Here is a 57,671-nt window from a genome sequence, read left to right on the forward strand (position 1 = left end):
CCGGTAAGCAGGGGCGTACGGGCCTGTCCGCACATCGATCCCTTCGTAAAACGTGTCGTACTTGTTCAATTTGCAGCTTACGTCCAATTCCACGATGGACAGGCTACTTGCTGTTTCGATAATCGTATAAGCCGTCATGAATTCAGGAACATCCGGTGCTGGCTGGTAACGGCGCTGTACGATGGCGTGTTTGCCAAGATCTTCTTGAACCAGGGTGGCTACCTGCCGCTCGGTAAGCCGAAGAAAAAGACAGTGGCGGTCCGGATCGTACCGGTCTATGGAGACTTCCAGATTTTCACCCGATTGCAGCCTGGCCAGCACATATGTCAAATAAGGTAGCGCATCACCGTAGCTGGCATCCTCACGCAGCATGATGCCCTCATAATCGCCATACCAGAAGGTGGGCTCGGCATCGGCAGACCGGCGGACTTCGACGGATAACGGTTGCTGCTGCCACCAAGCCAGCCTGAGATAAGTATCCATTTTGCGGGCGAAACGGCTATACAATTCGCGCAGGAAACGGTCGGCATCGCCTGGCTCCCTGCTGAGGGTGATGGCCTTCTCGATAAGGGCTACGTACCGGATGAATTGCTTGGGATCGAGCTCCTGTTTGTAATACGTAAAAAAAACGCGGAGCAGCACCTTTTCTGCTTGCTGGCGGCAGAGCTGAAGGGTGCCGAGTTCCAGCAACTTGAATGTATTAGCGCCCTGCCCGGGAACATTGAGAACCGAGAAGCGCTTATCGGTGTCTACGAAACGCACCAGGTTATCCGTGCCCAATAACCCGAAAAGCAGCCGCCAATCCTCATATTGATAAGCCGGACGGCAATACAGGGCGATATCTCGGCCACGGGCAGCGTCATCGCGATGCTGACCGACCAACACATCGCCGACTTGGGGCGGGCTGTACGGGCGCGGAAACATTCTTTCGTGAATGTATATGGACTTATTATCGGGCAGGACAACTACGCCCCCGCCCTTTTCTGCGTTAAACCACCGCACGACGCCGATGAACGGCTGCAGGCGTGGCTCCTTGGGCTCGCCGCGGTTTTCAGGACGTGGAAACTCCATCTTAGTGAGGTGGAACCCGCCGCAATGTTCGCAATAGTACGCCCTGCGTTGCTTTGGCTGTCCATGCCGCCGCTTGGTGCGCCGTTCTTCCGACAGGCGTTGCTGCATGCGGTGTGCCCATCTCATCTGGAACATCGCCATCTCGGCATCGCGCCGCGACACAAAAATCACCTTGCCGGTGGCAAAGCACTTTCGTTTCGGTAGATGCGGTAGTTCCATAACAAATCGGTTTTCACAAGCTGGTCAACTCGTTAAAAACGCAAAATACGGAATTACGGAATATTGTACAAACGAATAGATTAAAGCCATGGATAACAAGAGTAACCAATCAGGCGATCAAAAATAAAAGACGGGTACGGAAGGCTCAGTACGAAGCGCTGAAAGTAGTTAATACAGAATTGATCAGTCTGAAAAAGTCCCTTTCACTAATAATAGAATTAGTTTTTTCTGACATCAGGAAAATGGTCGGTTCGACTTTATAGAGATATAGTTCGGATTTGTGCTTATCGACATGCCATAGGAGGTAGCGCTTGCTGCGTTTGGGGTATCGCGGCAACTTAAAGAAGCCGAGCGCGAGGATAATAGCCTAATTAGCTTTGTCGGATGAATGTTTGCTGTGGTGATATGTTGAATCAACCTTCAGGAGATATAGCCCGGTTTGCCGCTTATCGATGTTACAGATGGTAATATGGCATAACATTCAGTTAACATTCAATCAAATCGTTTAATTATATTTGAATTTTCTAATCTTATAAACCGATCCTTAGTAGTAGTGGCAACGAGGCATGGACGAGCGTGATTTAGTAAACGGCTTAAAAAGCGGAGACAACAGTGCGTACGAATACGTATACCAAAGTTATTATGCCTTACTTTGTACCTATGCATTCAAATTTGTGCATGATAGGCTAGTTTCCGAATCCATTGTCAATGATGTCATCTACGCTATTTGGAAAAACAGGGAGAACCTTGTTATCGAAAAGACATTGAATCACTACTTAATCCGTGCAGTAAAAAACAGGTGTATTAATCATTTCACCCAGCAGAAACAACAACAGTTTCTTAGAAATCAAATATTGCTCGAACACTCATTCGTCAGTAATGAAAGCAGCTTCGATAAGGTGGTGTTCCAAGAACTGGAAAGCCGGTTAGAATCAGCTATTAAGAAACTGCCACCACTCACCGAAACCATTTTCCGGATGAGCCGGTTTGAACAGTTGAAGTACCAAGAAATCGCAGATAACCTCGCTGTTTCGATTGATGTGGTGAAGTACCACATCAAGAGCGCCCTTTCTTCCTTGCGTGTTTCTTTAAAGGATTACTTGCTTCTTTATGTTATTTTCATTTCTTTTTAACTTCCGTTTACCCGCTTTTCAATTTCAATTGTCTACTTAATATAATCGGAAAATGATAGAAAATGAGCCTTTTTGGAAGACGTTGGTTATTGGCTTTTTGGCTAACGAATTAACAGCGGATGACGAACGGAAACTGATGGATTGGCTTGAAGCTTCTGCAGACCACCGGCAATATTTTCAGGAAGTGGAGAAAATCTGGTTTGTAGGTGATTTACACGCAAGCCAGCACCGATATAACGCTAACGTGGCATGGAATCAATTCAGCGACCGAATCGGGAGGGAGGCGGCAACTGCGGATGACCGCCCTCCAAAGCGGATGTTCTTTAAAAGATTATTGCCCTATGCCGCCGTTTTGGCGCTGGGATTCCTTATGGGCTTTCTGGTGCTGGAGTGGATTGAAGCGGACACCGGCCGGAACGAGGTACTGGTGATGAGTACGCCGAGAGGCTCCATGTCCAAGGCGATATTGGCCGACGGCACCACCGTGTTCCTGAATGCCGACTCCAGAATGACGGTCTCGCCAGGTTTCGGGAGGAGCGAGCGAAGGGTGCAACTGAGCGGAGAAGCATACTTTGAGGTGGCAAAAGATGAGAAACGCCGGTTTGTGATCGAAGCAGACGGAGTAGAAGTGGCCGTGCTGGGCACCAAGTTTAACCTCCGAAACTATGGGGGCGACGACAAATTGACACTTCATTTACTGGAAGGTGCGGTACAAATGGGGGGCGAAGGGCTAGACGGAGTGGTGCTAAAACCCAATGATGAAGCTGTGTTGCTGAAAGCGACGAGTGAAATCTCCATTGCCCATCGAAATGCTGCACAGGCCATCAGATGGACGGAAGGCAAGCTGATTTTTGATTCCTTGCCTTTCCATGAAATCAAAATTGCGTTAGAACGGCATTACGATGTGGAGATACAGGTGCATGACGACAAACTGAATAACCGGATATTCTTCGGCGAATTTGAAAATGGCGAAACGATCGAGCAAGTACTTAATGTGATCACAGCAGACGGCTCGTACCGCTATACGATTAAAAAGAATAAAATTGATATTTATAAGTTATGATACAAGACTAACACAACCAAGAAATGCGCTAACTAAATGAAAGCGCGCAAACCGTAGATTTATTTAATTAAACGAGATTAACCAATGATTAAAAATAAACTTTTTCCGAAGTTTAAGGGGATTCCTTTAGCCTATTCTTCGCGGATTTGGATGCTTCTCATGATAGGCCTGACCACCTTATCCGTATTTGCTTCCTCCATTTCACTGAACAAGCGGATATCTATCCGGGTAGAAAACAAAAGCATTAAATACGTGCTTAAGGAGATAAAGCGGCAAACCAGCTATTCTTTTTGGTACGATGTAAACCTGGTGAATGATTCCAAAAAAGTCTCCCTAGCTGTTGCGAACGGCACGCTGGAACAGGTCTTGAATGAACTTTGTACACCATTTGGGCTCGATTTCACGGTTAATGAGCATCATATTGTCCTATCACCCAAACGCGGCAGCGCTTCAGAAGCGGCGCAGCAGACTTCCAGAAGCTCCGGCACGGCGCAGCAGACCCAATACCAGGGGTTTGTGCGTGACCAACTGGGCGAACCTATTGTTGGTGTGACCATTAAAGTTTCGGGTGCGCCCAATATCGCTACCACCAATGAAAACGGACGGTTCCAAATCCAGAGTGCTGTTGGCGCAGTTTTGGAGTTCAGCTATTTGGGTTACCGCTCCAAAACCATCACATTGGGTGATGTCACCACGCTGAACATCGAGTTGGAGGCCGTAGACAAAGCGTTGGAAGAGGTGGTGATCGTAGGGTATGGTGCGCAAAAAAAGGTGAACCTAACCGGTGCCATTGCTGCAATCAACGCACAGGAAATCAGTGAGATTCCCTCATCCAGCCTTTCGAATGCGCTAAGCGGTCGGATGTCGGGTGTGTTGATTACGCAGACCGTAGGCAAACCCGGTGCAACGTCCAATATTAAGGTGCGTGCCGACGGCACCTGGAACTCGGCAGCGCCCCTGTACGTCATCGACGGGATTGTACGCGATAAATTTGCGTTTGACGGGCTAGACGCCTCGGAAGTGGAAAATATTTCTGTGCTCAAAGACGGTGCCTCGGCGGCGATCTACGGTGCGCGCGCAGCCAATGGCGTTATCCTCGTGACCACAAAACGGGGTAAGGTGGGCAAACCCGTAATCAGCTATACCGGCTCATTCGGTGTGTCTGACGCTACGCTGATTCCTAGCCGCCAAAGTGGATACGACCAAGCCATCCTGATCAATAACAGCTTGGCTATTGATGGCATCCCGACAACAGACAACCGCTACTTTACCAATGATGAGCTTGACTATTTCAGCAAAAACCAATGGGATTGGCTTGGCGACTCCTGGGAAAATCCGATCAGAAACCGGCACTCGCTGAATGTAAATGGTGGATCTGAACATATCCGTTTTTTCGTGGGCGGCACTTACTACAACGAGACAGGATCATTCAGAAGCTTGAATTTTGACCGGTACAACCTACGGGGCAACTTGGAGGCTAACATCACAAAAAACCTGGTGGCCTCGCTCAACTTGAACATCGAAAACCGCGATGACCTCAAGCCGTATTGGCGATGGGACAGCGACAACGATAACATGGCCGACCTTTATAAAGCGCTATTGGTTCGGTCGCAAATGCTGCCCCCTTACATCAATGGCCGGCCGAACGGGGGTTTTGTGGAGTGGCATCCGCTGGAAATCCTGTCAGACCATACGGGCTACAACCGCAAACGCTACGGAAATTACGACGCTACACTGGCGTTGGAATACAAAGTGCCGCAGATCGAGGGGTTGAGCCTCAAGGTGATGTATAACCGGTACAACAGGCACAGCTTTATCAAACAGTTCAACCGCCCATACCCTTTATTCAATCCGGTCATGACCGGTGGGCACGGGCATATCGCCACCGATGCGATTGAAAGCGTGAAGGTGCGCAATGATGGGGATTTCCTCATTCAACGCTATGATCGCACAGACAACTACCAGTTTAATGCCATGATCAATTATGGCAACCGCTTTGGCAAGCATGATGTCAACGCGACCTTTGTATACGAACAAGCTGAAGGCGTGCTGGATTGGTTCAATAGCCAGCGCAATTTCTTCATTTCATCGGCCGTAGACCAATTCCTGGCCGGCAGCCCCGATGCCCTCCATTCCACTGTAAACGGCACCGGCGAAGAGTTTGGCCGTCTTTCTTATGTGGGTCGGCTTAACTACGGGTATAACGACCGTTACCTATTGGAAGCATCTTTCCGGTATGATGGGTCGGCCAATTTTGCTCCCGATCAACGCTGGGGCTTCTTCCCATCTGTATCGGGCGCTTGGCGCATTAGCGAGGAGTCGTTCTTCAAAAATAACGTCCGCTTTCTTGACGAAGCTAAATTACGGGCTTCCGTGGGCTTGCTCGGCAACGATGCCGTGGGCGGATGGCAGTGGCTGCAGCAGTATAATTTCATGAGCGGCTCCACAGCTGTGACTGGTGCCCAGTTCGGTGGCCTGAGCAGTGGCATCATCGCCGGTGTGGTGCCCAACCCGAACATCACCTGGGAGAAATCGCTGAATTACAACATTGGGCTCGACACCCGATTCCTGCAAAATAAGCTTGCGTTGACCATGGATGCCTTCTATAAGCATACCTACGACATCTTGGGGGCCCGACTGGAAAGTTTGCCTACCACTTTCGGGGCGCCGATGCCTGCTGAAAACTATGCCGAAATCGATGCCCGCGGCTTCGAAATTGAATTGGGATACAATGACCAGTTAAACCAAAATTTCTCCTACCAGATACGGGGCAATTTCGGCTATGCGACCAACAAACTGATCGTTAAGGATGAAGCTGAAAACATCAGGTCCTTCCGTTCTGAAATCGGGCTCAATACCGGCCGGACCTTGGGTTACCTCGCCACCGATATCATCCGTACACAAGCCCAGCTGGATGCGCTTCCCGAAGGGTATACCATCTTTGGGCAGAAGCCCGAATTGGGCATGCTGAACTACCGCGACTTGCGGGGGGCCAATGCGGATACGCCAGATGGCAAAATCGACGAGAACGATATGGATTGGATTGTAAACCGTACCATCCCTCCGGTAAACTACGGGTTAATGCTCGGCGCGAAATGGAAAAACTTCGCCATTGAAGTATTCGTGCAAGGCGTGGCCGGCAATGATGTGCTGATTAACCAACGTGGTATCGAAGCCAGGCCGCATGTGACCAATTTTGACTTCTGGACCGACCATTGGACACCCGACAACCCGGATGCTAGCTTTCCCCGGCCGGGCAGAAACGCCGCCGACGCCGCATCTACCTTCTGGGTGCGTGATGGATCGTTCGCCAGGCTGAAAAACTTGCGGATTGCTTACGACCTTCCCGCAGATTGGCTGCGAAAAATCAGTGTCTCACAGTTGCGCGTATTCGTGAATGGCGATAACCTGTTCTTACTGCAAAACAACGTGAAGTATTTCGACCCCGAAAATTCAAGCATCATCGCTTATCCGTTAATGAAAAGCTATGCAGTGGGCATTAACCTTAATTTCTAATACGATCATGAAAAGAAACGTAATCTATATAGGTATGTTGCTGATGGGAACCATCGCGGCATCCGGATGTAGCAAAGTGCTTGATAAGCGTAACCTATCGGCCATATCGGACGACTTGGTTTGGAACGACGAAAACTACGCGGCAGCGTTCCTGAATAAATTGTACTTGGACAACCTGCCGTCGTGGGATATCAACGTATCGTCCCATTCAGACGAAGCCTCTCCGGAGGCGGGAAACCAAGCGATCCTTTACGGACAGTTGATTAGTACCTCCATCGATGAGTGGCATTATGCGCAAATCCGTTCGATTAACCTGGCCATCGCCAATTTGGAAAAGAGCAGCTTACCACTCGAGACCAAAAATAGCTTCAAAGCGCAAGCGATGGTGCTTCGGGCGTGGCGCTATTTCGAGATGGTACGCCTATATGGCGGTGTACCCTTGGTGTTGCGTCCGCAAGAGCTATCTGAAGACCTTTACCTCAAGCGGGCTAGCACATCGGAATGCATCAGTGCTATTGTTGCTGATTTAGACTTTGCCGAAGCAAATTTACCCTGGCACTGGAGCGGCTTGGATGAGGGGCGCTTTACCAAAGCGGTAGCCCAAGCACTGAAAGGCCGTGTATTGCTCTATTTCGCCAGCCCGCAGTTCAACCCCAATGAAGACCAAGGCCGTTGGGCTGAATCATACCAGGCCAATAAACAGGCGAAAGAGGAATTGGCAGCCGAAGGGTACGGCCTTTACGAAAGCTACGCTGACCTGTGGTTTGACGAGATGAACCGCGAGGTGATTTTTGTGAAACGCTTCCAGGAACCTTCCGTGGTACACAGTTGGGATGCCAGCACCCGGCCGCTGTCTGAAGCACAAAATTTCTCAGGCGCCAACCATCCCACCTGGGACATGGTATTGGCCTATCCCATGGCCACCGGTGTATCCATTGACGACCCTAATTCGGGCTATGACCCCATTTACTACTGGAAGAATCGGGATCCACGGTTTGCCGCCACGATTGCCCATAATGGCGCACTGTGGGAGCTCAGTGGTAAAAGTGGCAGAAAGCAGTGGACCTATGAAGGTGCCGAAGCCAACGCCCCTACGTTATCCGGCTTCTACTGCCGCAAAGCCGTCAACGAAAGCTATGAACCGTTCTTCACCGAACGGAGCAGCACCGATTGGATTGAACTGCGCTATGCTGAGGTGTTGCTGAATTTTGCCGAATCGGCTGCCGAAACAGGTCGTTTGGATGAGGCGTATGACGTGCTGAAGCAGATCAGGCACCGAGCCGGTATCGCTCCTGGAAATGGGCAGGCATACGGCTTGAAACCCGGTATGAGCAAAGCCGAGCTGATTGCCGCTATCATGCTGGAGCGTAAGCTGGAGTTTGCCTTTGAAGGAAAACGTTATTGGGACCTTAGGCGGAGAAAACTGTTTGATCAAGAGCTCAATGGCAAGCGCCGCAAAGGATTGCTTCCTAAGCTTAAGGTTTCGAGTGCCCAATTCGACCAAGTTAAAGACCAGTTTGACATCGATACTCAATATCACCTTTATTTTGAAGACGAGGTGATCAATGTTGACCGTGTATTTGACATCAATTTCAGGGATAACTACTATTTTTATGCTATCCCGAACAGGCACTTGGAATCGAATTCCAACCTGGAGCAGACTATCGGTTGGGATGGCGGCACGTTCGATCCGCTGAAGTAAATGAGAAAACGATTGCTTAAAATCGGCAAAAAAAAGACAAATATAATCCTATGGGTGTTACATTAATCAGAATAAAGAAAGCAGCGCTCGCCGCGCTGCTCATCCTGACCATCCACGTCGTGATGGCAACAGAACTGAAAACCGCTCAAACGCAGGTAACCATCAACGACAATGGATTTTACAGTTCCATCAAGGTTGCCGGACAGGAGATCCTCGGCGCAGGCGCTTACCCTATGCTATCGGCTGCCAAAGGCGATCAGATCATCCTGCCCCGCGCCCTGGAGGTGCAAGGCAAACGTTTTGTGCTCACCATGGAAGACGGGCAGAAAATCGAATTGCGGGTGGAGCAAAACCCCCAGGCCATTACCTATGAAATCACCCAAATTAGCGACGACTACCGCTTGGTGGTTTTCGGGCCGCTCAAAGTATCCCTGCATGAAGTGGTTGGCGAAATTGTGGGCGTAGCGCAGCATGGCGATATCGCTTTTGGCATGCAGTCGCTCCACATTAAGACCAATGGGGGCATCCCCGAGGAATACGCCGCCGCCTACAGCGAGAAATTCGCATACACTGGGCCCGATACGGAGCTTTCCGTAGCCAGCATACCATTCCATAACCTGGCCGCTGTAGACGCCCAAGACGGCACGGTATTCCAGCTGTCTAGCCGTGACCGACAAATACTGGAGTACCGCAACGTACAGCAGGTGGAGCGCTCGCTCACGCTGCCCATTACCGGGCCGGATGCCCGTATCGTTGGATCAAAGATCGCCTTGTTCGGTGACCTGCGGACATCGATATTAAACCGGATTGGTCGGGTTGAGGTGGAGCAGGGGTTGCCCCATCCCATCATAGCGGGCGAGTGGGACAAGGAATCGCGCGCGGCCATGGGGTCCTACCTCATCTCCAATTTCTCCGAAGACGATTTTGATTTCGTATTAGACAAGGCTTCCATCGCTGGTTTCAAGAATGTGTATCACACCGATCCGTTTGAGACTTGGGGCCATTTTCAATGGAAACCCGGTTTTGTAAAGGGTGGCGACGAAGGCGTCAAAGCGCTGGTAGATCGCGCCAAGGCAAGGGGCATCCATGTAGGTGTGCATACCTTGACCAATTTTTTGACGACCAATGACCCTTACGTGACGCCAGTGCCCAGCAAGAAACTGCTCAAACAGGGCGAACTCACCTTGACTCATCCCCTTGATGCGACACAAACGGAGATCGAAATCATGCACTCCGATTTATTCGATGTACCCCTCACGCTCAATGCGATGCAAATCGGTGATGAGCTCATTACCTTTGGCAAGGTAACCCACTCGGGCGATCGGATCAAACTCACCGAATGCACGCGTGGTGCCTTTGGCACTAAAAAAGCAGCCCATGCGCAGGCAAGTACGCTCTATAAGCTGTGGGATTATCCCTATAAGACCTTGTTTCCGGACTTGGAACTACAGGATGAGTTTGCGCACCGACTGGCTGAGATATTCAACAAAACGGGCCTCAAGCAAATCTCTTTTGATGGCTTGGAAGGAAGCATGTATACCGGCCATGATTATTATGCCACGGCTCGCTTTATTACCGAGTATTACCGAACACTAAACGATAAGGTAGACCTCATCAATGACGCCAGCCGGCTGGACCACTACCTATGGCACATCCATACCCGCATGAACTGGGGTGAGCCATGGGGTGAGGAAATGCGCAAGGGACAAGTAGAAAACCGGATCAAGAACCAAGATTTTTTCAGGCGAAACCTTTTCCCCCGTATGCTGGGTTGGTTTCTAGTCAGGTTGGCGGAGCGTAAATTCGAAGCCACCACATTGGAGGATTTGGAATGGGCTCTTTCCGAGTCGGCCGGTTTCGATTCAGGATATGCCATGAGCATCAACATGCGTACCCTCAAAAACCACGGGCAGATAGACCAGCTGCTGGAGGCCATGAAGAACTGGGATGAACTGCGCTTCGCACAAGCTTTCTCACCCGAACAGATGGAACGGCTCAAAGATCCTGAAACCGAGTGGCACCTCCAGAAATTGGATGCCACTAATTTCCTGCTCTATCCGCTCCATATCTCCACGAGGTACCGTTGCGACCTGGCCGAAATGCAACCCGGGCAACCCGGTGGGGCCGACTGGTCGTGGTATTCGCCTTACGAAAGCACTTATGCATTACGCCTGAAAGTGGAAGGCGAAGGTGCCATCGCCAACCCGTCATTCACTACCACCCGAGGTGTGGTCAAGATTGAAGCCACCATTGAGGCAAACCAGTACCTGCTACTGGATCATGACGGCAATGCCACGGTAACCGACCAGAATTACCGCGTATTGCATCGGCCTAACGTTCATGGCAAAGCCGCATTGGCCGAAGGATCGTCGAGCATTGCCTTTGCCTGTGATGCCGTGGACGACAGCACACCGGAGGTCGTGGTTAGGTACATTACTCGGGGAACAGCCGAAAAGATTGTGAACCGTTAGCTTCTCATGTTAACGTTCATTTGTGTTGTGGGGATTGCCTTAAGAAATTAGGCAATCCTTTTTTTATAAGTGGATAATGCAATTAAGACGAAAGGGTGTAAGCATTTTGGTTAAGAGAAGAAAGTACACCGCGCCGACAGGTTTAACCACGGGGTGATTTTTTAAAAATGTAAGAGAAAAATCTCAGGGATATGCCCCAAAGACCCTTATTGTTATTTTATTCCTCGACGGGCCTCTGCGCAACCACCCCGGTGTTGTACTAGTGGTAATGGCTCCCGTATAGCGATAATCTGCTTTAACTTGACCATCAACAGCGTCACTGTAAATAGAACCTACTTTCCCCACATAATCAAATGTCGAATTTCCACCTGACATCGGAAAATTAACACTTCCAGCATCTAACTCAAATTCCCCAGCTGTTGCGCCATGCTGAAAACAAAAGCAATTTTGTTGCTTTTGTTTATTTGATACATTACATTTGCAACTTGATTGCTTTTTATTGAGACAAGTTGCCAACAGATAAATTAGATAATTCGTTAAATAGTTTGCTTACTACGAACGACAACCTGCATTGCGTATACACTAACTATTCAAAACTTGGCATCAAGCACGCCGGCATCTCCGATCTGCGGGTCGGTACTGACGGTCCCGGACGGAAGTATAAATTACGTATAAAAACAGACAAACAATGAAGAGAAACATGACAAACAAAATGAAATACCTGGCTCTGGGTTTCATGGCCTGCGCGGCAATGGTGTCCTGTAACAAAGATGATGATCCGGTGCCATCTAAGCCCACCATCGAAAACCTGGAGATCGGGTCGGGTAACAATGGCATCGGTATGATTGGTCGAGACTTCCACCTCAATATGGACATCATAGCCGGCGAGCTGATCGAGACGGTAGCGGTCCAATTACGCCAGCGAAGCGATGAAGAGTATGCTCACGAGTGGTCACATGAAATCACCTGGGAAGAATATCGGGGGGTGAAAAATGCCAATGTACACAAGCACTTTGATATTCCTGGAGATGCTGCAGAAGGTCTCTATGACTTTGTGATTATTGTCAACGATAAAAATGGTACGACCCTAGAAGAAGCGAAAGAAATCAAATTAATTGACCCGTCGAAACTTCCGGTAGATCCAACGATGAGTGTTTTTAACCTAAGGCGAAAGGTGGGTGATGGTGATTTTGAAAGGATCTATAGCATGCTAGAGGGATTCGTAGATCCGACTAACAATACGTTCCATAAGGGGGATCACCTGGAGGGATTGGCTTCAGTCAGTAACTTGCGGGACAATGGCAGTTTGTATTTGTTGCTTATCAAGAAAAGCATGGGCCATAAGCCAGAAACGGTGGATGATATTGACTTTTCAAAAGCCATTGTATGTGATGCATTGGTGCATGAAAACATCAAAGAACGCAGGAGCGTTTCCAATTTTCTCCTGCTCACGGAATGGGGCGAACGCGAACGGCCCGAATTTATGATAGGAGCTACCGAGGACAATAACATACCTGCTCCCAGCCCCATTGATGGAGACAAAGCTTGGGAAAACGGAGCGTATTATTTCGGCGTGGTTTACACCAATTCCACACACAATCTCAGCACTCACTATTACGTCGAGCTTACTATAAATGGATTTTAACAACCGTGAAAACAGATGCTCACATCCTGGTACTGCACTTGGATACGGAGCTGACCGCGCCGGCCGGCCACTATCATGTACGTCTGAAAGTGGTGGATCAGGCAGGCAAGGAGAACGAATTCGAGGAACATTTCGATAAATAACCCGATTTGAAATGAAGACCGTTGCAATCATGGGATTGCGACGGCTTTTTCCGCTAAAAAAAACATCAGCGTTTTTGATATTTTAGCATATCGCCCGTGGTATTTGCCGGGGGCGTGGACGTGCGTGGCACGGCCGTGCGAGGTCAAGCACTGGCGCAATTCGATTAGGAGCTCGATTGAGCGTTGGTCACAAAACTAACCGTAGTTACGACTTTCCAATTTCCTCGTAGCACTACGGAAAACACCGACTGCAGTGTGGTACGGAGAAATGCGTACTAACCTCGCGCTACCTTTGTAGCGATGAAAACACTGCTATTACTTTGTGCCGCTTTGCTGACAAGCGGAAAAACAACTCCTGAAGTGACTTTGCCGGCCGCTGACACCTATTTTTACGGTACGCTCAACGGGAAAAAATTTACCGGCAGGCCCGGCGAATTTTACTACTGGTTTGCAGGCGAAGATTTGTTTCTGTCTTGCAATTTTTCGGAAAGCGAAATGTTCTACGCATGGATAAACGGCATGGGGCCTACCGCCCGGACGGGTACTTTTGCATGGTACGACGGCTCTTCCTATGCAGGGCAGAAAGGTAAAGCCATCCTGCAGCAAATTATTCATGGCAATTCTTATTCTCGCCCAGATACGTGGCGGAAAGTATGTGAACCCGGCGGGCACACTAGATATCAGGCATCGGAAGGTGGCATCACGATCTCCAAGATTGAGACGGCCAACGGTGTGACCATCCTCGAAGGCACGATGACAGCGACTTTGTGGGATAACCGGACTCGGTGCAATGCCGCGAAGACTGCCGAAGTATCGATTGCCTTCCGCATCGCTGAATCCAAATTATAGGGTCGCGGGCTTCGAGTGGGGGAGGAACCCGTTCATGTCTCGCTAAATCATCTTCAGACAGCTTCGTTTGCGTGATACGCTTCGCTGGCCATGCCCTTATCTTTGTTTGAAGGTAGGTGTGTACCTATTTGACAGATTAGGAGCTAATCATCACGTCGCCGTTTACTTTCGAGTTTCTTGGGTTAAGTGTTACTTTTGTTCGGATTCGTTAAGGTATATAATAAACGCTTACTTTAGAGGCGATAACGAAACGTATTAATATGCAACACAAGAACTAAGAATATGAACTTACTTTTTTTAAATTTGGGAACCACGGAACTGGTCATCGTATTGCCGCTTTTGGCATTCATGTTTTACAGCCTTTTCCATGCGGCTACAAATACAAATATCCCCGGTTTGCACCGCTTGATTTGGGGGCTGGTAATCTTGGCTATTCCTGTGCTTGGCAGCGTGGCGTATTTGGTAATGGGCAGGAAGGCGGCGAAAAACTCGGTACGCGGATAACAATGTGTCTGCATAATTAGAAAGTAAATACGGGCGAGATTTTTAGGTGTGCGGAGCATGATTTAAACCCGTCATATGTGGAAATCAGTCCGGTTTTTCATCCTATGATAGATACAAGTATAAACCTTAATATCATGGCTGAATTGAACACCGGACGGAGGCTGCAACCCAGGGTTGACCTCACGGCAATGGTAGGCTTAGGAGCAAGCGCTCGATGTGGCGATGCCAGACATCACTGATTCAACTGACTTCGCTCCGCTGGCAGACAACCGCACAGTAACGCTTTTGCTGGGAGAAGATGGCCGGGTGGATTGGTATTGGGGTATGCTGACGGAACCGCTGGCTGGCCCGCACTCGACGGTAATGGGCAAAGATGGTATCCAGGAGGTGCTACTGCAGAAAAAAGACGAGGTGCCGAAACTGACCGACGACGGTAAGGGCCTTATCGTGGTGATACGGCCAAGTGCACGCCCGGCTTACGCCAGCTTGGTGGACGCATTGGACGAGATGCGGATCTGTGGTATCAACCAGTACATGATCGGCGAAATCAGCCCGGAAGAAGAGGCCATGCTTTGAAGTGCTGCTCGGCCGGGATAACCCGGGGGGCGTCACAGGCCACGAACCAATACACAGTTCATGATCTATAAATCCCCAAAAAACGACTACAACAATCTTAGATTTGGCTACACCTATTTGGCGAAGTTGTCTGAACTTTGTTTCAGCAAAAACAAGGTTATGAAAGCACACGCAGTAACCGTAAGCGCGATAGCGTCTTTAGATTCACAAGTAAAAGTCTAGCATCATGAACACAAAAAACAAAGTAGCAGTAATAACGGGCGGAAGCCGCGGGCTTGGAAAGAACATGGCCATCGCTATTGCCAAAAAAGGAATAGACGTGGTGATAACGTACAACAGCAGCAAAGAAAAGGCTGACGAGGTGGTTAGCGAAATCGGGTCGTTGGGACAAAGCGCTTTTGCCTTTCAGCTTGACACGAGAAATGTAAGCGCCTTTGATGCATTTATCAACGAGGTGACCGGCCAACTGCAAGAAAAAACAGGTAGTCCGAATTTCGATTTTCTTATCAACAACGCCGGAACGGCGCTGTATGCGCCTATTGCTGAGGTTAGCGAGAGCCAGGTGGATGAGATATTCGATATACACTATAAGGGGGTGTTTTTCTTGACGCAGAAAGCGCTGCCCTTTATCAATAACGGCGGGGGGATTATCAACGTTTCGTCAGGATTGACCCGGATGACGTTACCGGGTTCGTCAGTTTATGCTTCTGCCAAAACTGCCGTGGAAACCTTTACGCGCTATCTGGCGAAAGAATTGGGCGAACGGAAAATCCGAGCCAACGTGGTTGCTCCAGGAGCAATTGAGACGGACTTTGGCGGTGGAAGAACGCGTGATAATAAAGAAATTAACGCGATGATTGCGGGATATACAGCCCTCGGCAGGGTGGGTCTGCCCGATGACATCGGCGGTGTAGTGGCCTTTCTGTGTACCGAAGAGGCGTATTGGATAAATGCACAGCGCATTGAAGTTTCGGGCGGGCAATCGCTGTGATTTTTTTACCTTAGTGAGATGAAGCCGTTAACGATTAAAACCATCAGCGATTTTCATCAGCTGCACCGGCTGGCGCCACCCGAGCATCCGCTCATCAGCGTAGTGGACTACGCGGAGGTGGCATTGGCGAAAAGAAACAACCCGATGCCTACGGTTGCTGAGTACTATTCTATTTCGGTAAAACGGGGGTTAAGCGGAAAAATGCGTTATGGCCAGCAAGCATATGATTTCGATGAGGGGGTGATGTATTTTTTGGCGCCTAAGCAGGTATTACAGGCTTCTCCGGTTCCTGATGAAAACACCCGCCCTTCTGGTTGGATTCTGCTGGTTCATACTGATTTTTTGTGGGGAACATCACTTGCGAAAAGCATGAAGCAATACGATTTTTTCGATTATTCGGTAAGCGAGGCTTTATTTCTTTCGGAAAGGGAAGAAGCAACCGTCAACGGGATAATTGCTAACATTAAGCAGGAATATCAGGCCAATATTGATAAATTCAGCCAGCGTATTATTATTTCGCAGATTGAAACCTTATTGAATTATTCGGAACGTTTTTACGAACGGCAATTCATTACGCGGAAAATAGCCAGTCACCAAATTTTAAATCGGTTGGAGGATTTGCTGGATGATTATTTTAACAGCCGTGATCTCATGCAGAAAGGGGCGCCAACGGTTCAATCGGTGGCGGATGAACTGCATGTGTCGCCGAATTATCTTAGTAGTCTGTTAAAAGTGCTAACGGGGCAAAGTACCCAACAGCACATTCACGAAAAGCTGATTAAAAAAGCGAAAGAGAAATTATCAACGACCAATTTATCGGTCAGCGAAATTGCTTATGAACTTGGGTTTGAACACTCGCAATCATTCAGCAAACTGTTTAAAGCAAAAACAAGCCAATCGCCTTTGGAATTCAGGCAGGCGTTTAACTAGGCCCCTCACTTAATGAACATGCAATTGCCATAAACCCGGATGGTATCGTAGGTTAAAGAAAATCTCAGGAAATTGATCGAGCGGTGCCGGACGAATATGGCAGCGTTTGATATGGCCGTTCTATCCAATCGGCCGGTTTTAGAGAAAATTAGCTTATCTTTGCGTAAAGGAGGTAGATATGTACACGGCGATAAAAGGAATCTATGAAAATGGTAAAATAACCTTTACTGAAGAGCCTCCAGTAAAGTCTAAAGCGGAAGTAATGATTACGTTCCTCACCGGTCAAGACAGTGCTGAAAAAGCGCCGAAAGGGAAAGTGAAGATTGGGCTGTTGGAGGGTAAAATAAAGCTTCCGGAAGACTTTAATGAGCCGTTGGATGACTTAAAAGATTACATGTAAATATGTACTATTTACTTGATACCCATGTATGCATTTGGGCTTTAGCAGACCAAAGTAAGTTGTCTGATCGAGTGCGGGAGATACTTGAAAGCAATGACAACGGTTTTTTCGTAAGCAAAATGAGCTTTTTCGAAATAGCTATTAAATTGAAAATCCGAAAGTTGACGGAGTTTAGGGTATCGCTCGACGAATTCATTGATGCTACTTATCGCTCGGGATATAATACACTGTCAATTAAAGACGAACATTTCAAGACTTATATGGAGATGGATTTTACGGAGAATCATCGTGATCCATTTGATAGGTATTTACTCGCGACTGCCAAATATGAAAATCTTTCCTTCATAACGAAGGATGAAAAGTTTGAGGCCTATAAGGAGAGCTACCCTATTATTTGGTGAGCGAAGGAACTAGCAACTTGAACGTATATTGTCTCGGTGCTATTTCAAGCTTTCTTGTGGAGAAACACAATCGCCAAAGAAGGATGAGCCGACGAAAGAAGATTTGAAGAAATTGGTCGAGCGGTGCCGGGCGAATACGGATAGGAGGAATCAAACGGCTACGTCACCTGATGACCTGACTTATGAATATGACAGGGGTTATATCGGTATAGTTAGCGAAATCTGCTCTTATGACGTCTCTGTTTGGTCCGATTGCAGCATGATAGTCGCTTAAGCTTTTTACATAAAAGGTACCGATAGCCATAAACGGCAACGGAGTATCGGGAATACCGCTGGCGAGTCCTTTCTCGATGGTATATCTGACCAGATTTGACCCTAAAAACCCAGCTACCATGGGCATGTGCTTGGTTTTATAATACGCCATGTCAAAAGTTTTTCCTTCGGAAAATGGGTAAATGATAGCCACTTTTATTAAGCCTTTTTCGTTTTCGGCGGAGATTGGCTTTATAACATCAGATGACTGTTCTTCCTTGCTGAAAGAGGTAAGACATGTGATCAAAAGCAGAAATGAGGCGATGTGTTTAAATGTCATGACAGATATTTTTGTGTATTCAAACTAATTCGGAGGTGACCCTCCCGGCCGTGGGTGACCTATCGGTTTTCGATAGCGCTTCATTGATAGGCCAGTACAAGCCGCTTGCTGTCAATCGAAAGGATCTGCCATGTTTGCTTTGTTTCGCTAGGCATCCACTCGTAGTGCGTGGTAACCTGTAGGGTAGCGCCGGATTGGTTCCATCGGCCCTCGTAATTGGCATATGCCACTGGCGGCGTAGCGCACCAGCCTGCAATCTGTCGCATCACCACCTGACCATTTGCTTGGAATATCATGCCGTAGTCGTCGTTCTTCAATCGGGAGGCCCGGGTGTAAATGACAGCATTTTCCTCACTGCCTGCTTGGACCCACGTGCCGAGCAACGGATTGTTCGGGTCGATAGCCAGGTCATTTTTACTGCATGCGGCGAATACGATCAAACCGATGGCCAACATAAGGTAATGCTTTATGGGATGAGTAGCCATAGCTCTATTGGTTTTGTCTCTAATTGAACGTAAACAGATCGCTTTTTGCTACAGTGCGCTATACACGTCTACGATTAAATGGTGTCTTTCTGTCATGACCTGGTTCAGGATTTCGAAACATACCGCCGCACGACGCTGAATCTTGGAAGATCTAACCTCCGGGGTATAATTCCACAAACTGGGCCAAAACGGCCTTCCAATCGGCACCGTAGCGAAACTGCATCATCCTGCCGGTGGGCGAGATGACCACCTTGGTTGGGTAGCCCGATATTTTGTACGCATTTTGTACCTTTCCATCTGACAGTGCCACAGGGATCGCATACCCGGTTTCGGCCATAAACTTACCCACTTTGGCGGGTGTGTCGTAGCAAGCTATTGCCAGCAACTGCGCGCCGGCGAGTTTACCTGTGGTCATTTCGCTCCGGTAAAAAGCATCCAACGATGGCATCTCTTCCACGCACGGACCGCACCAGGTTCCCCAAAAATCGAGCACCAACCAGTTACCGCGGTACCGTTCCAGCGTAACAGGCTGCTCTTCCAGGTCGTTTAGTACGAAGTCCGGAGCTTCCGGCCAGGAAGCCACCATATCCTCTGCGAAAAACGTCACAAAATCTGTATCCGGCAATGACTGATCGTGAAGTTCACGGATACGCCCAAGCTGTTGCGGATCTGCCAAAAGTGTCTGAATCAAAAGCTGCTTGACCTCCTGCCGCTTCCCCCGCGCGATGAGGGCCTCTATATAATCGAATTGATACGAGTGTTTTGACTTAAGAAATGCGCCATCGTAAAAGCTGCCATAAGACTGCTCATGGGGTCCTTTGGGCGCATAGCTGGCGGCTTGTGCAAGGTAGGTGAGTGCCCGGGCCGAGTCTGCCGTTTGAAAGTCACGGTACTGGAGATATAGCGCATGGGCCAGGAGGTGCTGAGCCAGAAATTTTTCGTTCGCTTTGGGTCCCTCGGCCGGCGCGGTATCTACGACTGCTTTTAATCGCATGGTGGTATAACGTATCAGCGTATCGGCGACCGCTTGTTGACCGGCATCCCGCAGCAAGTCATAAACCAACAGATTGTAGCGCCCGGGATTACCCCGTAACCAATCGGCCGAATCCGCCGCCAGCTGCTCATGGGCGATTTGCCGCAAAACGGCGGTATCCTGCGCACGGTCCATGGCGCGTACCCCTTGTCCCAGCGGCTTGAAATCAGCCGCAAGGGTGCTATCTGCCAGCATCCGCGCTAACAGAGGGACCGCCCCGGCTGCCGGATTTGGATGCCCCGGCCTAAAGGCCTGTGCAAACGAATGCTGAATCCAATCCTGCAAACTTTCCAGCCGTGACAGCTCCATCAGTTTTATCAACGCATAGGCCGAATCCACGTCCTCGCGGTAGATATTCTGGAGCTTATTGTGCATGTGATGCGTGCCTGCCAGCAGGCTATTAGGTACGGTTTTTATCAACGCATGATAGCCGCCATAATCCGTAATCGCTTGGTACAGGTGCAACATCGTAAGGCGGTACACGTTGTCGGCGCCAAAGCGATCCCCGTACCGATCCCTATATGCGACGACAGCCACCGAATCAAAGGCCGCTTCTTTCTTGAGTTTATCGCTCCAGTACGACCCTTCAACCATCATGTTTACCCAAGCCGTATCCAGTGGCGCCGGCACCTCCGGATCAGTAACCTTGACCAACCTTAATTCTTGCCGTACCGATGCGTACGTACCATCCGGCAAGGTGTCAGTGTCTTGCGTCCGGCTTACCATCGAGTCAAGCAGTCCGGAACGTTTGTTCAACCATCGTGATGTTTCGCTGGTCCGCATATGGTCTTCTTCCCCTCGTCCGGGAAAACAGGAACGGATAAACATCGTATACATATTCAGGTTATTGACCAGGTGATCTTGGGTTTCTGCGGCAATCTGCCAGTGCTGCAGTTGCTCGTCAAGATGTTGCTGCATTCCGATGGCAGTGTCCAGCCGCCCATCGGCATGCAGCAGCACCGTAAACGGTTTATCAAGCAACGCCATGGGTAGCAAGAAAGCCGGATTATTCGTATTGATGTTTCCCGGGTCGCCCGTGTCCATTGAGGCAACTTTATCACGCTCGTGCATAAGGCGGCCTTCCAGCTTGTAGCCGCCATTGTCTGTACGTGCAATCAAGCGAAAGGCCATCGACTTCGACCCATTCTTGATCTCCTCGTCATTCATCCACACTTTTTGAGACCATTCGTAATACACAGGCCGGTTTTTTGCCAATTTCAGTGGCTGCCCCCATACTTGGTTCGGCACGTAAAGTAGTGCGGTAACGATCGTGATCAGTAAGGTACGCATGGTCTTATTGAGTTAGTTGAGTACTAAGGTAGTGATTTTTGATCGATACCGAAACAGGAAGTAATGAATTACTTACAAGTGGCGTTCTACGTAGGTACTGATAATCGACTACAGTTGAATCACGTAACTGGTAATCGCTTTGATGGCTGTTCCCGTTGTTTTGGCAAACGTATAGACATCGCAGAAGGCGTAAACATCGCCGGAAGCCATGTGCATCTCACCGTTTGCAGATGCTTCCCGGCCGTGGGTAACTACCGTATGTAGCACCATTTTCTTCACCGGCGAATCCTGCATCAGTGCCAGCTCTTTTAACATATCGGTCTTCCCTGAGATTTTTTTATCCCCAACCATATCCCACACGATGTCATCCGTGAGGTGGGCCGTAATATAGGGCACATCGCCATTGGCAAACGCGCTGTTGAAGTCCTTTAAAAATTCCCTGCGGGGCGAGTTGCCACAATCCGCCCTGATATCCAGTTCGACCATGTCTTTTTCTTTTCTCCAAAGATATGGCGGATATCCGTATGTCGTCATGGGTATTCGAGCCAACTTGAATAGGCTGACGCGACAAAATGGAGTCGGTTGGAATTTTGAAAATAAGGAGCGGCTGGATTTTTAAAAAACATATCTTTGTTTGGCAAAAATGGAGTTTGGCAAAAATGGAAAAATACAAAAATGAAGCATAACGTCGTCCTATTGATTTTACTGCTGCTCTCAGCTGTATCCTTTGGGCAGGTTGAAAAAACGGAAAAAGTGAAAATTACCCTCTTGGGAACTTTTCACTTTACGCCCTCTACGCAAGACACATACAGCACAAATGAGCTTCAGTTGACGAAGCAAAAGCAAAAGGAAATTGAAGAAGTAGTCCTAAAACTGACGCGATTCAATCCTGACCAAATTTGCATCGAAATGCCCACAAATAAACAGGAAGGTATAGACAGGCAGTATCAGCAATATCTTGAAGGCACGTACGAACTTGAGCTTAACGAAATTGACTTGCTTGGCTTTCAGACCGCAAAAAGGTTGGACTTGCCCCGGTTGACGTGCGTAAATTATTTGGGCAAATACAACATCAAGCCAGTTGAAGAGGCAGCCAAAATCTATGAGCAACAACACCTTCTCGAAGAAACGAACCAATATGGACAAGGGTTTGTCCAGGAGATGAATGAAATGGGTAAGAACCTGTCTTTAACCGACAACCTCATTTATCTAAATGACGATAATACCCTCAACAAAAACCTGCAACTATACACAAAATACTACACAAAAATTGGCAGCGGAGATAATTATGAGGGCACTGAACTGGTCGCCGGGTGGTACAAAACAAACCTGCATATCTATACCAATATTTTAAGGCAAGTGCAGCCAACAGATAAGGCAATATTGGTGATTTATGGGCAGGGGCATATTCCCTTGCTCAAGCATTTTTTTGAATCGAATCCTGATTTTGAAGTGATTGATATAAAATCCGTCTTAGAATAGGTGTCGATACCGAAAAACCGAAATCCATTCACTTAGCCGTACCCCGCCTCGTTGAACGGCATCACTGCAACGACAATGCTTGGCTATATACGCGCAGAGCTCTTTCGCGGGCAAATCGATGCTCGACAATCGGCAGGACAAGCCGGGTCTCAAAATCAGGGATCCAGGTGTTGATGTATTGCAGTGCTTTGTCAAACTTCTGCGCCTGAACGGTGGGATTGAAAATCCGGAAATAGGGTGCCGCATCGCAGCCAGAGCCGGCGGCCCATTGCCAATTGCCGTTGTTTACGGCCAGGTCGTAATCGTTTAGCTTGTCGGCGAAATATGCTTCGCCCCAACGCCAGTCTACGAGCAAATGCTTGCATAGGAAACTCGCCACGACCATCCTCACCCTGTTGGGCATAAATCCTGTTCTATTGAGCTGATGCATGCCGGCATCCACCAGGGGATATCCCGTTTCTCCCGCACACCATCGCCTGAATTCCGTTTCGTCATTTCGCCATTCGATACGGTCGTACTCGGGTTTGAAGCTATGCCCGACCACATGTGGAAAATGATACAGAATCTGCATGAAGAATTCCCGCCATATCAATGCATTGAGCCAGGTGTCGTTGTGCTGCAATGCAAAAGCGGCACACCGCCGGATGGAGATGGTGCCGAAGCGCAGCGCCATGCCCAGATGGGTAGAATGGTCCATTGCGGGAAAATCACGGTACCGGTCGTACTCATCGATGACTGCGGCATCCAGCTCCGGTGTACGGAACCAAATATCGGTTGGCTGGAAACCGATTGTTTCCAGTGTATGTATTTCTTTCTGGCGTGTCTGCACAAAATTATTCCGCGGCGTCGATACGGGCGCATAATGCGCTGGTCGCAACGTTGCTTTCCATGCCCTTGAATAGGGGGTGTAGACGGTGTACGGGGTGCCGTCATTCTTGGCGATCTCCGACCGCTCGAAGATCACCTGATCTTTGAATTCATAAAAAGCAATCCCTTTGGCTGCTAAATATTCCTTTATCGTGCGGTCCCTTTGGATCGCCTCCGGCTCATAATCACGGTTACAGTAAACGGCCGCTACGGAAAGCTGCGCCGTTATTTCGCTGAATATTTCGATCGGCTTGCCGTAGTACGTCTTCAACCCCGCATGGTGCGTCTGCAATTGCCGGTGCATGCTTGTAAGTGCTTGCTGGATGTAATCTACCCGGCGGTCATACCGGCTGTTCAGGCGATTGAGGATATCGGTATCATAGATAAAAACAGGAAGCACCGGGTGTGTTGAGGACAACGCCTGTTGTAGCCCTATGTTATCGTCGAGGCGCAGGTCGCGCCTGAACCAAAATATGGCAATGCTGCGATCCATCAATGATCGGGCTGCTCTTTACTGTGCTCGACCCAGATCAGTTTCGATGTGTCGTAGCCTATTTCTTCTGCTTTTTCGAGATATTCTTTCTTGATGCTATCGGGGATTGTGGTTTCCCTTGATAGGATCCAAAGGTACTTAAGACTCTCTCCTGCCACCAAGGCATACCGGTATTCTTCATCCAAGGCGATCACATTGTACCCCGAATAGAATGGACCGAAGAACGAAACCTTAAGTGCGCCGATGCTTGTATCGCCTCTGAAAGTTGCCTTTCCCGTAGCCGACTCCCATTCGCTTTTGACGTAGTTAAAGCCGCTGTTGAGTACTTTTATCGTGCCGTCGGCATTGGAACTGTATTGAGCGGTTACGTTGTTTAGGTCCCGCTCTTGCTTATGATCCAAGCGTGCTATTTCGTGCCATTTGCCCATATACCGATTGGGCTCAAAATGGTCTACTGGCCTGGCATTTTTAGGGATGCTCGCGCAGCCACCCAGCAGGGTGAGGCCAACGAGACCGATTATCAAAATTTGCTTGCTCATGGTCTTTATTGAACCTGCAATTCATTGAAAATGTTTTCGGTCGAGAAATTTTATGTAGTGTATTGATGCAATTTATTAACTTGCACTTGAACCAAATATAAGGGCATTATTCCGATAAACGCTAGAAAAGAAATGAAAACCTCATTTTTAGTACTCTTGGCTGTGTTCTCCTTCTTACGGTCGGCTGGACAAACAGAAGAAGGAAAGCCACCATCTTCGGACGCCTTACAAAAATTAAGAGCCGTCTTTGAGGACGTTTTATCTGGCACCGGCATACGGGATCTCCACCGTGATTTTGAAGTGAAGTATGATACATTGTCTCAGGAGTACCGGCTACACCTGGCCCCGGAGATTCCCTTGCCTGAATTCATTCTGGACACATTGCACGGCCATATCAACCGCATGTTGGGTGGTGCCCCACACATGAGGTTAATGGGGCAAGTTTATTTTGACCGTTATACGGATCATGCACTGGTGAACGTGATGGGATATTCAACAGACCGGATTTTTCAAGCTATCGGAATCATGGTTGAACCTGTAGGAGGCATTGGGAAGTTTTCTCGCCGGCTTCATGACCACCTGAAAGCGGAAGTGGACAAAGGGCATATCCGGATGGATAGTTTAACAGACAGGACGGCGATTAGCGTTGTCGTGGAGCGTGATGGATCGCTGGTCAATGTTGCCGATGCCGTGTTGAGAACTTCATTGGATGCTTATCTTTCCCAAGAGGGAAAATGGTCGCCGGGAATTATGAGCGGGCGCCCAGTGGCGTACGAACTGAAACTACGGTTGTACGTGGGTTATCTCCAAGGAAGGACCGGATGGCCTGAAGACGCCGAATGGCAGAAACGGCAAGTTCTATACTGGAAAAAGAAGGGACGGCGTTATTTGTATGGTTCGCTTGTGCGGCCGGATGCTCCCATAGCATCATTTGTATATGACGCTACGCTCGGCCAGTACAGGTTTCCCATCGTTCATGGTGGGAGCCGTGACGATTGCCGCCAACTGGCCATGGATATTCAGGAAGGCCTTGACAAACCGCCTTTCCTTTATGGTGCGTTTCATAGGGTGTATTTTTACTGGAGTACGAACTGACTATGCCGAATAACCTTTTTTTAAACCTGGGAATTCAGGAACTGATCACGAACAAGGGGCTCCATTATACGCATCACACCGTTTTGCCATGCTCACCGTGACCTGCGCAATCATCATCCATGAAGGCAGAATATGATCTGTCAGCGCAGCCAAATGATGGACCTGCCGCTGAAATGGGAGTTTCCGGGAGGGAAAGTGGAAACGGGCGAGGATGAGGAAGCGACCATCGTACGCGAAATCAGGGAAGAACTTCACCTGGAGATCGCGGTGGTGGAGCGGCTCCGGCCGGTGGAGCATGATTATCCGGCCTTTCGGATTTGCCTGGTGCCATTCATTGCGGAGCTCTTGGGCGGCGAATTGCTGCTTGAAGAACATGCAGACGCGAAATGGGTCGCCGCGGATGAGCTGGACCGATACGATTGGGCACCGGCAGATGTGCCGATTGTGGAGCAGCTGAGAAATAGATGATCACCATTCCTGCGGCGGATATTGATCGGCCCACCAGGGAAACCCGGTTATTCCTTTCGCTTTTAACCGTTCGATGAGTTGTGCGGTATGATGCTGTATGTGGCGGATACTGTTGATGTGAAGCTCTAACCGGCTGTATGGATACCATTCGAAGCCTGAATCTCCGTTGAGCGGCAATTTCGCGATGTCGTTTGGTAAGCTATCTTCCAGGGAGCTGATGAATGAAAGCAGCTCTTCTTTGGTATGGAATCCTTCGACCGTCACGTTTTCGTCGGGATTTTCCCAATCATGTATTCCGCCAAGGCTTTCGGCGCCTTCAATGGCGTTGGTCCATGGCATATAGCTTGCGGGGTTAGCACCTAAATAGAACTTTACGCCCCATAATATATGGTATGCCAACTGCCAGTTCGGATTGTTGTATTCGTCATTGTTCCATTGCGCGTCCGGTATTTTGTCAATGGCACTGCGTAGCATGCCCAGGCTTGCTTTGTACTGGGATGCAAGGATTTCGATAAGCATTGTGTTTCCCATGATTGTGTGTTCTTTTTACCTCGTCTATTTTTTCTGCCCCAAAATTAGTTTGGCGAATGACGGTAGGATTGTAAAAAATAGACATTTGCTAGTAGCCGCTCAGGGCAAGAAATTTATTGGGGCTGTACCCGGCGAATGCTTTGAAATCGTTTATAAAATGGGCTTGGTCATAGTAACCGTTTGCATAGGCCGCGTCGGTGAGGCTAATATAGCTGGGATAGGTGTTGAGGACGGTTTCAAAACGGACGATTCTTGCGAATAACTTGGGATTAAATCCCGAAGCCGCCTTGAACCTTCGCTCAAACTGCTTCTGCGAAAGGCAGAAATGACCGGACAATGATTCAATATTAACATTTCCTTTGTATTGGCGTATGAGTTGGGCCGCATGTTTGATGAGGGGGTCTCCCAGGCGTTGCTGCCGAAGCCATGAAACGAAATGGTCCGACAGGATGCGGATGCGATCTTGTGTTGTACTGGCTAACGCTATTTTTTCAACGAGCACTTTGCCGTCTTTGCCCAATAGCGTTTCAAGGGAAAAGAAGCGCCCATTGAGCTCAGAGGCAGGCATATGGAACAGAAAAGGGACGGCGTGCGAATACAGCGAAACGCCGAGCATGTGATAGAAGCCCCCGGCTGGAAACTGGCCGTGGCGATGGGTGTGTCCCTGCACGGTAGAGAAGACCAGGTCCGAACCACGAAAGGCAAACGCAATTTCCGTAAGGCTGTTTGCCGTCTGATAGTACGTTGGGTTTGCCTCCACGGTCTGCGCAGCCCACGATGCCGACCAGAAATGGCTGACAAAACCGTTAAGCGCTTCACAGGGAGGAATGGTGATATAGCTCATTTGTATGGGTTCCGTACGGGCAAAATTAAGAAATTAACCAGGAAAGGATACCAATAACCCGCATCCGGCGGGTGTACACCGTAGCGATGGTGGTGGCCCGCGATTACAAGGTCTACTTTATGAGAACGGTTTCTGCTAGCAACATGCTGTGCCCGAAGCGGCAGGCGCTGCCGCACCACTGGCATGCGCCTGCGCTTAGGCTTCTAAACACATGATCGCTAAGGCAGCCAATAGGCTGCTATGTCTTTGTTTTAGGCATCTAAATATACGAATATTTTGAAAAATGCAACCCTTTAAGGCAAACTTTGCCGCATTCAAAAACCGTTAACAGTTGGACGGCCTGCGCATTATTCGGCTGCAACCTGGATAAAAGAATAGCGACAGTTTACGGAAAGACAGGTGTGCCATTGCGTTGCAGACTGAAAAAATGATCCCACAAATGTGGTACGGTTTCCGCATTTTGGACAGGTACTCGGCTGGTCGGAGTATGCATAAAATGTACTTGGCTTTGAATTTACTTCTTGGTGTTTCATAGTAGATGTTGATGTTGATTGCTCCTTCGTAAAGTTAGGAAAAACTTTTATGAGAAGTGCCACAGGCTGGGGCGCTTTTTGGCTGCAAGCTGTAACAATTTCGCAACAGCTTGATGTGGAACCCAGGAAGACCTAAGCCCTCGGATAATTTTCGAGATGCTTTCTCAAATACTCCCCAGTGGCGGACGTTTCATGCGCTAACAATTTCTCGACAGGCCCCTCAAAAATCAATGCTCCACCGTACTTTCCGGCGCCAGGTCCGATATCAATTACCCAATCTGCCTGCGCGATGATATCCAGGTTGTGCTCAATCACCACTACGGTGTTGCCATGGTTGATGAGTTTATCGAATATCGTCATCAGATTTTCAGTATCTGACGGATGTAAGCCGGTGCTTGGCTCATCCAGCACAAGCAGGTTGGTTTTGCTATTTAGTTCCTTTGTTAATTTTAGCCGCTGTCTTTCTCCGCCCGAAAAAGTGTTTAGTCGCTGGCCTAATGTGATATAGCTCAAACCCAGTTCTATTAGCAAATTGAAATGACCTGAGAATTCCTGGTTTTTGAAAAAGTCCAACGCTTCTGCTATCGTAAGGTTCATGGTTTCTGCGATGTTTTTGCGCTGGTATTTAAACCTCAAAACTTCTGGATCGAATCCGCTCCCGCCACATACTTCGCAGGGTTCTTCCACATCTTCCATAAATGCCAGATCGATTTTTTCAATGCCCAATCCTTTACAGTTCGGGCAGGCGCCATTGCTATTCCGGCTGAATAATTTGTTACTTACCCCATTCGATCTGGCAAACAGGTCGCGGACACTGTCGGAAACGCCGAGATAAGTCAGCAAATTGGCTCTTGAACTGATAGCAATCGGGCTTTGATCGATAATCCGGGCTTCGGGATACTGCGTTGGTAAAACCTTACTGATTAGGGTGCTTTTACCCGAGCCGGCTACTCCGGTAACTACCGACAGAACAGTTGTGGGTATGCCAACCGTAATGTTTTTCAGGTTATACAGCTTGGCATCGTTGATCATTATTTTTCCCGTAGCTACACGCGGGCTTGCGTTGTAAGTCCGCTTGCGTGAGAAATATTGCCCGGTCTTACCTTTTGATTTTTTCAGCTCCTTAAAACTGCCCTCAAAGACAATTTCTCCGCCTTTAGTTCCCGACAGCGGCCCCATATCCACAATATGGTCAGCGATCTTGATCAAATCGGGATCATGTTCGACAATCAGCACGGTATTGCCTTTTCTTTTGATCTGCTGAATGATGCTGGAAATCTGAGCAAGGTCTTTGGGGTGAAGGCCTATACTGGGTTCGTCAAATATATACAATAGATCTTCTAAGCTGTTGCCCAGGTGCTTGACCATTTTTATGCGCTGGGACTCACCTCCGGATAAGGTGTTTGTGGCCCGGTCTAATGTGAGGTACTGAAGACCGATGGTCACTAAATTCTCGAGTTTCCTGATCAGCTCATGAAGTATCGTTTCATATGAAGCTGAAGATAATGAGCGGATAAATAACAACAACTCATCGATAGAAAGCGCGGCACAGTCTGCAATATCGTTGCCTTCAATGTTGCAGAAAGCACCTTTGTGTTAAGTCTTTTTCCCTTGCATACTGGACACATGCCAGAGACGATGATCTTTTGAAGGTCGTTTTTTCTTAGCTTGTATTCTTTGGAGTCCTTTTTCAGGAAATCTCTTTCTATCCGTGGGATCAGACCAATATACTGCATCGTTTTGCCCCATTCTTTGGCAGGATGCTTGGGTTTATGTTCTTCTGCATAGAGCAACAAATTCCATTCTTCATGCGAGAAGTCTTTCAGTTTTTTATCATTGTCAAAGTATCCCGCCCCGGCATACCTCAACCAACGGTAACCGCCCTTCTGGAAGGTGGGAAATTGAATGGCTCCTTCGTTTAAGGACTTGTTTTTATCTATTAGCTGATCGACATTGATGCGGCTCGTATAGCCCAATCCCTCACAAGCCGGACACATTCCCTGTGGATGGTTAAATGAAAAGACATTGGAATAGCCCACAAAAGGTTTGCCCATTCTTGAAAACAGTAGACGCAAAGCCGCATAAATATCTGTGGCCGTTCCTACGGTGGAGCGTGCATTGCCACCTAACCGTTTCTGATTGATGATTACGGGAACATTGAGGTGTTCAATTTTATCTACATCTGCAACTCCAAGATGTGCCAGGCGATTTCTGACAAAACTGCTTTGGGTTTCATTGATCTGGCGTTGTGCTTCTGCACCGATAGTTTCGAAAACTAATGATGATTTTCCAGAGCCGGAAACCCCTGTGAAAACGGTTATTTTGTTTTTGGGGATTTCCAGCGAAATGTTTTTAAGGTTGTTTTGCCGGGCGCCAAATATTTTTATCGTCTTCATCAATATTTATAAACACGAGGAGTGTTGCGCTAATTCGTCGCACGCTCTTCCAAATGCCGAAGGATATCGGTGATTTGGTTCAGATGCCATTGCGTATGGATACAGATAAAAGTCAACCATTCATACCGGGTGAGGTAGCCGATGAACGGAAACTCCATGTCAAGGCATAAAGCCGTGAGGTTTTTGCCGCCTGCAATCTGTAGCAGCCGCTCTTTGTTGTGCGTGAGCTGAACAATCAACTGCCGTAGGTTATGCGACGTTTCCTTGGGATAAACCTGCGGATCTGCTTCTGATTTCTGATTCCTATCTGAAAACATAGCACGCAGGTCTGCAGCCTTTTCGTCGTATGCACGTTCGGCATGCTGGCTCTTTGAATCGGGGACGCCCTGGCTGCAAATGATGATGTGTTCCGCAACCTGGCCTAATGTCCAGCTGCCTTCAAAAGGAACCTCATTTACTATGTGCGCAGGTACCGTTTCCAACGCTGCTATCACCGCGTCGAAAACGGTATGGACTTCTTTACTTATATATTCAGCTCCCATGTTTCGTTCGTTTTTGCTCCCCCCGCGCGCTCAGCGCAGAGTCTTGATTAGTGATGGAAACAAAACTAACGATCCCCGTTGGAATCACAAAGGGTAGTAACTGCCATTTTAAGGGGGTAATCCGGACAGTTTGCAGCAAAGATTAAGCAAAAACGCAAACATAGGCAGCAAGGTGGACTGCGAAACCTTATTGCAGCTTTTTCTGCGTACTGATGGCGATCCGGTTCCAAGCGTTGATAGTCACTACGGCCATGATAATTTGGGCGATGTAGTGGTCATTAAATAGCTGTTTGGCCCGGTCGTAGGTCGAATCCTGCAATCCGCTTTCATGAATAAGGGTGATTTCCTCGGTCATTTCTAAAATTATCCGTTCCTCCTCGGTATAGAGGTCGGTTTCCCGCCATGCATCGAGTAAGAAAATCCGCTGGTTGGTTTCGCCATGATCCAGTGCATCAGCGGTGTGCTTGTTGATGCAGAATGCACACCCGTTGATCTGCGAGGCCCGTATCAGGATCAGGTAATAATGTGTCTTTGATAGCAGGGAATTTTGCAGGTAATTTTCCAGTGCAAACATACCTTTGTATGCACCGGGTTCTAATTGGTGAATGTCAATCCGATTTTCCATATAAGTTGTTTTTATTTCCCGGCAAAAATAGATTGCTGCGGCGAGGAAAATCTTAAACGGGTTTAAGAACGCTTTTTGCGCTTGATTTCGCTTAAATATTCGGGGGTCATATTCAGGTACGAAGCCAGCAGGTGCTGTGGTACCCTGTTTGTAAAATCAGGGAAATTGTCGTTGAAGTGATGATAGCCTTCCTCCCGCGAAAAGTCGAAGAGATATCTTGTCCGGAATTGGGATGCAGCATAGGCGCGCTGATAGATTAAACGGAAATACCGTTCCAACTTTGGAAAGCGCCTCAATAGCTTTTCCTGATTGGGGTAATCGATGGCTAACACATCGGTGTGCTCAATGGCCTGTATGGCAAAATCGGTGATTGCTTGGTTGTCGAAAGCGGCGTAATCGGTGATCCACCAATTTTCAATGGCAAACTGAATGGTTTGCTCATTGCCCTTATCGTTTATAAAGAATAGCCTTAAACATCCTTTGATAACAAAGAAATGAAACCTGCACTTGGTGTAGGGTTCGAGAAGCGCCTCTTTCCTGGAAAAGGATGTCAAACGGAAGAAGCTTAGCATTTCGGCTTCTTCGTTGCGATCGAGTTCAATAAACTCTCTGAAATGCTTAATTAGGGTGTCAGGCATAGCTGTAATAGATGTGTTGGTCGTTTCACTCAGTTGAAGCTTTCCCTAAATTCCAATGGGCTCTGATTTGTTTTATTGCGGAAAAACTTGCTGAACGACTGTGGATGTTCAAAGCCCATTGAATAGGCAATTTCCGAAACAGATAGACCGGTGGTGGAGAGCTTTTCCTTGGCTTTTTCGATCAGCTTGTTGTGGATATGCTGCTGGGTGTTTTGCCCGGTGAGGGATCGCAGCATGTCGCTGAGGTAGCTTGGGGAAAAGTTCAGCCGGTCGGCAAGCGACTGGACCGTGGGGATGCCGCCGTTCAGTGACGCTTGCCCGTCGAAATACTCGTCCAACAGGGCTTCCAAGGCTCCTAACACCGTATCATTGACGGGCTTGCGGGTGATGAATTGCCGCGTGTAAAAGCGATGGGCGTAATTCAACAGTAACTCGATCTGCGAGATAATTATATCGTGACTGATATCATCGATGCGGCTGTTTAGTTCCTCTTCCATGTTCCTGAAAACAGAAAGAATGACTTCTTTTTCCTTGTCAGACAAATGCAGTGCCTCGTTGGTGGAATAGGAAAAATAATGGTACCGCTTAATAGTTTTTGCTAAGGGATAGTTTAACAAAAAATCAGGATGTATTAATAGGGTGATCTGTTGATTGACACACTGATTTTCGACTTGGCCGTTGCCCACCTTGTCATTATTGCCGACAATCTGATGGGGCGCAGCGAAAAATAGCCCGCCCTCGCTGAAATCGAAATAGGTCTGTCCGTACCGCAGCGTGCCCCCCAGATCGGGTCTGAAGGATATCTTATAAAAATTTAACACATGGCGGTGCGCGGGCGGCAGCCCAGCCACGGGATTATCGACGCCGTTGACAAGTGCAATCAGCGGGTGCTGGGGAGCCGGAAAACCGACGGCTTTCATGGCCTCCGATAACGACTCGAACTGCTTGGGTGCGTGTTCGCTTTTCATCATACAAAGATAGTATTTAACCTGTAAAACGCCGTCCGGTATCCATTCGCGGATACCGGATGCGGCGTTATAACTTTACCCTTGGGCCGCATTTGAAAAGGCTTCCCATGCTTCCCAAATCTTTAGCCGGCTGGAATAGGCTTCACGGACCTCGGGTAAGTTATACTTACCCAGAAATAGACGTAACGGTGGCTCGGGGGCGTCTACCGCGGCAAAAATTGCTTCCGGCGTTGCTTCGGGAGCGCCCTTTTCCAGCTGCTGGATTTTTCCGAAAAGTTTAGCTTTCAATTCGTCATAAATAGGCTGGCTATCCGCAAACTTCAATGATTCTTGGCTGCTGAACGTGGTCGCGTAAGCGCCCGGCTCGATGATGGTGACATCAATACCGAAGGGCTTTACCTCAACGGCTAAGCTCTCATAAATGGCTTCAAAGGCCCACTTGGATGAACAATAATAGCCAATTACCGGATATGCTACGTGCCCCAGCGAACTGGACGTGCCCAAGATGTGTCCCCGCCCTTGTTTCCGCAGCAACGGCAATGCGGCCTGGATCACGGAAACGGGGCCAAACACATTGGTATCGTATAGCTGCCGGATGTCATCGGCACTGGCTTCTTCAATCGTTCCGACGAGCGAATAGCCTGCATTGTTTAAGACGACATCCAGTCGGCCGAAATGGGCATGGGCGGCATTCACTGCGGTTGTTGCCTGCTGGCGGTTGATAACGTCCAAAGCCAGTGTAAGTACATTGGCTCCGTATTTCTCTTCCAGATCGGCAATGCTTTCCAAGTTGCGGGCGGTGGCGGCTACCTTGTCGCCGCGTTGGAGTGCGGCTTCGGCCCACACCCGCCCGAAGCCCCGGGAAGCCCCGGTAATGAACCATACTTTTTCTGTTTGTTTTGCAGCGTTTGCTGCATCGGCTTGTTGTTGTACCATAGTCATATATGCTGTTAAATAAACGATGGGGCAAAGTTCGGGAGGCGCCGGTCCGGGCGAGTAGCCAAAACGGGTGGGGTTGTAGCCGAAATGGGAAAGGACGGCCGGCAGGCGATGGAAACCTCCGCCCGGGGAAGGGCGGAGGTCTGGTGCTTAATCGCTATTGCGTTATATCAAACCCGGCAGGTCCAGAATCTGCCCGGCATCTTCCAGCCGACGACGTAGTTCGCCGTAGTCGACCTGCTGTACATCGATGTCTTCGTCGATCGCCAGTATGGCTGCTGCGGCTGCGGAGTGACCGAGCACCATAAAGGTCCACTCCAAGCGGATAGCGCCGTAAGCGATGTAACTTGATGACGGACAGGTGGGAGTGAGTAGATTTGTGCATTCGCCGGGCTTGGGCACCAACGCACGGTAAGAAATGGGAAGCGGCCGCCATTGCCCTGCTGGCTCAAACACAAAGCCTTCGTTGTAGGCGTATCCGTCTTTAACGATCCGTCGGGTACTGTGCACGTCTGGAGGCCAGTAGGCAACCCCAACAGGATCTTCAACCGGTATGGGATCAGGTGTGAGTATATGATGCTCCGTGATGACGTAATCTGAAACCATCCGCCGAGCGCTGCGTACGTAAAACTGCCGCGGCCATCCACCGTTGTCGGTGAATTCGTCCTTGGCCAGTCCCCAGGATGCCCATTCCCGTTGGAGATCGGGATCTAACTCGCCGACTTCGGGATCATTGGCCAGGAAGTAAAACCAACCTTGGGTAAACGTCTTGTGCTGATTGAAAATCGCTTCGCGCGTACGGTAGTCTCCGGTGGGGTAGCCTACGTTCATGCCGTACAGATTGTGAGAAAGGTCGTGCCAAGCGCCCAGATCTGATTTTTGGTTGGGCACGGACGCCCAAGGCCACAATAGCTTGCCGCCAGCCCTCAGGTACCTTAGGTAAATCTCGTAATGACTGCGGTCGTAACCGGCAGGCTTTTCAAACGGAATCTGATTTTCCTTGACCGGCGTGAGGCATGCGCGGAAGCAGTATGCTTGGATGTACGGACTGGCGCTGCCCGGCTGGCCGATATCTCCCGGCTGAATGGTGTAAATCAGCCCGCTGCTTGGATTTCCGGGGTCGACATAGGGATCAATGGGCAAAGCGAACTGGGCATGCGTGGTTTCGGCCCGGACACCATTGAGGGTTTCACCATAGGTGTCGTTGGATTCGCGGCCTGAGGCGACCGAAACGCCGGCCGCTGCCAATAGATCGCCTTCGTATGAGGCGTCGATGAATACCCGGGCACGGAAGGTCTTGCCGTCTTCCATCGCGATTTGCTGGATGCGGGTACCCGATTTGGTCACCGCGCCGGAATTTTCGGAGAGCCGGGTCTGGGTAAACACATGCACACCTGCCGCCGCGAGCCACTCCTCGATGAGCCGCTCGGCGACGCCTGGTTCGTGCGGCCAGATCTCGCGCACCTTCTTTTTATTTTTTACCGCGTCTAAAAATGCCGCCTCGCGGTCGTAATGCACGGCGATGCGCCGGTAGAACTCAATGGCCAAACCGCCCACGGCAAGGCTGTTCTGAAAGTCTTTCTGGCTGTCTATGTCGGTAACGCCAAGACCATTTACGAGGATGCCCCCAACAGCATAGGTGGGCTCGATAAGGGCCACCGTCTTGCCGTTGTTGGCGGCATGGATGGCGGCGATGAATCCGCCGGGGGTGCCACCGTATATGACAATGTCGTAAGGCCGGTCTGCACGCTCGCAGGCGGCGAGCCATAGCACCGACATAGCTATGAAATATGCAATCTTGTTCATGGATACGTATAAATTAATAGCCTGAATTCTGTTCGAGCTTCTTATTCGCTTCCATCTCCCGAAATGGGATGGGAAAGCGCTTGTGAATCTCCTTGATCGGCGCGTTTCTGCCGAAGCTGTTTTCGTTTGTGACGGCTTCGATCAACTGATCCCGGCGAACGAGGTCAAACCAGCGGTGGCCCTCGAAACACAACTCGAGCCTCCGCTCCAGCAAGACGGCTTCGTTAAAGGCTGCTTTGTCCAGATCGCTCAGTGCGGTCAGTCCGGCGCGATCTCTGACCTCGTTTATCGCTTCGTAAGCAGCCGGCGTAGGGCCGTTGTTTGCTTCATTGAGCGCTTCGGCATAAATGAGCAGCACTTCCGCATACCGCATATACGGCCAGCTGGTGCCTCCGTTGAGACCGACCCTGACCGTTGGGTCTGCCAGCTTCCAGAAGGATACGGCCACCGTGGGATCGGGGTCGTCGACGGATAGATGGACCGTCTGACCGGTGCCCGGATGGACATAGGAAGTTAAAAACGAGACGGCCTTACGCTTGTCATCGGCGGTGTAGCTATCAAAAAGTGACTTAGTGACCCGGAAAATGCCAAATCCGTTGTTGGGTACAATGGGTGCACCTCGCGGGGCATACCCTGTGGTGAAGTGATTGCCTTTGATATCGGTCAGAAACTGCACCTCGAAAATGGACTCCTTGCCACCCCGATTTGCCAGCGTGAATACATCGGCATAGTCTTCCCATAGGTCATAGATTTTCAGATCAATGACCTCTTTTGCCTTGGAAGCGGCCTGCGCCCAGTAGGGCGAGCTCGGCGTGTTGCCCGCGCGGGTAAGGTATACCTTGGCCAGAAGGGCCATAGCTGCGCCCTTGGTGGCCCTGCCTTTTTCAGTTTCATGCAGTAGCGGCAGTGTGGCTTCGGCCTCCGTTAGGTCACTTTCAATGAGTTGATAAACATCTGCTATAGACGAGCGGGGCACTTCAACCTCTTCCAGGTTGGTGGTTTCAGACAGCACCAATGGAAGCTCCCCGAAAAAGCGGACCAGGTTGAAATAGTGCAGGGCCCGGAGGTACTTAGCTTCCGCAATGTAAACGCGTTTAAGCTGTTCGTCCATGCTAATGCCCGGCACCCGGTCTATAATGACATTGCTGTGCTGGATAGCTTTGTACGAAGCTTGCCAGATCTGGCCGGGGTAGATGTTGGCAGCATTGTGGGTATATCGCCAGATGGCTATTCGGTCGGCCCCTCCGGTAAGGAAAGGGATACCATTGTCTGCACAGATCTCGTTTGGCGTCAAAATATGTTCGGCCCAATATAGCTCGTGCAGTACGGCGTAAGCACCGATGACCGCGGCTTTGGCGTCTGTCTCGGTCTTGTAAAACGTCCCTGAAGTAAGGTAACCCCTTGGTGCTACATCCAACTTGGCGTCGCAACCTTGAAGAATAGCAAGTAGCACGAGAAGGCATATGATATGTGGTTTCATAATTATAGCTTTATGTTTAGTCCTAACATGATGGTTTTGGCGTTGGGATATCCATCGAAATCCATTCCTTGGTTGATGGCTGAATTGCCGAACCGGTTGACTTCCGGGTCAAAGCCTTTGTACCGGGTGAATGTCAGGTAGTTTTGCGCAGCGATATATGCTCTAATCTCGCCCAGACCGATACGACGCATGTTATCGCCGGAGATGGTATACCCCAATGCGATGTTTTTCAACCGCAGATAGGAGCCGTCTTCGATATGGAAGGACGACAGAATCCGCTGGCCACCGGTGGAATTTGCCCGCGGGGTCGTTTGACTCGGGTTGGAAGGGGTCCAGCGGTCTAACACATCAATGGATTGGTTGTTGTTGCCATTGAGGTTGTATAGGTCAAACCGCGCGAAATTCAGGATGTCATTGCCCAGACTACCTTGAAGGAAAACGGTAAGGTCAATATTGCGCCAGCGCAGGTAGTGAGTCATCCCGCCGAATACGGGCGGATTGCCGTTGCCGATGACCGTACGGTCGTTATCGTTGATTTCGCCGTCGCCGTTGATATCGGCATACCGAAGATCCCCAGCGGCGGCGTTTGGCTGGCCGGACGAACGGGCCTCTTCATCGGTTTGGAAGATGCCGATGACCTTCCGGCCATAGAAATCGCCCAGCGGTTCGCCGACTTTCATCAATACGGTATTGGTAACGCCATGGTGGCCGCTCGCGGCTCCGGTGGTAAATTCATCGCGTCCATCGAGACTGAGTACCTTGTTTCGATTGAAGGTTAGATTGAGCGAGGTGGTCCACTCGAAGGCGTGCTTTTTTAGATTGTCTGTATTAAGCCCGATTTCAAACCCGCGGTTTTCGACTTCGCCGATGTTGCGCAGTGAAGAGCTGTAGCCGGTGGTCTGAGGGACGTTAACATCAAACAGCAGGTCAAACGTCCGCTTGCGATAGTAATCGGCGGTGAGCCGGACTCGATTGGACCAAAAGGCGACGTCTATGCCGGCATCAAGCTGGGCGTTGCTTTCCCAACCAAGGTTTAAGTTGCTGAGACTGACCGGCACCGCACCGGTCTGCAACACCGGATTGGCGCCTCCGAGCGGATACTGCACGTTGCCTATAATGGAGAGGTAACCGAAATTGCGGATGTCCTGATTGCCCGTAAGGCCGTAGCTGACCCTAAGCTTGAGGTCGGAGATGGTCTGCTGATTGTGCATGAAGGACTCGTTGATGATACGCCAAGCGAAGGCGCCCGAAGGGAAAAAACCGTATTTTTTGTTGGGTCCAAACCGTGATGAACCGTCGGCCCGCGCAGTCAGGGTAAGCAGGAACCGATCCTGAAACCGGTAGTTGATGCGGGCGAGGTAGGATTGCAGCGCCCATTCGCTGGCATCGGAATGGGGCCGCTGCAAGGTGCCCCCGGCTCCGAGGTTGTGATACAACGCAAAATCATCGTTGAAGTCGCGGGCGTTGGCTTCTACGCCTTCGAAGTAGATGCCCTGCACCGTGTACCCTGCAAGGGCGGTCAGGTGGTGGTGGTCATTGAAATCGCGGCTGAAGGTCAGCGTATTTTCATTTAACCATTCGCGGTTCAAACCCGTCGTTATGCGCGCTATGCCGTTGGTTCCCATGCCCAAGCCGATGTTGCGGGTGACGTAATAGTTGAATTTGGTGTTTTCGATGTTGCCTCCCAGCGATGTGCGGAGGGTAAGTCCTTCCAGTAGTTTTACATCTGCAAATGCATTGACCATCAGCCTATTGTTTAGCGACTTATCGGTGATCTCCCGGGCGATACCCACGGGGTTGTCAACCAGGTTGCCGTTTAGTGGGCCTTGGTCGCGGTAGTAGGATCCGTCGGCGTTAAACACGGGAAATACGGGTGCATAGTTTACGGCAGCATTCATCACCCCAGCGTTGGATCCGCCGCCGATCTGCGAGTGGGCGGCCTGGCCCTTTATCATCGCACCGGTAAGGTTTAGCCCTAGCACTACATGCTCGGAAAGCTCCCTATCGATATTGGTACGAAGCGTATAACGCTTGAAGCTGGACCGTTCGATAATGCCCTGCTGGCTGTAGATATTGCCGGAAATAGCGTAACGCGTTTTGCTTTCGCCGCCGGTAAGCATCAGCTGATATTGCTGTAACGGGGCCGGGCGGAGAACTTCGTGCTGCCAGTCCGTGTCGACCTCAATCTGATTGGGGAGTGCGCGCTCGGCAGACGACCCGTCGAAATAGGGCTCGCCGCCACCGTTGATTCTGGCTTCGTTGATAAACTCGGCGTACTGACGGCTGTTGAGCAAGGGGATGGTATGCCGTACGGTTTGCATGCCGTAATAGCTTTCAAAGGCAATATCGTTTTGATCGGCTTTACCCCGCTTGGTAGTCACGATAACGACGCCGTTGGAGCCGCGCGAGCCGTAAATTGCGGTCGACGAGGCGTCTTTCAGAATTTCGATGGACTCAATATCTGCGGGGTTGAGCGTATTGATCGAGCCCGTGGGAAACCCGTCAACGACATAAAGCGGGTCGTTGCCGGCATTGACCGACCCGGTACCGCGAATCCGTATGGTGGCGGGCGCGCCGGGGCTCCCGGAGTTTTGAGTCACCAATACACCCGGCGCTCGTCCTTGTAGCGCACGACCGAAATCGACAACCGGCGTCGATTTGATATCACGCTCGGAGATGGTCGCTACGGATCCTGTCAGATCGGACTTACGCACCGTGCCGTAACCCACTACGACGACCTCTTCGAGATCATCTACCGCTTCTCTCAAAACCACGTCATGGACGGAGGAACTGCCGATAGCGCGTTCGACCGGATGGTAGCCAACCATCGTGAAGACTAATGCGGTTTCATTGCCGGATATGGCAATCCGATAGGCGCCGGCACGGTCGGAGACAACACGCTGCTGAGATTGCTTCAGCGCAATTGTGACGCCTTCGAGCGCCTCTCCTTTTTCGCTGGTGACGCGCCCCGTGACGACGCGTTGCTGGGTCTGCGTGCGGGGCGCCGCCCGGGAAATGATGACGTTGGCCTCTTCAATGGTGTAGGTCAGCGGCAATCCGTGCAGGCATTGGTCTAGCGCGTCGCGCAGCGTAGCATCTTTGCAGACTATGCTAACCTTGGGCGCTTGGGTGATGGCATCAGCATCAAATAGAAAGTGGTAGCCGCTCTGCCTGTTTAGTTCCTGAAAAACGGTTTCTAATGATACTGAACGGAGTTGCATCGTGATTTTCTGCGCACTGGCAAATACACTGAAATGCAAGCTAATCACAACCAAGACAGCACTCAATTTCATAATTACCGATAGATATAACTGGTGTAATGCGCTTTGGGACATGCCCAAAGCAGCTTTTTTTTCATACATTTGAACAAGGTTTGTTAGTTAAAATTGGTTTTTGCAAATCACCGAGCAATTAACGAATCGAGGGTCCTTGACCCCGGCAGTCGGAACGCGGCAACGTTCCGGCTGTTTTCGCTATTGTTGGAGGTATGGCTATTTCATAATCAGAATTTTACCTCCTTCCATTTGATAGCGCAGCAGGCCGGTCGCCTGCAATGCTTTCATCAGTTTGTTTACCTCTTGAAACCGCTGAACGCTGCCTCCGATTCGCTTACCTGCCATGCCGTCCCGATACTCGACCTCGACATCATACCAACGTGCCACCTTCCGCATAACCTCTTCTATAGGTTCGTTATGAAAGGTAAATAGCCCGTCTTTCCACGAAGCGACGCGCCGTGTGTCTACAGCGGCCCGCCTGATCGTGTTGCCGTCCGCTTCGATCAGCGATTGCTCTCCGGGACTGAGAATGAGCGAACGGCCCGCAAGTGGGCCATCTCCCGATCTTTCGACACGTACACTCCCCGAAATAAGCGCAGTCTTTACGTAGCCATCATCGGCGTAGGCGCTTACGTTGAAGGTGGTTCCCAGCACTTCCAGCGTTTGCAGTGCCGTCTGCACCACAAAGGGCTTTTTTGAGTCGTGGTGTATTTCAAAAAACGCTTCACCTTCGATGGTAACCACCCGTTTGTCTTCGGCGAATTGTACTGGAAATATGATCGACGATGCTGCATTGAGCCAGACTCGGCTGCCGTCCGGCAAGGTGAGCCGGTACTGCTTGCCTTTAGGGATATGAATGCTGTGCTCTGCTTGGACGGTACCGGTGGAATGCGCTGATTGGCGATACTCCAGCTCAGAACCTTCCATAACGACGGATACACCGGCTTCACTGGCCACCACTCCGTTCGATGCCTCCTCCAGGTCGACCACTGTGCCATCGGCCAAACGGAGGACTGCTTTATCCGTGCCTGAGGCCGGAAGTGAGGTTGCTGAAACGGTAGTATTGTTGTCTTCGGCTTCCTGCCAAGGTTCGTTGACGGGCTGTGTCCACCAAAGCCCGATCCCGATGCAAATTAGTGCCGCTGTGCCGCCCAACCAATGGGTATAGCGCAGCAAGCCACTGTGTCGGCGCGATTTGCGTTCAAAGTCGGGATGGTTGATGATCGTAGAGATCATCTTTTGACGATTAACGGGAATCTGATCATTATCTTCTTCTTGGCGCAGGTGTTCGTCCACCCAGGAAGCAATGACCTCGTCTTGATCGTTGGCTGACAAGTATTGGTGAAGCTCGTCAAATGCTGCTCTGCTGATTCGCCCCGACGCAAATGCGTCCAACAGTTTCCTTATATGCTCCTTTTTTTCCATAGCTATCCCGCGTTATGGGCGTGACCGTTATTGTGGTCTATTATTAATAAGTACGTGGCAGCTACGGGAGTGGGTAGTGGATCGGTAAAAAAAGTTAACACAAAAACAGCAGGGGGATGCAGGTGACGCCATGCTGTTCAAAATGCTTTCGTAGTATTTTTAGTGCATTGATGAGGTGATACTTTACCGTATCGCGCGATATCTGCATGCGCTCGGCGATTTCTTGGTAGGTGAGTCCCTCGCCTCTGCTCAGCATGAACACGGCATGCTGCTGGTCCGATAGCCGCTTTAACCCGGTTTGGGTGACATGTGTCAGCTCGCGAAGATTGAGCTGTTCTTCGGTGTTGTTATGGGCAATCGCTATGCGGTGATATAGCCGATCCAAAAAGGCTTTGGATGTCGCGGCTTTCCGCCAATAGTCGGTGATGGTACGTCGGGCGGTGACATATAGGTAGGGTACAACCGACCGTTGGTCATCCAAATACTCGCAATGCAACCAAAACTGCAGAAACGTATCCTGGACGATCTCTTCGCTTAGGGTTTCGTCACGAAGCAGCCGGAGCGCAAACTGGTATATTTTTCTATGATGTGCTTCGAATACTTCCTCAAAAGCCGACTGGTCACGTTGCCTGAGACGATGAACGAGGTCTGTATCATGAAGATTTCTCACGTTGGAACATAATTAATTAGTGTATTGGACTTGGATAGTAAGACAAACTACTAAAAAAAATCGGACATTTACAAATCGAACTTCAGACATCTGTAACGTATACCATCGGGCCGCCGAAATTGTTCCAATCTTTACCAAAAGACAATCTTGGCCCAATGTTCAGTTAACACATCCAACCCACCTTTGCGGAGTTTATACACCAAATATCGTGTAATGGCTTTCATAACGATTGAGTGGGTAAACCGGCATATGCGAGGTGACATACCTAGCCGTAACGCGCCTGTATGGTTCCAGCCTGGGCGATAGCAATAAAACAACGACTGATGAAAACGAACACGATTATTCATATTCTCGCGGTGAGCGCAGCGCTTCTCGTGGTGGCTCCGGCCTCATCGCAAATCCGCCCGGTTGCTTATGTAGGCAACGCGCATTCGCACAACGACTACAGCCGAAATAATCCGTTTACCTTGGCGTATAGTCTGGGTTTTGGATCTATGGAGGTGGATCTGTTCCTAAAGGATGGCGAACTATACGTGGCCCACGATGCGCACGAAATTAGCGACGAGCGTACGTTTGACAAGCTCTATTTGGAGCCGATCCTTAGGGCATTTAAAGATGCTGAAGATGGTTATCTCTATCCCGATCAGGGCCAGCTTCAGCTGCTGATCGATCCGAAAACCGATGGAGGGCCCGTCCTTAACGTGCTGACTGAGAAATTGCGGCCGCACCGCGACTATTTTGACAGCAAGAACAATCCCAAAGCGGTTAAGCTGGTTATCAGCGGCAAAAAGCCCGAGGCGGCCAACTTTGCCGACTTTGACGAAATGTTCTTTTTTGACGGGGATCTGGGTGTGCATTACACCCCGGATCAACTGGCACGCATCGGCTTGTTCAGTGCTCCGTTCCCCGCTATTTCTAAATGGAATGGCTTTGGAAGACTTACCGAACCGGATTTGATTAAGGTGAAAGCCATTGTAGACTCGGTTCATCGTATCGGAAAGAAAATCCGCTTCTGGGCAAGCCCGGATACGCGGACTACCTGGTATGAATGGGTCAAATTGGGGATCGACTACATTAACACCGATGACCCGATAGGCGTATCGGAATTTATGCGCAACTACGCCCGGCATTTTTACCGCGAAGACGCACCTTATGTGCCTTACCAACCGCGCTACACTGCGAAACTGGGTACAAGGCCGCGCAATATTATCCTGTTAATTAGCGATGGGGCCGGGTTGTCTCAGCTGTCGGCCGCCGCAATCGCTAACCGCGGATTGCTGAATGTGCTTAATATGCCATACACGGGTTATCTATACACCAGCTCGACAGACAACTACCATACGGACTCCGCTGCGGGCGGTAGCGCCCTGGCCACGGGTGTCAAAACCCGTAACCGTTATATCGGCGTGGATACGCTCGGAAATCCGGTAACCAATATTCCTGATCGCCTCGCCACGAAAGGAATTGTTAGCGGCATCGTCTCTAACGACCGTGTAACGGGAGCAACACCGTCTTCATTTTATGCACATGTCAGCGAGCGCGACCTGTTGGATAGCATTGCTCACGATTTGTTAGACTCGAAGCTGTCATTGGTGGTGGGCGGTTTCCACCCCGCCTTTGCAGAAGCAGACAGCGCGTTGCTCGTCGAGCTGCGCAACAAAGGCTTTGACGTGCAAGAGGGGTTGGAGGGCATTGAAAAAAGCAAGAGCAAGCGAGTGCTGGCATTCGCGTCAGACAGGGTAAGCCGTGAATGGGATAAACTGAGTAGCGAGCAGGGCAGTATCAATACTGACTACCGAATGATCGAACATGCGTTCCTCCCTTCAGTGACATTTTTGAACACGCAAAGCGGTGACAATGGCTTCTTTTTGATGGTTGAGGGTGCTAAAATTGATGGCGGCGGCCATAGCAACTCAATACCCTTTACGGTGACCGAATACCTGAGTTTCGATAGGCTGGTCGGCCAGGCGCTGGAATATGCCGATGCCGATGGGGAAACGCTGGTCATCGTCACGTCTGATCACGAAACAGGGGGGCTGGTCGTGCTGGATGGCAACGATAAAACCGGTGAGGTTCTGGGCCGTTTTGCCACGACAGACCACACCGGCATACCTGTACCACTGGCCGCTTATGGCCCGGGGGCGGAGCATTTTCGGGGTTTCGTGGATAATGCTGAGATTGCTAAACGTATCTACAAACTATTGCAGATCGAATAATCCCTATTCTCGCAAATTCTGGCGAGCGCACGATTACGAACCGTTTGCAAGCAGCTTATCTCACCAGCCTATATTCAATGATACATCCCCGCATATTGCTCTCGTCGGGTTTCTCTTCCGTGGGGCCGGAGGTCACCGCCGACTTGTCCGTGATTACAAACAGTTTCATCCCGTCTGGAGCTATACAGATATCCCGGTAGCGTACGTTCGCTTCAATCAGTTTCTCAGGCTCGCTGGCTAATCCTTCGCCATCAGGTCGTAACGGGATGCGATAAAGTGCCCCTGCCTTAAGCGTAGTCAGCAATAAACTGTTTTTCCATTCCGGTTTTCCCTCGTGGTGATAAAAGGCTAAACCGCTCGGTGCCACCGATGGCCATTCTGGACTTTCCGACGCACGTATCTGTTTCATCTTGTCAAGAAGGTATTCATTGTCCGAGGGCATAAAGCTATATATCGGGTCGCGGTACGCTTCGCCCAGTTGGGCAGCGGCGTCCTGCTCGCTAACGATCAACGGGTAGCTGGTGTTCCATGGTCCCGGAAGGTGGCTGTGTGGTGAGACCCCGGCTGCCAGACCGTTATAGTTTCCGTCGGCATAGCCGATGATCAACGGATGTCCGTAGTTTTTTCCCGGCTCGATCCGGTTTATCTCATCGTCCGAAAATGGGCCATGCTCGCTGGCGTACAAATAAGTCGCTCCATTGACGTTGCCCCATGCGAGCCCTTGCGCGTTTCTATGCCCGATGGAATATACCGGCGACAGTGTGTCGGCGTTGAAGGGATTATCATCGGGGATCCACGCGCCGGGCCCTTGCCTGGAATCATCGGCATCCGCGAGGTAGCGCAGTATTTTGCCTTCCTTTGTCCCCGGATCCTGAGCGAAATTCGGTCGTCCGGCGTTATCATATTGCCCCGCCCCCAAATCGCCAACTGCATAAAATAGATAATGGTTTCCTTTGGCGGGCATAATGATCAGCCTTCCGCCATTGTGATCGTTGCTCCCGGGTATATCGTCGTCTATTACTTCTTCATTGACCAGCTGCTTACTATGGTCTTCGTAACGGTAGCGAACAACTTTCGTTTTGAACAGGCAGCCACCAAAATCAGGAAGGCACCCATTTCCTTCGTTGCCGGCTTCTTCAAACTTATAGACGTAAGCTAAATACACAAACGGTTTTCCGGACGAAAAATCGGGATGCAGCGCCAGGCCCATTAAGCCGCCTTGTGGCCATGGCTTGCCACCGGTGTCCAGTGTGTCGTGCCGCGGGAACAAGCGCTTGTCAGTCAGGTCGAGGACGGTTGTCATGCTCCCCGATTCGGGGTCTATTCTGCACACACGGTACGTTTTGCTTTCGGTAATCCACAAATAGCCATCAGAACCGTACGAGATCGACCAAGGATCAGCCAGATCTGAAGCCACTATTCGTTGCTCAAATGCCTGCTGCTGCGCATCTGATGCGTTCACTGTTAGCAGTGCCAAACTAAGGGGAAAGACGCTTTTATGCATATGATACGTTTTACGAGAAAACCCGCAATAGGCAGTTTTGTTGGCATTGTTAGAAAGATCGCCTGCATACAATTTTTTTACGATATTAGCTCCATGAACAAAACCATTGGAATGTGCTTGGCAATATTGTTGCCACTTGCCTACGGCTGTACCGGAAACAGGCCGGCGGATAAGCAGGACGAACAGATGACCATTATCAACCCTGTATTGCCCGGAGATCATCCAGACCCCACGGTAATTAAAATCGGCGACACATACTGGGCATCAGCCACTTCAAACGAATGGGCGCCGCTGTTCCCGATTTACAAGTCCAATGATTTGGTCAACTGGGAACAGGTTTCCTATGCATTTGCCGATCTGCCCGAATGGGCAAGGAACAATTTCTGGGCACCCGAGTTGGCTTATGACGAGGAACAGGGCAAGGTGTACCTGTACTATACCGCTCGCGATAAATCGACCGGACGCCTGGCCGTGGCCGTGGCCAGCGCCCCGGCTCCCGAAGGACCGTATACCGATCATGGGCCGCTGATAAGTCAGGAATTGGGTTCTATAGATGCATATGAAGTGAAAGACGAGGACGGCAAAATCTATTTGCTATGGAAGGAGGATGGCAATAGCAAAGGTCAACCCACTCCGATGTGGGCGCAGGAGATCAATCCGGAAAGAACGGAACTGCAGGGAGAAATGCATCTGCTTTTTGTAAACGACAGTGAATGGGAAGGTCAGCTGGTAGAGGGAATCAGCGTGTTCAGGCACAACGATTACTACTATGCTACCTATTCAGCGGGAGCTTGCTGCGAGGTGACCTGCAATTACAAAACTGGAGTAGCGCGGGCCAAGCATATACTGGGGCCGTGGGAAAAATATGAACGTAACCCCGTATTGGTTGATAATGATCATTGGAAGTGTGCCGGCCACGGGACTGTGGTGGAGCGCGGAGGCGACTTCTATTACCTGTACCATGCGTACAACCAGGCGGGAAGTGTGTATGTAGGCCGGGAAGGCGTTCTGGAAAAGATCAACTGGACAGCTGATGGCTGGCCGGTGTTTGCCAACGACGCAACCTACAATCGCGACGTTGCCTCAGTAGATTATACTGATCGTTTTGAGTCGCTGAACCCTGTTTGGCGTTGGCGGGTAAACCAACCGGTGGAATACCGCGTAGGGGCGGATGGCCTGTTTTTGACGGCATCTGAGGCTAACGATGGCATCGGCACCCTGCTCGTCCAACCCGTCACCTCCATCGATTACGAGGTGATGGCGGATATCAACATCGCGAACACCGGTGACGAGGCAGGGGCGTCCGTCGCGATGATCGGTGGGGCAAACAACCGGTTCGGCGCTCCGATCGCCGGCATCGGGATAGGCGTATTCGGGAAAAAGGTGAAAGTTTGGCGGATCGCGAAAGATGATGTGCAGTACATGGAGGAACTTGATATTGACGGGACGGGAGACACCGTGTCCCTCAAAATGGCGGTGTCAGATGGCCATATTGTTGACTTTTCATGGAAAGAGGGGGAAGTATGGAACACGGTGATGGAAGGGTATGACGCTGCTTCGCTCGTGCCCTGGGGAATGGGATTCCGTGCCGGTGTTGCTGCCCAGGGAAAAGACGGAGGACCGGTCAATATCACGAAATTTGAAATCAAGAACAGGTAAAGGAGGTCAATCGTGGCAGGAATGAAAGCTGTCGTATGCCTGGTGCTTAGCGTTCTTCTCGGCACAGCAGTCTGTGCACAGGAATCCTCAAACCCGAATTGGATCCGACCGGATCATCGTAGCAGCGATCCGGTTTGGGGCGCTAAGAATGGCATTGTTTTCAGCCTTTGGCCCTACGGTGTGGAAAATTCCGGAAACCGCTATGGTGGTGGGCCGAGGGGTTTGATCCGCGTAGGCTATGAAAGCGGAGGAGAAGTACACATGATAAACTTCCTGGCCATTGAACCGGTGGTGGATGGGAAAATGGAGTTCAGTGAGATTTCGCCCTCTGTGGTAGACGGCGTATGGGGGAAACTGCTTTGGGCCGGAGATACGCCTACACCGGGTCCGTATCATCCTTCAGCGAAGACGCGGGGAACCATCAGTCGCATCGGTGAGGGTGCCGGTGCGGCGGAAGAACTGGCGGTTTTTGTGTTTATGGAGCGCTTCGCCAACGGCGCAGCGCCCTACCTGCGGCTGTCGATCCGCAGCGACCGGCCTGAGGAGCTGTGTGTGCAGGTGTTTCACCACGATCAAAGCGCACTCATGGATCGCTGCGCAATAACGGCGACTATGGGCAACTACCCCAGACTGAGGCGGCTCCACTTAAAAAATGGGGTAATCCGATCTGAGCAGCTCTATGCCGGATTCGACGGGATCGATTTCATTGAAAAGGAGAGCTTTCCCGGCAGTGAAATGCTGGAAGACAAAGCTGGTAACCGATGGGTATTTGCTACGGGCAATGAGCCGATAGCGCAACTACTCGCCTGGCCGGAGGATTCGCTGGCCAAGACCAAGTTGAATTGGAAATACCGGACACCGTTCAAACTGACCCAGTACTGGAAAAAAGAGAAAGGTGATGTTGACCCCTCGCTGGTCGTGCGGGTTAACGGCAGAGCCCGGTATTGGAGCGGCGGAAGTAGGGATACGTCGCACTATATGCCGATTCCAGGAGGCCCGTCATTCGAAAACTTCGAACTGCGTGAAAAATATGTCGCTGGCCAGAAGTTCTATTACGGTTTAACTAAAAGAACGCCGGAAGAGATCATAAAGGCGGATTCCCTTTAACCGCTATCCGTAACCGGTTGTATGCTGCTGTATCGGATAGCGAGCTCAGCTTTCTAAAGGCTTGTTTATATAACGCGATTTGGGTAAGTTTGTGATTATGAAGCTATCGTTGATGTTTTTATGCTGGTTCGTTATGGCGGCATATGCTGCTCCCGCGTTTTCGCAGTCTGAAAGCTTATTCAATGGCAAGGACTTGACAGGCTGGCACATTGATGTGCCGGCAATGGACGGCGGGGCAGACGTAACAAGCCCGTTTATTGTCAGGGACGGCCTTTTGGTGAGCTTGGGCAATCCGAATGGTCACCTTATAACGGACCGATCATTTAGCGACTACCGCCTGGAGGTCGAATATCGCTTCGCCGGAGAACCCGGCAACTGCGGGGTGCTGGTGCATACCTCTACACCCCGCGTCTTGTATGATATGTTTCCCCAGTCAATCGAGGTACAGATGATGCATGAAAATGCAGGTGATTTCTGGTGTATCGGCGAGGATATCCGTGTGCCCGACATGGAAGAAAGGCGCGGGCCAAAGGCTAACTGGGGCAGTACGGATGGCAAAGAGCGCAGGATCAAGAATCTTACGGATGGTTCGGAGGCTCCCGTGGGCGAGTGGAACCGTATGAAAATTGAGGTCTTAGACCGGCGTGTCCGCGTGTGGGTGAATGGTGATTTGGTGAATGACGGCTTTGAGTGTACGGCAAAGGAAGGTCGTATTGCCCTGCAAGCGGAAGGTGCAGAAGTGGAATTCAGGAAGGTGCTGCTGACCCCCATTGACCGGCTTTCTTCTATTCGGTAAATCTTTTTTTTTACCATGTTACCTGTGGACAGCGGCGCGGAGATCATGATCAGCTACGATGTAATCCGTGCCGGATATCAGCTGATAACGCTGTCTGGCGCCTCGGCAGCAACTTGCGCCTTAGGTTTCTGCTGAATGAGATAGACACCGACAAGAATCAGTGCGCCGCCGGCAGCGTGAGACCACGCGAGCCGCTCACCATCCAGCAGCCCCCACATTACCGCGACAATGGGCATGAGGTAAGTAACCATAGCGGCGAAAATTGCAGACGTGAGCTGCAGCAACTTGTAGTATAGTATCATGGCCAGCGCCGTGCCGACAAGGCCGAGAATGGCCACGTAAGCTAAGCCTTGCCATTGTGGCGCTGTACCTTCAAACGTGGAGAAGAAACCGCTGAATCCAAGAATGAGCAGCGCCGGCCCGAACCAGACGGTAAACACGACAGAAGACAGCTTGAAAGATGGTATGCCCGAAAGGTGCCTCGTGATAATCAGACCGTTCATTCCGTAAAATGCCGTGGCTAATACTATGAGCAATGAATGGAACGCGTCACTTCGACCGCCGTTTCCACCGTCGCCAACAAGGACCGCAGCTCCAATAAATCCTATAACGGCTCCAACGACTTGCGACCATCTGCTTTTTATTCCGAAAAATAAGTAGCCGAATAAGAGTATAAAAATAGGGACCAGTGAATCCAGAATACCGGCCATGGAACTGCTGACTTTTTCCTGCGCAAGCGGGAACAGAAACATCGGAATGAAATTGCCCATCGCACCGCCTGCAACCACCCATGGCATAAGTTTTCTGGGAATATGTCTTAAATTGCGGACACCGAAAACGACCAATATGATTCCGGCGGCGCATAGGCGCAACGCGCCCACCTGTAGGGGAGTGTACACACCGAGGCTTTGCTTAATCAGGATAAAAGAACTGCCCCAAGTCAGGGTAAGGAACCCTAACAAGAGCCATTTTTGATATGTCGGACGCAAGAATACTTTTTGGCGAATTTCCGCTTTTCTGCTGAAAATGCCAACTTTAGCGCGAAAAAATTACTCGTCTTTATTCGGCAGATCGTCGGGCTCCAAATTGCCTGAAGCGGTACCGGCTAAGTCACTCCCGCCGGTATCTGTCTCCCTCACATCATCGGTTTCCCGAATATCGGAGTCTTCGTCTTCGTCATGCGTTTTGTGCTTATCAGCAGACGCTGAGCTGTAATTCGCCCGCTCGTTTTCTGCAATCCCGCGCTCGCGCGTTTCCGGATCTGAGGGTTTCTTATGCTCTTGATTTTCCATATCTACTTCTATTCGTTTATCAGAAACAACAGCGCGGAAAATGAAAAGTTTGAAAAAGGCAACAGCAAAAGGACGGAGTTAAACGCGTCCTTTTGCATAGTTGTCACTTAGTACGGAGGTATACGTTTCGATAAGTGGATTTGAGAATCAGGTTGGTGCCGCCACCATTGATCGTGCCTTCTATGTTTTCCGGTTCGCTCCCGCCGGCGGCAAACCCTCTGATTGAAATAGCGCCCAAAGCAGATAAGCTGTCTGACAAAATCACCGCTCCACGCCCCCCGCCGACATTTACAGCAAGGCGCTCCCCATTTACCGGAATATATACGTTACGGACGGAAGGTTTTGCATCAGCGCTGGTTATCCCAACATCATCGCGTCCGTCTTCTTTTGGCGTAATGGAAATATCTAGCTCATCAGCCGCATAAAGCTTGCCATAACTGGTACCCAATGTGAGATTGGCCTTAGTGGCCTTAGGAATTGCTACGTCGACGTGCCCGTATACCGAGATGATGGAGATGGGCCCCTTTATATCATTTGCAAAGGATGCCTCGACGTCCCGGTAAACCGTCTTTACGTTCATGGGGCCACTGTTGTTTTCAAGGATGATCCCATTATAGCTCGTGGAAACTTCAAGCTCTCCTTTTATATTTTTGATATGAAGGGTGTCTACAAATATTGACTTTTCATTGTTGAATGTCACGTTCATCCGGTTGGGTACCTTGATTTTCAGCACATCGTTGCGCCTGCTGTTGCCCACGAGGTTTACCTCAACATGCTGACCTTTGTCGGTCACACTGATGCCGAGGCCGGTGTTGTCTTTGTAGCCCAAACTGCTAAGCGCTTGTAGCCCTTTCGCCCGCTCGTCTTCTTCTTCCGGCGCACGCTGGCTAGAAAAGATGATTTCGTTACCCTCATAGCCTTCGATAATGGCTCCCGTCAGGTTAAGACGTAACGTACCCGTATTTTTCTTAATGCTGTATTCCTTTTGCGCCCATGCTGAGAAGCACAGGGAGAGAAAGAGTGCCAAGGTGATAGTCTGCTTTTTCATGTGATTTTGTTTTTATTGTTGATGTTATATATGCGTAAAACGGATCTTACAGCTTGTTTTGCCGCAGCAAGACGGCGTAGGCCTCGTCTTTTACCGCAGCGAATGTGTACGGATCCCGAACCAGTGCAAAAAGTGTTTCTTCAACATCCATATTGTCCAGTTGTCCGATTATTTTGACTAACCCGAGCTGCACCAACGGGTCATCCTGTGTGGTGAGTGATACGGTGAAAATATGGGCGACCTTTGGCTCATGCAGGTGCTGGCTGAGCACATCCAATGCAGCCAAGCGGACATTGGTGTTGTTGTCGCGATTCATCGTCTCGGCAAGCAGTGCCACCAGCTGATCGTCCATGCGGCGCGATTGCTCGATTTCGAGTATGGCAGCCAGCCGTTTGCTCGCTGAACTGCTGTCTGCAAGCCGGGATGCTAACGGTGAGGGCTGTGCTGCCAGGCGCTCAGTAGCCGCAGTTCGAACGGTGCTCTTCTTCTGTACGGGCTCTTCTTGAGCCGCAGGGCGGGCTTCCGCTTGTTCGGCCGCAAGGGGTACCACAGTAGGCGTGTCTTTGAGGATGACCTGTTGCGTAGGTTGCTGGGCCGGCTGTTGAGCTAAGCGTGGCTCGCTGAGGGTGTTAACATCGCTGCGATCAAGCAGCCAATATACGCACAGCAGGCCCAATAGCAGCGATGCTGCAGCCAGCCACTTAGCGCCTGTGTATCGCTGGAAGTATCCTCTCTTCACGGGTGGAGGGGTGGGGTTGAGCTGTGACCTCAGGCGGTCCAACACCAAGTCTGATGGTTCCAGATGATCGAATTCATCCCGGTGTTTTTGTATGAATTTTTTTATCGGATCGTTCATGATAATGTCTTGTCTTTTAGCACTTGAATCACTTTTTTCTTGGCACGGTGATACTGCGAGCGCACTGTCGTATGCGAAATACCGAGCATCTTGCCAATTTCCTCTTGAGGAATGTCTTCAAAAAGGTAGAGACTTAAAATCGTTCTGTAACCGGACGGCAGTTGTTCGATGGCCCGTCGTACATCCGCTACCTTGCAATCAAACAGCGCTTCTTCTTTTTCATCGTAGTTTTCTTCATCAGCTACATCAAATGTTCCCGTCTCGTAGAAGCGGATTTTTCGTTTCCGCAGATAGGTGATCGAACGGTTGAGTGCTATCCGGTTCACCCAAGCGCCGAAGCTCGCCGCGTTCTGCAAACGGTGAATATCCGAAAAAGCATGGTAAAATGACTCCTGCAGGATATCTTCCGCTTCGGCCGTATGCGAAATAATGCGACATATGGAATTATACACGGTCTTTGCATACTTGTTGTACAAGCCCGTGAAGCCCATTTCATGCCCCGCACGGCACAAGGCAATCAGTTCAGTTTCGTCATTCTTCCCTAATGGTCGCAATGTCTATCTTTTATGATTCACTGTTTAGTCGTCAATTGTTTATTAATGTTGCACGGGAAAATGCCCATTGAAATAAAGATTTGTTAAAATACCTATTTTATACCCGACGCTTCGGTTGAAGCAATCGCGCTAAAAGTAACACTTTATGCGGTCGAGCGGGCGGCCGAGCGTAAGGCCGAGCGTTACTTCATGCGATCCGTTTTGCAGGCCGTTGAGGCGGCTCAGCATATAATCATATGAATATCCGATTCGGAGCCGATCGGTCGCGAATACCTGAACAACAGCGGAGACCGAGTTTAGTCCACGTAGGCGGTCGCCCGTAAACCGCTCGTAATTCCTGCGAAATGCCGAAACCCCCGAACGTATACCTCCCCCCAACCAAAGGCGGTCGCCAAGGATGGCCATTACGTTTAGATCGAGACTGGGCGGGCCCATGAGATCATCCTTATACAAAATGCTGGGCCGTAACTTGGTGTATTCGTCAATATCGATGAGCATGCCGCCAATTACGTAGAGGTGCTGCCTGCGCCTGATGCGGTCAATCGTGGTGTGATCCCAGCGGAAAAGGTTGTCTGCGCTTTTTCCCGATAGTAGGTCCATGATCGCGGCCCCGGCATACCACTTGGCGCTGTGGTAGTAAACACCAAAGCGTATATCCGGCACAAAGTTGCTGATTTTACCGGGAGGAAGTACGCCGTCTCCGTCGTCCAACACTACTATTTTAGTGCCATCAAGGCTGTATTGGGTAATACCTGCACCGACACCAAAACTGAGACGTTGGGTGTCTTCACGGTCCAAGCGCAAGCGGTAAGCGTAGTTGAGGTAAGCCGATGTAGTGGTCTGCGGGCCGATCTGGTCGGCCATGATCTGTACCCCGCCACCATGGCGCCTGGCGCCATACAGGTCGAGCAAACCATCTAGCGATAGTAGGCCTGTTTGCGGAGCGCCTTCCAAATCCACCCATTGGCTTCGCAGGCCCAATTGGGCAAACAGTTCTTCCTTATACCCAGCGTATGCGGGATTGACGCTCATTGAATTGAATATATATTGCGTAAACTGGATGTTCTGCTGAGCCTGTACCGGGACTATTAGCCCGAGTGCGGCCAGCAGAAATACGACTATCCAAGTTTTCTTCATTGCCATGGTTATTATTGTCGTTTCACCAGCACCCACCCTTTATGGATGGTCTCGACACCATCCTTCGTCAGCAGAAGGCGATAGTAATATGTGCCTTCCGCTACACCCGTAGCATCCCAGTTTTGCCGGTAGCTGCGGCTGCGGTACACTTCATCACCCCAGCGGTTGAAAATAGTCAGGTCACCGTTATCATAGTTTTCCAGCCCCTGAATGACAAAGAAGTCGTTTTTACCATCACCATTAGGCGTGACGGCGTTAGGAATAAGCAGTTCGGCTTCTGCTATAGTCATCCGGACGGTGGCAAAGTCTTTCAGGCCACTTTCATCGGTGATTTCGTATATAAATGTGTCTTCGCCGACGAACCCGATGTTGGATGTATAGGTAATGCTGCCATCGCTATTGACGAATACCGTTCCATTTCTCGGCTGCACGACTACGCGCACCCTGCTAACTAGGATGGGGCTGTTGCCCGGAAGGTCGTTTTCGAGCACCAGCACGGCGAGCCGCCTTCCGGAGCGGCCTTCCTTTGCATCGTCTGTAGCTCGGGGGCCTCGGCTGCCCGACACCAGTTTGGTGAGCCAGCTTTCGTCTGCTGACGGTGTAGCTGCTGCGATCCAATCACGGGCATGGATTCCCTGCGCAATTCGTTCCGTGTTGCCGCCCATCCAGTTGCCGCTTCCGGCGTATTGGACGATCTGTGCGCGTTCGTCTACATAGGCGCCACCATTGGTGATGCTGTTGTGCTGCAGCGTGTAGGCGGTATACACCGCTTCGTCGGCATAGATATGCCACATCCGGTCCATTCCTCCGTCCCTGAGGGAGTCGATAATGGGCTCGGCGGCTTCGTAGTCCTGCACACCGACATACAAGGTTGCCGGACGTGCGGGCGATAGGGTGGCCGGTGTGTAGTCGTCTTCGGCGATGCCAACAGGGAATGTAAAAGGCAAAGTTGACCCATATGTTTTGACAACATGTCCGTCTATGCGATTGCCAGTCACAATCATCCGAGTGCGGCTGTATCCGGCGAAGCGGCCTTCGGTGCCCAAGTAAAGGTTGTGCCCATTCAGCACGATATCGCCGCTATCTACAGCAAACTCCAAAAGAGCATTGAGGCGCAGGGCCGCTGACTGCGGTTCACCATCCGGTGGACTATCTGCATCATACCCAGGGTCGGCAATATTAGACAAAACAAGGTTGTTCGGGTTACGTAGCTCAAGGGTGACACCGATCGGGCTGCCATTGTTGGCATCGATCTGGGTGGGTGCCGCAGGCATATCTTCATAAAACGGATTATTCCCGGGATCATGGATAATGATTTTGCCTGTACCGCTGAAGGTGGCGGTAGGTGCAATCCAAATGTTGCGGCTCCAGATTTCGAGTGTACCATTAATGATCCAGTGGGTGTTCGGGCCGAAATAACTGGTTTCTGCAAAGCGAAGTTCCACGGTTTCCGGTTCGATGATGACGGTGGAGTTGTCGGCAGTGGTACTGCCAATGCCGGTTTGGGTGTGGGCAGGCAGGGAGACAGCTAGTAATATGCCGAGCAGCCATAGCGTCTGGGCTATGGTAGTCTTCGGAGATATGGCTGCTGGCTGCTTCATGAGACTGACTGCTTTATTGCTGTTACCATTTCACCCGTTGGTAGATCATCGGATTGGACGTGACGGTGCAATTGTATGGGGATGCTGTGCTGGTATTGTTTCCATGATTTCCACCGTCCTCATCTGCGTGGGTGACTGAGGCACTCACTGTATAAGAGGACAGCTTAGGGGTGCTCGTTGGCTGTGGAGTCAAGCGGAACCGGATAGCGTCGGGGTGGGTGAAGCCTCTTCGTAAGGTCTCAACCGATGGATTATCCAGACGAAATTCGTAGGTAGTATCATCATTGGATACGATTGTCCAGCGTGAATGATTGATCGGCGTGAGCGTAATACCCGCCGGGTGGTTAACTGTGACGGTAATTTTATTTATGTTTACATTTACATCATCCGTCCCGAGATTAGAAACCTGTACCATAAATACGTTACCCTTCGCATAGTCAATGCACCTTCCATCGGCAATGAGGTCACCCAATATGAGGTCAACTCCATCAGCGTAAACAGGGGTTCGCACTGAGGAGATGTTGTTGAGTGGGTCCTCATCATCGTAGTCGGTTCCTTCGGGAAGATCAAGCATCACTGTATTGATGATGTGATTGCCGGGTGGCGTTTGATGTAGGGTGCCTGTCACTTGTATCCGGCCCGTTTCACCCGCCGCAATGGATACGGTTCCCTGAATAATGTTGGTTTCGGTTTCTTGTATCTCAGATGCCACCTCCAAAACATCGGGATTAAGCACAATAATGCTTTCAGGGTCGATCGTAAACGTCTCAGGGCTTAAGACGTTGCCATAAGCATCCTTAATGGTATCTCTTACTACAATGCCTGTGATACGTGCGTCTGTGTCGTTGACCACTTCGATGGTGTACGTAATTTCGTTTTCGTTGGCGTCTCCGCCCCCTGCATTAGTGGGAATCAAGAAGTCTTTGTCCGCCAATTTTACGGTTCGCAGGTTGCCCAGCGTGGTTACAAGAATATTGCGGATTTCGTGGTAGTTGAAACCACTTCCGGTAGATGCAGCAAAACCTACTTTCATTGTCGGCGGAGGCGGCACAGTTGTTTGATAAGTTAACAATTCAGTAAATGCAGCTCCGGGAGCTTTGGTCCACCGTACGGTAATGTCATACAATCCTGCTCCTGTGTTATACATGATAGTGATTTGAACGCGTCGGTAAAAAACATCACTCGAGGGGCGTTGGGCGGTAGTAGTATTGTAATCCAACTCATCATCTCTGACGTTTCCGCTAAGTTGATTTCCAGTTAGGTACCTATTG

51 protein-coding genes (2 of these 51 running past the window's edge) are annotated in these 57,671 nt (G+C 50.1%); 21 read left to right on the plus strand and 30 right to left on the minus strand.

Features of this window, described 5'->3' with window-relative positions:
- Positions 1-1,290, minus strand: partial view of a hypothetical protein gene (locus tag ACFOET_RS19835; protein WP_379025968.1) — the 5' portion only. It extends 495 nt beyond the left edge of the window; the window shows 1,290 of its 1,785 coding nt (coding positions 1-1,290); it begins with the start codon at positions 1,288-1,290; its stop codon lies off the left edge, out of view.
- A gap of 566 nt (positions 1,291-1,856) precedes the next feature.
- On the opposite strand from ACFOET_RS19835, the gene ACFOET_RS19840 reads away from it, so the two are divergent.
- From ACFOET_RS19840 to ACFOET_RS19905, 14 genes are all read left to right on the plus strand, one after another.
- The gene (locus ACFOET_RS19840) at positions 1,857-2,423 is read left to right on the plus strand and encodes an RNA polymerase sigma-70 factor (protein WP_379025970.1); all 567 of its coding nucleotides are present in this window, start codon (positions 1,857-1,859) and stop codon (positions 2,421-2,423) included.
- Between the two features lie 52 nt (positions 2,424-2,475).
- Complete coding sequence (locus ACFOET_RS19845; protein ID WP_379025972.1) at positions 2,476-3,486, plus strand: FecR family protein; 1,011 nt, start codon at positions 2,476-2,478, stop codon at positions 3,484-3,486.
- A gap of 84 nt (positions 3,487-3,570) precedes the next feature.
- Positions 3,571-7,002 (plus strand): TonB-dependent receptor, encoded by a 3,432-nt coding sequence (locus ACFOET_RS19850; protein ID WP_379025974.1) that lies wholly within the window; start codon positions 3,571-3,573, stop codon positions 7,000-7,002.
- Between the two features lie 7 nt (positions 7,003-7,009).
- Positions 7,010-8,704, plus strand: coding sequence for a RagB/SusD family nutrient uptake outer membrane protein (locus tag ACFOET_RS19855; protein WP_379025976.1), 1,695 nt, complete (start codon positions 7,010-7,012; stop codon positions 8,702-8,704).
- Positions 8,705-8,754: 50 nt separating this feature from the next.
- A complete protein-coding gene (locus ACFOET_RS19860) occupies positions 8,755-11,175 on the plus strand; it encodes a hypothetical protein (protein ID WP_379025978.1) in 2,421 nt (806 codons plus the stop codon).
- Positions 11,176-11,863: 688 nt separating this feature from the next.
- Positions 11,864-12,820 carry a DUF4625 domain-containing protein gene (locus ACFOET_RS19865; RefSeq protein WP_379025980.1) on the plus strand — a complete coding sequence of 319 codons (957 nt, stop codon included), beginning with the start codon at positions 11,864-11,866 and terminating at the stop codon, positions 12,818-12,820.
- Between the two features lie 5 nt (positions 12,821-12,825).
- Positions 12,826-12,963 carry a hypothetical protein gene (locus ACFOET_RS19870; RefSeq protein ID WP_379025982.1) on the plus strand — a complete coding sequence of 46 codons (138 nt, stop codon included), beginning with the start codon at positions 12,826-12,828 and terminating at the stop codon, positions 12,961-12,963.
- Positions 12,964-13,263: 300 nt separating this feature from the next.
- Entirely contained in the window at positions 13,264-13,812 is a 549-nt protein-coding gene (locus ACFOET_RS19875; RefSeq protein ID WP_379025984.1) for a hypothetical protein, read from the plus strand.
- A 282-nt stretch (positions 13,813-14,094) separates the two neighbouring features.
- A complete protein-coding gene (locus ACFOET_RS19880) occupies positions 14,095-14,316 on the plus strand; it encodes a PLDc N-terminal domain-containing protein (RefSeq protein ID WP_379025986.1) in 222 nt (73 codons plus the stop codon).
- Between the two features lie 222 nt (positions 14,317-14,538).
- Positions 14,539-14,892 (plus strand): ExbD/TolR family protein, encoded by a 354-nt coding sequence (locus ACFOET_RS19885; protein WP_379025988.1) that lies wholly within the window; start codon positions 14,539-14,541, stop codon positions 14,890-14,892.
- Between the two features lie 226 nt (positions 14,893-15,118).
- Entirely contained in the window at positions 15,119-15,883 is a 765-nt protein-coding gene (locus tag ACFOET_RS19890) for an SDR family oxidoreductase (protein ID WP_379025990.1), read from the plus strand.
- Between the two features lie 18 nt (positions 15,884-15,901).
- Positions 15,902-16,813: a helix-turn-helix domain-containing protein gene (locus ACFOET_RS19895; protein WP_379025992.1), complete on the plus strand. Its 912-nt coding sequence runs from the start codon at positions 15,902-15,904 to the stop codon at positions 16,811-16,813.
- Positions 16,814-16,991: 178 nt separating this feature from the next.
- Positions 16,992-17,213 (plus strand): DUF2281 domain-containing protein, encoded by a 222-nt coding sequence (locus tag ACFOET_RS19900; protein WP_379025994.1) that lies wholly within the window; start codon positions 16,992-16,994, stop codon positions 17,211-17,213.
- Positions 17,214-17,215: 2 nt separating this feature from the next.
- On the plus strand, positions 17,216-17,614 hold the full coding sequence (locus ACFOET_RS19905) for a type II toxin-antitoxin system VapC family toxin (RefSeq protein WP_379025996.1): 399 nt from the start codon (positions 17,216-17,218) through the stop codon (positions 17,612-17,614).
- Positions 17,615-17,777: 163 nt separating this feature from the next.
- On the opposite strand, the gene ACFOET_RS19910 is transcribed toward ACFOET_RS19905, so the two are convergent.
- The 4 genes from ACFOET_RS19910 to ACFOET_RS19925 all read right to left on the minus strand — a co-directional run bounded on the left by ACFOET_RS19910 (position 17,778) and on the right by ACFOET_RS19925 (position 21,548).
- Positions 17,778-18,206, minus strand: a complete 429-nt coding sequence (locus ACFOET_RS19910; protein ID WP_379025998.1) for an EthD family reductase — start codon at positions 18,204-18,206, stop codon at positions 17,778-17,780.
- A gap of 80 nt (positions 18,207-18,286) precedes the next feature.
- Positions 18,287-18,691, minus strand: a complete 405-nt coding sequence (locus tag ACFOET_RS19915; protein WP_379026000.1) for a hypothetical protein — start codon at positions 18,689-18,691, stop codon at positions 18,287-18,289.
- A 151-nt stretch (positions 18,692-18,842) separates the two neighbouring features.
- Positions 18,843-21,014, minus strand: coding sequence for a TlpA family protein disulfide reductase (locus tag ACFOET_RS19920; RefSeq protein ID WP_379026002.1), 2,172 nt, complete (start codon positions 21,012-21,014; stop codon positions 18,843-18,845).
- A gap of 108 nt (positions 21,015-21,122) precedes the next feature.
- Entirely contained in the window at positions 21,123-21,548 is a 426-nt protein-coding gene (locus ACFOET_RS19925) for a nuclear transport factor 2 family protein (protein ID WP_379026003.1), read from the minus strand.
- Positions 21,549-21,689: 141 nt separating this feature from the next.
- On the opposite strand from ACFOET_RS19925, the gene ACFOET_RS19930 reads away from it, so the two are divergent.
- Entirely contained in the window at positions 21,690-22,496 is an 807-nt protein-coding gene (locus tag ACFOET_RS19930; protein ID WP_379026005.1) for a DUF5694 domain-containing protein, read from the plus strand.
- A 61-nt stretch (positions 22,497-22,557) separates the two neighbouring features.
- Here ACFOET_RS19930 and ACFOET_RS19935 read toward each other — a convergent pair whose 3' ends face one another.
- Together ACFOET_RS19935 and ACFOET_RS19940 are read right to left on the minus strand one after the other, a co-directional pair.
- On the minus strand, positions 22,558-23,856 hold the full coding sequence (locus ACFOET_RS19935; RefSeq protein WP_379026007.1) for a cryptochrome/photolyase family protein: 1,299 nt from the start codon (positions 23,854-23,856) through the stop codon (positions 22,558-22,560).
- Entirely contained in the window at positions 23,856-24,395 is a 540-nt protein-coding gene (locus ACFOET_RS19940) for a lipocalin family protein (RefSeq protein ID WP_379026009.1), read from the minus strand. Before ACFOET_RS19940 ends, ACFOET_RS19935 begins: the two co-directional genes overlap by 1 nt.
- Before the next feature lie 132 nt (positions 24,396-24,527).
- Between ACFOET_RS19940 and ACFOET_RS19945 the strand changes: the two genes are divergently transcribed.
- On the plus strand, positions 24,528-25,490 hold the full coding sequence (locus ACFOET_RS19945) for a hypothetical protein (RefSeq protein ID WP_379026011.1): 963 nt from the start codon (positions 24,528-24,530) through the stop codon (positions 25,488-25,490).
- Between the two features lie 153 nt (positions 25,491-25,643).
- The gene (locus ACFOET_RS19950; RefSeq protein ID WP_379026013.1) at positions 25,644-25,958 is read left to right on the plus strand and encodes a (deoxy)nucleoside triphosphate pyrophosphohydrolase; all 315 of its coding nucleotides are present in this window, start codon (positions 25,644-25,646) and stop codon (positions 25,956-25,958) included.
- Here ACFOET_RS19950 and ACFOET_RS19955 read toward each other — a convergent pair whose 3' ends face one another.
- The 14 genes from ACFOET_RS19955 to ACFOET_RS20020 all read right to left on the minus strand — a co-directional run bounded on the left by ACFOET_RS19955 (position 25,959) and on the right by ACFOET_RS20020 (position 42,630).
- Positions 25,959-26,489, minus strand: a complete 531-nt coding sequence (locus ACFOET_RS19955) for a hypothetical protein (RefSeq protein ID WP_379026015.1) — start codon at positions 26,487-26,489, stop codon at positions 25,959-25,961.
- Positions 26,490-26,577: 88 nt separating this feature from the next.
- A complete protein-coding gene (locus tag ACFOET_RS19960) occupies positions 26,578-27,333 on the minus strand; it encodes a helix-turn-helix domain-containing protein (protein ID WP_379026017.1) in 756 nt (251 codons plus the stop codon).
- A gap of 665 nt (positions 27,334-27,998) precedes the next feature.
- Positions 27,999-29,312, minus strand: a complete 1,314-nt coding sequence (locus ACFOET_RS19965) for an ATP-binding cassette domain-containing protein (RefSeq protein ID WP_379026019.1) — start codon at positions 29,310-29,312, stop codon at positions 27,999-28,001.
- A gap of 20 nt (positions 29,313-29,332) precedes the next feature.
- Positions 29,333-30,262: an excinuclease ABC subunit UvrA gene (locus ACFOET_RS19970; RefSeq protein WP_379026021.1), complete on the minus strand. Its 930-nt coding sequence runs from the start codon at positions 30,260-30,262 to the stop codon at positions 29,333-29,335.
- Positions 30,263-30,291: 29 nt separating this feature from the next.
- Positions 30,292-30,804 carry a DinB family protein gene (locus tag ACFOET_RS19975; protein WP_379026023.1) on the minus strand — a complete coding sequence of 171 codons (513 nt, stop codon included), beginning with the start codon at positions 30,802-30,804 and terminating at the stop codon, positions 30,292-30,294.
- A gap of 187 nt (positions 30,805-30,991) precedes the next feature.
- Positions 30,992-31,429 carry a carboxymuconolactone decarboxylase family protein gene (locus ACFOET_RS19980; protein WP_379026025.1) on the minus strand — a complete coding sequence of 146 codons (438 nt, stop codon included), beginning with the start codon at positions 31,427-31,429 and terminating at the stop codon, positions 30,992-30,994.
- Positions 31,430-31,491: 62 nt separating this feature from the next.
- A complete protein-coding gene (locus ACFOET_RS19985; protein WP_379026027.1) occupies positions 31,492-32,067 on the minus strand; it encodes a Crp/Fnr family transcriptional regulator in 576 nt (191 codons plus the stop codon).
- Between the two features lie 29 nt (positions 32,068-32,096).
- On the minus strand, positions 32,097-33,038 hold the full coding sequence (locus ACFOET_RS19990) for a helix-turn-helix domain-containing protein (protein ID WP_379026029.1): 942 nt from the start codon (positions 33,036-33,038) through the stop codon (positions 32,097-32,099).
- A gap of 72 nt (positions 33,039-33,110) precedes the next feature.
- Entirely contained in the window at positions 33,111-33,971 is an 861-nt protein-coding gene (locus ACFOET_RS19995; RefSeq protein ID WP_379026031.1) for an SDR family NAD(P)-dependent oxidoreductase, read from the minus strand.
- Positions 33,972-34,139: 168 nt separating this feature from the next.
- Entirely contained in the window at positions 34,140-35,780 is a 1,641-nt protein-coding gene (locus tag ACFOET_RS20000; RefSeq protein WP_379026033.1) for an FAD-dependent oxidoreductase, read from the minus strand.
- Between the two features lie 13 nt (positions 35,781-35,793).
- Positions 35,794-37,260: a RagB/SusD family nutrient uptake outer membrane protein gene (locus ACFOET_RS20005; protein WP_379026035.1), complete on the minus strand. Its 1,467-nt coding sequence runs from the start codon at positions 37,258-37,260 to the stop codon at positions 35,794-35,796.
- 2 nt (positions 37,261-37,262) lie between these two features.
- Positions 37,263-40,553, minus strand: a complete 3,291-nt coding sequence (locus ACFOET_RS20010) for a TonB-dependent receptor (RefSeq protein WP_379026037.1) — start codon at positions 40,551-40,553, stop codon at positions 37,263-37,265.
- A gap of 198 nt (positions 40,554-40,751) precedes the next feature.
- Positions 40,752-41,960 carry a FecR family protein gene (locus ACFOET_RS20015; RefSeq protein ID WP_379026039.1) on the minus strand — a complete coding sequence of 403 codons (1,209 nt, stop codon included), beginning with the start codon at positions 41,958-41,960 and terminating at the stop codon, positions 40,752-40,754.
- 94 nt (positions 41,961-42,054) lie between these two features.
- On the minus strand, positions 42,055-42,630 hold the full coding sequence (locus tag ACFOET_RS20020) for an RNA polymerase sigma factor (RefSeq protein ID WP_379026041.1): 576 nt from the start codon (positions 42,628-42,630) through the stop codon (positions 42,055-42,057).
- A 323-nt stretch (positions 42,631-42,953) separates the two neighbouring features.
- Between ACFOET_RS20020 and ACFOET_RS20025 the strand changes: the two genes are divergently transcribed.
- A complete protein-coding gene (locus ACFOET_RS20025; RefSeq protein ID WP_379026043.1) occupies positions 42,954-44,846 on the plus strand; it encodes an alkaline phosphatase in 1,893 nt (630 codons plus the stop codon).
- A gap of 55 nt (positions 44,847-44,901) precedes the next feature.
- Here the strand turns inward: ACFOET_RS20025 and ACFOET_RS20030 are convergent, their stop codons facing one another.
- Complete coding sequence (locus ACFOET_RS20030) at positions 44,902-46,350, minus strand: PQQ-dependent sugar dehydrogenase (protein ID WP_379026045.1); 1,449 nt, start codon at positions 46,348-46,350, stop codon at positions 44,902-44,904.
- Positions 46,351-46,443: 93 nt separating this feature from the next.
- On the opposite strand from ACFOET_RS20030, the gene ACFOET_RS20035 reads away from it, so the two are divergent.
- The 3 genes from ACFOET_RS20035 (at position 46,444) to ACFOET_RS20045 (ending at position 49,912) form a co-directional block, all read left to right on the plus strand.
- The gene (locus ACFOET_RS20035; RefSeq protein WP_379026047.1) at positions 46,444-48,009 is read left to right on the plus strand and encodes a glycoside hydrolase family 43 protein; all 1,566 of its coding nucleotides are present in this window, start codon (positions 46,444-46,446) and stop codon (positions 48,007-48,009) included.
- Between the two features lie 12 nt (positions 48,010-48,021).
- Entirely contained in the window at positions 48,022-49,116 is a 1,095-nt protein-coding gene (locus ACFOET_RS20040; protein ID WP_379026049.1) for a hypothetical protein, read from the plus strand.
- 133 nt (positions 49,117-49,249) lie between these two features.
- Positions 49,250-49,912: a 3-keto-disaccharide hydrolase gene (locus tag ACFOET_RS20045; RefSeq protein WP_379026051.1), complete on the plus strand. Its 663-nt coding sequence runs from the start codon at positions 49,250-49,252 to the stop codon at positions 49,910-49,912.
- Positions 49,913-49,989: 77 nt separating this feature from the next.
- Here ACFOET_RS20045 and ACFOET_RS20050 read toward each other — a convergent pair whose 3' ends face one another.
- The 8 genes from ACFOET_RS20050 to ACFOET_RS20085 all read right to left on the minus strand — a co-directional run.
- Positions 49,990-50,901 carry a DMT family transporter gene (locus tag ACFOET_RS20050; protein WP_379026053.1) on the minus strand — a complete coding sequence of 304 codons (912 nt, stop codon included), beginning with the start codon at positions 50,899-50,901 and terminating at the stop codon, positions 49,990-49,992.
- A gap of 60 nt (positions 50,902-50,961) precedes the next feature.
- Complete coding sequence (locus tag ACFOET_RS20055; RefSeq protein WP_379026055.1) at positions 50,962-51,204, minus strand: hypothetical protein; 243 nt, start codon at positions 51,202-51,204, stop codon at positions 50,962-50,964.
- 103 nt (positions 51,205-51,307) lie between these two features.
- A complete protein-coding gene (locus ACFOET_RS20060; RefSeq protein ID WP_379026057.1) occupies positions 51,308-52,252 on the minus strand; it encodes a DUF4097 family beta strand repeat-containing protein in 945 nt (314 codons plus the stop codon).
- Positions 52,253-52,298: 46 nt separating this feature from the next.
- Positions 52,299-53,108, minus strand: coding sequence for a HEAT repeat domain-containing protein (locus ACFOET_RS20065; RefSeq protein ID WP_379026059.1), 810 nt, complete (start codon positions 53,106-53,108; stop codon positions 52,299-52,301).
- Positions 53,105-53,662, minus strand: a complete 558-nt coding sequence (locus ACFOET_RS20070) for an RNA polymerase sigma factor (protein ID WP_379026061.1) — start codon at positions 53,660-53,662, stop codon at positions 53,105-53,107. The genes ACFOET_RS20065 and ACFOET_RS20070 overlap by 4 nt, the downstream gene beginning before the upstream one ends.
- Positions 53,663-53,791: 129 nt before the next feature.
- A complete protein-coding gene (locus ACFOET_RS20075) occupies positions 53,792-54,805 on the minus strand; it encodes a PorP/SprF family type IX secretion system membrane protein (RefSeq protein WP_379026063.1) in 1,014 nt (337 codons plus the stop codon).
- A 5-nt stretch (positions 54,806-54,810) separates the two neighbouring features.
- The gene (locus ACFOET_RS20080; RefSeq protein WP_379026065.1) at positions 54,811-56,400 is read right to left on the minus strand and encodes a T9SS type B sorting domain-containing protein; all 1,590 of its coding nucleotides are present in this window, start codon (positions 56,398-56,400) and stop codon (positions 54,811-54,813) included.
- Positions 56,401-56,422: 22 nt separating this feature from the next.
- On the minus strand, positions 56,423-57,671 hold the 3' portion of the coding sequence (locus ACFOET_RS20085; RefSeq protein ID WP_379026067.1) for an L-type lectin family protein. It continues 629 nt past the right edge of the window; 1,249 of the gene's 1,878 nt are visible here — the last part of the coding sequence; the start codon falls outside the window, past its right edge; it ends in the stop codon at positions 56,423-56,425.

Origin of the sequence: Parapedobacter deserti (assembly GCF_042646065.1) — a bacterium.
GTDB lineage: Bacteria > Bacteroidota > Bacteroidia > Sphingobacteriales > Sphingobacteriaceae > Parapedobacter > Parapedobacter deserti.

What these genes read in the sequence shown, in the direction of transcription:
- ACFOET_RS19840 (WP_379025970.1), top strand. Translation starts at nt 1,857, where the DNA reads ATGGACGAGCGTGATTTAGTAAACGGCTTAAAAAGCGGAGACAACAGT.
- ACFOET_RS19845 (WP_379025972.1), top strand. Translation starts at nt 2,476, where the DNA reads ATGATAGAAAATGAGCCTTTTTGGAAGACGTTGGTTATTGGCTTTTTG.
- ACFOET_RS19850 (WP_379025974.1), top strand. Translation starts at nt 3,571, where the DNA reads ATGATTAAAAATAAACTTTTTCCGAAGTTTAAGGGGATTCCTTTAGCC.
- ACFOET_RS19855 (WP_379025976.1), top strand. Translation starts at nt 7,010, where the DNA reads ATGAAAAGAAACGTAATCTATATAGGTATGTTGCTGATGGGAACCATC.
- ACFOET_RS19860 (WP_379025978.1), top strand. Translation starts at nt 8,755, where the DNA reads ATGGGTGTTACATTAATCAGAATAAAGAAAGCAGCGCTCGCCGCGCTG.
- ACFOET_RS19865 (WP_379025980.1), top strand. Translation starts at nt 11,864, where the DNA reads ATGAAGAGAAACATGACAAACAAAATGAAATACCTGGCTCTGGGTTTC.
- ACFOET_RS19875 (WP_379025984.1), top strand. Translation starts at nt 13,264, where the DNA reads ATGAAAACACTGCTATTACTTTGTGCCGCTTTGCTGACAAGCGGAAAA.
- ACFOET_RS19880 (WP_379025986.1), top strand. Translation starts at nt 14,095, where the DNA reads ATGAACTTACTTTTTTTAAATTTGGGAACCACGGAACTGGTCATCGTA.
- ACFOET_RS19885 (WP_379025988.1), top strand. Translation starts at nt 14,539, where the DNA reads ATGCCAGACATCACTGATTCAACTGACTTCGCTCCGCTGGCAGACAAC.
- ACFOET_RS19890 (WP_379025990.1), top strand. Translation starts at nt 15,119, where the DNA reads ATGAACACAAAAAACAAAGTAGCAGTAATAACGGGCGGAAGCCGCGGG.
- ACFOET_RS19895 (WP_379025992.1), top strand. Translation starts at nt 15,902, where the DNA reads ATGAAGCCGTTAACGATTAAAACCATCAGCGATTTTCATCAGCTGCAC.
- ACFOET_RS19900 (WP_379025994.1), top strand. Translation starts at nt 16,992, where the DNA reads ATGTACACGGCGATAAAAGGAATCTATGAAAATGGTAAAATAACCTTT.
- ACFOET_RS19905 (WP_379025996.1), top strand. Translation starts at nt 17,216, where the DNA reads ATGTACTATTTACTTGATACCCATGTATGCATTTGGGCTTTAGCAGAC.
- ACFOET_RS19910 (WP_379025998.1), bottom strand. Translation starts at nt 18,206, where the DNA reads ATGACATTTAAACACATCGCCTCATTTCTGCTTTTGATCACATGTCTT.
- ACFOET_RS19915 (WP_379026000.1), bottom strand. Translation starts at nt 18,691, where the DNA reads ATGGCTACTCATCCCATAAAGCATTACCTTATGTTGGCCATCGGTTTG.
- ACFOET_RS19920 (WP_379026002.1), bottom strand. Translation starts at nt 21,014, where the DNA reads ATGCGTACCTTACTGATCACGATCGTTACCGCACTACTTTACGTGCCG.
- ACFOET_RS19925 (WP_379026003.1), bottom strand. Translation starts at nt 21,548, where the DNA reads ATGACGACATACGGATATCCGCCATATCTTTGGAGAAAAGAAAAAGAC.
- ACFOET_RS19930 (WP_379026005.1), top strand. Translation starts at nt 21,690, where the DNA reads ATGAAGCATAACGTCGTCCTATTGATTTTACTGCTGCTCTCAGCTGTA.
- ACFOET_RS19935 (WP_379026007.1), bottom strand. Translation starts at nt 23,856, where the DNA reads ATGGATCGCAGCATTGCCATATTTTGGTTCAGGCGCGACCTGCGCCTC.
- ACFOET_RS19940 (WP_379026009.1), bottom strand. Translation starts at nt 24,395, where the DNA reads ATGAGCAAGCAAATTTTGATAATCGGTCTCGTTGGCCTCACCCTGCTG.
- ACFOET_RS19945 (WP_379026011.1), top strand. Translation starts at nt 24,528, where the DNA reads ATGAAAACCTCATTTTTAGTACTCTTGGCTGTGTTCTCCTTCTTACGG.
- ACFOET_RS19950 (WP_379026013.1), top strand. Translation starts at nt 25,644, where the DNA reads ATGATGGACCTGCCGCTGAAATGGGAGTTTCCGGGAGGGAAAGTGGAA.
- ACFOET_RS19955 (WP_379026015.1), bottom strand. Translation starts at nt 26,489, where the DNA reads ATGGGAAACACAATGCTTATCGAAATCCTTGCATCCCAGTACAAAGCA.
- ACFOET_RS19960 (WP_379026017.1), bottom strand. Translation starts at nt 27,333, where the DNA reads ATGAGCTATATCACCATTCCTCCCTGTGAAGCGCTTAACGGTTTTGTC.
- ACFOET_RS19970 (WP_379026021.1), bottom strand. Translation starts at nt 30,262, where the DNA reads ATGAAGACGATAAAAATATTTGGCGCCCGGCAAAACAACCTTAAAAAC.
- ACFOET_RS19975 (WP_379026023.1), bottom strand. Translation starts at nt 30,804, where the DNA reads ATGGGAGCTGAATATATAAGTAAAGAAGTCCATACCGTTTTCGACGCG.
- ACFOET_RS19980 (WP_379026025.1), bottom strand. Translation starts at nt 31,429, where the DNA reads ATGGAAAATCGGATTGACATTCACCAATTAGAACCCGGTGCATACAAA.
- ACFOET_RS19985 (WP_379026027.1), bottom strand. Translation starts at nt 32,067, where the DNA reads ATGCCTGACACCCTAATTAAGCATTTCAGAGAGTTTATTGAACTCGAT.
- ACFOET_RS19990 (WP_379026029.1), bottom strand. Translation starts at nt 33,038, where the DNA reads ATGATGAAAAGCGAACACGCACCCAAGCAGTTCGAGTCGTTATCGGAG.
- ACFOET_RS19995 (WP_379026031.1), bottom strand. Translation starts at nt 33,971, where the DNA reads ATGGTACAACAACAAGCCGATGCAGCAAACGCTGCAAAACAAACAGAA.
- ACFOET_RS20000 (WP_379026033.1), bottom strand. Translation starts at nt 35,780, where the DNA reads ATGAACAAGATTGCATATTTCATAGCTATGTCGGTGCTATGGCTCGCC.
- ACFOET_RS20005 (WP_379026035.1), bottom strand. Translation starts at nt 37,260, where the DNA reads ATGAAACCACATATCATATGCCTTCTCGTGCTACTTGCTATTCTTCAA.
- ACFOET_RS20010 (WP_379026037.1), bottom strand. Translation starts at nt 40,553, where the DNA reads ATGAAATTGAGTGCTGTCTTGGTTGTGATTAGCTTGCATTTCAGTGTA.
- ACFOET_RS20015 (WP_379026039.1), bottom strand. Translation starts at nt 41,960, where the DNA reads ATGGAAAAAAAGGAGCATATAAGGAAACTGTTGGACGCATTTGCGTCG.
- ACFOET_RS20025 (WP_379026043.1), top strand. Translation starts at nt 42,954, where the DNA reads ATGAAAACGAACACGATTATTCATATTCTCGCGGTGAGCGCAGCGCTT.
- ACFOET_RS20030 (WP_379026045.1), bottom strand. Translation starts at nt 46,350, where the DNA reads ATGCATAAAAGCGTCTTTCCCCTTAGTTTGGCACTGCTAACAGTGAAC.
- ACFOET_RS20035 (WP_379026047.1), top strand. Translation starts at nt 46,444, where the DNA reads ATGAACAAAACCATTGGAATGTGCTTGGCAATATTGTTGCCACTTGCC.
- ACFOET_RS20045 (WP_379026051.1), top strand. Translation starts at nt 49,250, where the DNA reads ATGGCGGCATATGCTGCTCCCGCGTTTTCGCAGTCTGAAAGCTTATTC.
- ACFOET_RS20055 (WP_379026055.1), bottom strand. Translation starts at nt 51,204, where the DNA reads ATGGAAAATCAAGAGCATAAGAAACCCTCAGATCCGGAAACGCGCGAG.
- ACFOET_RS20060 (WP_379026057.1), bottom strand. Translation starts at nt 52,252, where the DNA reads ATGAAAAAGCAGACTATCACCTTGGCACTCTTTCTCTCCCTGTGCTTC.
- ACFOET_RS20065 (WP_379026059.1), bottom strand. Translation starts at nt 53,108, where the DNA reads ATGAACGATCCGATAAAAAAATTCATACAAAAACACCGGGATGAATTC.
- ACFOET_RS20075 (WP_379026063.1), bottom strand. Translation starts at nt 54,805, where the DNA reads ATGGCAATGAAGAAAACTTGGATAGTCGTATTTCTGCTGGCCGCACTC.
- ACFOET_RS20080 (WP_379026065.1), bottom strand. Translation starts at nt 56,400, where the DNA reads ATGAAGCAGCCAGCAGCCATATCTCCGAAGACTACCATAGCCCAGACG.